We start from the raw sequence: 53,157 nt of genomic DNA on the forward strand, positions 1-53,157 counted from the left end.
TTCCTGACGCTCGTGCTTCCGGCGCTGACGGAGACGGACAATCACCAGGTGGCGCCGGTGACCTTCGTGCTGTGCCCCAGGCAGGTGGTGACGATCCGGTATCACGAGCCTCGGCCCTTCAAGAGCTACCCGGTGCGGGCGGCGCACAGCCCCTATGACACCGGCTCGGCGCAGGAGGTTCTGTTCGGGCTGCTGGACGAGATCATCGACCGGCTGGCGGATATTCTCGAGCTGACCGACGGGCGGATCGAGGGCGTGTCGCGGGGGCTGTTCGGCAACGGGCTCGAGACCGAGGTGGCCGACCGGCGCTCGGCGCTGGCGACGCTGGGGCAGGCGGGGGCGCTGGTCTCGGATGTGCGCAACAGCCTCGTGACGATCGAGCGGGCGCTGACGTTCCTGAACCGCGAGGCGGCCGGGGGCGGGAAGAAATCGCCGCGGGCGATCAAGGTGCTGTCGAGCGACGTCGCCTCGCTGGCGGAGCATGCGAGTTTCCTGACCCAGAAGCTGAGCCTGATTCTCGATACCTTTTTCGGCCTGACCACGATTGAACAGAACGCCGTGACCAAGACCTTCTCGCTGGTCGCGGTTCTCTTCATGCCGCCGACGCTGATCGGGGCCGTGTTCGGGATGAACTTTGCCCTGATGCCCGGCATCGACTGGCGCTGGGGGTTCACCGCCGCGCTTGTGGCGATGGTGGCCTCGTCGGTGCTGTCTTACCTCTATTTCCGTTGGAAGAACCTGCTATGACCCATGATCCCGTGATCGCGCTGAGCGATGTGTCGAAGTCTTTCGTGCTGCATAACCAGGGGGGCGCGCGGATCCCGGTGATGGCGGGGGCCGAGCTTGCCGTGGGCGCGGGCGAGTGCGTGGCGCTGACCGGCGCGTCGGGGGCGGGGAAGTCGACCCTGATGCGGATGATCTATGGCAACTACCTTGCCGCGACGGGCAGGATCATGGTGGCCGGGGTTGACGTGGCGAAGGCCGAGCCAAGGGAGATTTTGACGCTGCGGCGGCAGACGCTGGGCTATGTGAGCCAGTTCCTGCGGGTGGTGCCAAGGGTGCCGACGCGGGAGGTGGTGGCCGAGCCGCTTCTGATGACGGGGCATGCGCGGGACGAGGCGATGGCGCGGGCCGAAAGCCTGCTTTCGCGGCTGAACATTCCCGAGGCGCTGTGGGATCTGAGCCCGACGACCTTTTCGGGGGGCGAGCAGCAAAGGGTGAATATCGCGCGGGGCTTTGCCTATACCTATCCGGCGATGCTTTTGGACGAGCCGACCGCGAGCCTCGATGCGCAGAACCGGGATACGGTGCTGACGCTGATCGAGGAGGCCAAGGCGCGGGGGGCGGCGATCCTGGGGATTTTCCACGATGTCGAGGCGCGCGAGCGGGTCTGTGACCGCGAGGTCGACGTGTCGGTCTTTACCCCGGCCGCGGCATGAGCACGGGCGCGCTTATTGGCGTTGTGGGGCCCTCGGGCGTGGGCAAGGATAGCGTGATGGAAGCGCTGGCCCGGGCCGAGCCGTCGATGGGCCTTGTGCGGCGGGTGATCACCCGGCCGGCGGATGCCGGCGGCGAGGATTTCGAGGGTGTGAGCGAGGAAGAGTTTGCAAGGCGGCGGGAGCAGGGCGAGTTCGTGCTGCACTGGCCGGCGCATGGGCTGCATTATGGCGTGCCGGCCACGGTGCGGGGGCGGCTGGCGCGGGGCGAGACCTGTCTGGTGAACCTGTCGCGGGCAGTGCTGGCAGAGGCGGAGCGGCTGTTCGAGCGGTTCGTGACGCTGCACCTGACGGCGCCGGCGGAGGTGCTGGCCGAGCGGCTGGCCGCGCGCGGCCGGGAGGACAAGGCGGAGATCGCGCGGCGGCTGTCGCGGCAGGGGTTTGCCTTGCCCGAGGGGCTGGGCCGGGTGATCGAGGTGGCCAATGACGGCCCGCTCGAGCGGACCGTCGCGACCGTTCTGTCAGAGCTTCAGGCCGGGAAGGTGTGACGTTGGATCAGGTGGAAATGCCCGTCTTCCGCCTCGCCCACGAGGCTGAGCCCGTCGAAGACAAAGGGCTGGGGGATCTGCCCGTGCAGGCGCTGGGCGAGGATCGCCCGGACCGCGTCGAGCTGGTCTTTGGGCAGCTTCGAGGAGAGGGTCATATGGAAGCGGAAGTCTTCCATCACGTAGGGGTAGCCCCAGCGTTGGAGAAGCGCCTCCTGCCGGTCGGTGAGGCCGGCGGCGCGGCGCTTTTCGAGCTCGGCGTCGGTGGGCGGGGCGCGGAAGCTGTCGAGGGTTTCGACGGCCATCGCCGCGATCCCCTGAAGCTGGGTCGTGTCGCCGCGCACGACGAGCGCGAGGAAGCGGCCCATCGCGGCCAGTTCCAGCCCGTCGAGCGTGGCGGGCGGCATCTGGGTGCAGAGCCGGTCGAAGGCTTCGAAGAGATCGCTTTCGGATTTGTCCTCGGCCAGCCGGAAGGGCGGCTTGATCGTGCCGTGAAAGCCGTAGGGCCGGGGCGTCTCGGTAAGCTCCGGCAGCGGCGCGGGGAGGTCGGGGATCTCGGGCTGATCGACCGGTTCGCCGCGGGCGATATCCCATCCCAGCCATTCCGCCCCGAAATGGGCAAACCCCTCGTCGGAGGGTGTATAATAGACCGCGTAGCGTTTGTAGCTCATCGTTGCACCTTTCCCGTCATCACCTGCCACCAGAAAGTATCTTTCACATGACACAGGAAACCGTTCTCGCCAATGCCACTCTGGTTCTGCCGGGGGAAACCGTGACCGGGGCGGTCCGGTTCCGGGGGGCGGAGATCTTGGATGTTTCGACCGGGCCGGGCGTGCCGGCGGGGGCCGTCGATTGCGGCGGCGACTACGTGGCGCCGGGGCTGGTGGAGCTGCATACGGATAACCTCGAGCGGCATATCCAGCCGCGGCCCTTCGTCGACTGGCCGCATAACGCCGCGATCCTGGCGCATGACGCGGAGCTGGCGGGGACGGGGATCACCACGGTGTTCGACGCGATGCGGGTGGGATCGATCCCGAAGGGAAAGGGGCGGTACCTGAAATACGCCCGGCAATTGGCGACGGAGCTGTGGGCGCTGCGGGCGGAGGATGCGCTGAAGATCAGCCATTTCCTGCACCTGCGGGCGGAGGTGTGCTCGCAGACGCTGGTCGAGGAGATGGAGGAGTTCGGCGAGGCGGACCGGGTCGGGCTGGTCAGCCTGATGGACCACACGCCGGGGCAAAGGCAGTTCCGCGACATCAGCAAGCTGGAAGATTACATGAAGGGCAAGCAGGGCCTGTCGGATGCCGAGTTCGCCGAGCACGTGGCGCAGCTGAAGGCGCTGCGGGATCAGCATGGCGATCACCACGAAGCCGAGGCGGTGAAGGCGGCCGAGCGCTACGGGGCCGTGCTGGCGAGCCATGACGACACCACGGCCGAGCAGGTGGCGGTGTCGCATGGCTATGGCATCCGGCTGGCGGAGTTCCCGACGACGCGGGAGGCGGCGCAGGCCTGTCACGAGAGCGGGATTGCCGTGATGATGGGGGCGCCGAACCTCATTCGCGGCGGCTCGCATTCCGGCAACGTGGCGGCGAAGGAGCTGGCCGAGGCGGGGCTGCTGGATATCCTGAGTTCGGATTACGTGCCGGCGGCATTGCTGATGGCGGCGGTGCAGCTGGGCGAGATGTGGGGCGACATGGCGCGCGGCATCGCGACGGTGACGCGGAACCCGGCACGGGCGGTGCATCTGGAGGACCGGGGCGAGATCGTTGCCGGGCGCCGGGCGGATGTGATCCGGTTTGCCCTGAGCGGCGGTGTGCCGGCGGTGCGCGCGGTGTGGTCGCGCGGGGAAAGGGTGGCCTGAGCCGGGCTTTGACTTCACCGGTGGGGGCGCTCATAAGGCGGGCGACCCCTTTGGAGGAGTAAAGCCCCATGCCTGCCGATTTCCTGTTCGATCCGCCGGACCAGCCCATCGTGCCCGTCGAGGGCGAGGCGCGGGTGTTTCCGGTCAGGCGCATCTTCTGCGTGGGGCGCAACTATGCCGCCCATGCCGCCGAGATGGGCAACGAGGTCGACCGCGAGGCGCCGTTCTATTTCACCAAGTCGGCGCAGGATATCTGCCTGTCGGGGGGCGAGATCGATTATCCGCCGGGGACGGCGGATTGCCATCACGAGATGGAGTTCGTCGTCGGGCTGGAGACGGGCGGTTTCGAGGTGCCGGCCGCGGAGGCGATGGGGCTGGTCTATGGCTATGCCTGCGGGATCGACCTGACCCGGCGGGATCTGCAGGGCGCGGCGAAGGAGAAGCGGCGGCCGTGGGACCTCGGCAAGGATTTCGAGAACGCGGCGATCATCGGGACGCTGACGCCGAAGGCGGAGTTCGGCGAGATCGGGACGCAGCGGATCATGCTGAAGAAGGATGGCGAGACGGTGCAGGATGCGACGCTGGCCGAGATGATCTGGTCGGTGCCCGAGATCATCGCGCACCTGTCGCGGTTCTACACGCTGGCGCCGGGCGACCTGATCTATACCGGCACGCCAGCGGGGGTTGGTCCGGTGCAGCCGGGGTCTGTGCTGGAAGGGGAGATCGAGGGGCTGTCGCCGCTCCGGATCGGGATTTCGGGGTAGGGTTGGGGATCTGATCCGAACCGGGCGTTTGAGGCTTTTGGTATAGAGGGTTGGAAAGCGGACTTTGCTGCCGTTCGAAACTTGGCATTAGTGGGGGCATCGCCAAAGTCTGGCCCAATTAAGCTACTATGGATCGCCGAGTGTTGTCGCGCTCAAGGAAGGCTTTACGCCGCAAACATGGAACAAGAAATTCTTATCATGGATGACTTCGGTGAAGTTCTAAAACGATACTTCATTCCTGAGGGAAAAAATCAGTTTGAAGGTGTTAGCTGGGAAGGCGTTGATCTCTTTGGTGCCCAATTGGGTGGAGCAAATTTTAATGATGCTATTCTTTACTGGGCAATACTTGCCTCGGCGCACTTGGATGGCGCAAATTTCAGTAATGCCAACCTGCAAGGTGCGAACTTGATAGACGCGTCTTGCATCGGAGCGAACTTCCGGGGAGCCAACTTGGGGCGTGACAATCTTGGCGGAAGCTCAAAGCTCCAAGGTGCTGATCTGACTGCGGCTATAATGGAGGGCGCGCACCTCGAAAGCGCGGAGTTTGACGAGCGTACGATTTTTCCCAAAGGCTTTGCGCCCTCGTCATATGGAATGATCGAACGAAAAGTATAGGCGATATTCATGTCCGTTTAGGGCTCAAACCAGTCCTTCGACGCGCGAGAGGTTAGAGCCCGGGATTCCGCGCTGGTGATGCCTTGCGGTCGTCATCATAGCCTGCGCCTCTGGGGGCTGAGTCGCCTTATGCGGGAGCCCTCTTGCCGACACGTTTCAAAATACATTGCAACACCACATTCCTGAAACATTTTCCCTGATGACAGTTGCAAAACGCATCAATTCAATGCCAACATCGGAGCGGCCTGAGACCCGGCGAACGGGCGGGGGAGGCTTCGGAAAGCGAAGGACGGCCCGCGCGGCAGACGCCGGGACCAGCGATCTCAAGGGAGGAGACCCGAGAATGACATTTATGACGACAGCCATGCGCGCCGCGCTGGCCACTGTCGTGGCGGCCGGTATCGGCACCGCGGCGATGGCGCAGGAAGTGACGCTGAAGATGCACCAGTTCCTGCCGCCGCAGGCGAACGTGCCCAAGCTGATCCTGCAGCCCTGGGCCGACCGGATCATGGAAGCCTCGGACGGGCGCATCAAGATCGATCATTACCCGGCGATGCAGCTTGGCGGCAAGCCGCCCGAGCTGGCCGGCCAGGTGACCGACGGCGTGGCCGACATCATCTGGACGGTGGCGGGCTATACCCCCGGCCGCTTCCCGCAGGCCGAGGTGTTCGAACTGCCGTTCATGATGACCAATGCCGAGGACACCTCGCGCGCGTTCTGGCAATATGCCGAAGCCAACATGATGGACAGCGATTTCAGCGACATCAAGGTGCTGGGCGTGTGGGTGCACGGGCCGGGCGTGATCCATTCCAGCACGCCGGTGAACGAGATCGCCGATCTCAACGGCCTGAAGGTGCGCGGCCCGACGCGGGTGATCACCGGCATGCTGACCGACCTGGGCGCCACCGCCGTGGGCCTGCCGGTGCCGGCCATTCCCGAGGCGCTGTCGAAGGGCGTGATCGATGCCTGCGTGATCCCGTGGGAGGTGACCGCCGCGCTGAAGGTGCCGGAGCTGGTGCAGAACCACACGGTGTTCGGGGGCGAGGCGCTTTACACCACCGCGTTCATCTTCGCGATGAACAAGGACAAGTACGAAAGCCTTCCGGACGACCTGAAGGCGATCATCGACGAGCACACGGGCGAGGATTTCTCGGCCATGGCCGGCAAGCTGCAGGCCGGGGCCGACGTGCCGTCGCGCCAGCTGGCCGAGGACATGGGCAACAACATCATCGACCTGTCGCCCGAACAGGTGGCCGAGTGGAAAGAGGCCGCCAGCGGGTCTGAAGCCAAGTGGATCGCCGAGATGGACGAGAAGGGCTTTGACGGGCAGGCGCTTGTCGACCAGGCGCGTGAGCTGATCGAGAAGAACACCGCCGACTGATGCTGACCAGGTGCGGCGCCGGGGCGACCCGGCGCCGGCCGTATTTCCGGGGCAGATTCTGTAATGCAACGACTGTTCATGGCTCTGGCCCGCATCATGGCCGTGCTCGGCGGGGTCGTCCTGACCCTCGTCATCTTCGTGACCTGTTTCTCGGTCGCGGGCCGGATGCTGAACGGGTTCCTGCATGGCAGCGTGGCGCAGGGGATGTTTCCCGAGCTCGCTGACCGGCTGATCGCCGCGGGCGTGGGCCCGCTGCTGGGGGATTTCGAGCTGGTCGAGGCGGGGGTGGCCTTTGCGATCTTCGCCTTCCTGCCGCTGTGCCAGATCACCGGGGGCCATGCGAGCGTGGATATCTTCACCTCGGCCCTGCCGCGCATGGCGAACCGGGTGATCCAGCTGATCGTGGACTGGGTGTTCGCCGTCGTGCTGATCGTGATCGCGTGGCAGCTGTACCAGGGGATGCTGGAGAAGGTGCGTTACAACGAGACCACCTTCATGCTTCAGTTCCCGGTCTGGTGGGCCTATGCCGCGAGCCTCGTGGCCGCGACGGTGGCGGCGCTGGTGGGGCTTTACGTGGCCTGCGCCCGGGTGGGCGAGCTGGCGACGGGCCGGGTGATTTTGCATGGCAATGAAGGGGCGGACGCGTGACCAGTCTCGAGATCGGCCTTCTGTCCTTCCCCGTTCTGATGGGGCTTATCTTCATGCGCGTGCCGATCGGGCTCGCGATGTTCACGGTGGCCGTGGGCGGGCTTTACTTCGTCACCGACGGCATGGGCGTGGCGCTGTCGCGGCTCAAGCACGAGACGTTCTCGACCTTTTCGAGCTATTCGCTGTCGATCGTGCCGATGTTCCTGCTGATGGGGCATTTCGCGACGCTGGGGGGCATGTCGACCGCGCTGTTCAAGGCGGCGGAGGCGTTCCTGGGCCACCGCAAGGGCGGGGTGGCGATGGCGTCGGTGGGAGCGTGCGCCGGGTTCGGGGCGATCTGCGGGTCGTCGCTGGCCACCGCCGCCACGATGAGCCAGGTCGCGCTGCCGGAGCTGAAGCGGTACGGGTATTCGGGCGGATTTTCCACGGCGACGCTGGCCGCGGGCGGCACGCTGGGCATTCTCATTCCGCCCTCGGTGATCCTGGTCATCTACGCGATCCTGACCGAGCAGAATATTGCGAAACTGTTTCTGTCGGCGTTCATTCCCGGCATCCTGGCCGCGATCGGCTACATGATCACCATCGCGATTTACGTAAGGGTTAACCCGTCGGCCGCAGGGCTGCGCGCGCCCATCCCGATGAGCGAGCGCTTCCGGGCGTTGCTGGACGTGTGGCCGGTGCTGCTGGTCTTCCTGCTGGTCGTGGGCGGCATCTATCTTGGCTGGTTCACGCCCACGGAGGGCGCGGCCGTGGGCGCCGCGGGCACCGGGCTGATCGCGCTTCTGAACCGGGGGCTGACGCGGAAGACGCTGGTTCAGAGCTTCTATGCCACGGCGCGGAACACGGCGATGATCTTCTTCATCGTGCTGGGGGCGGCGTTCTATAACGGGTTCCTGGCGCTGACGCAGGTGCCGCAGGAGTTGTCGCAATGGGTGGTGAACCAGGGGATGAGCCCCTGGGCGGTGCTGGCCTGTATCCTGTTGCTGTACCTGGTTTTCGGCTGCCTGATGGACAGCCTGTCGATGATCCTGCTGACCATTCCGATCTTCTTTCCGATCATTTCGGAGCTGGATTTCGGCTTTGTGCACCTGGCCACGATGCAGGCGGATGCGGCAAGGGAAGCGCTGGCCGCCGGGGTGCCGGAGGGTGTTGCGCCGGAGATGATCGAGAGTATCCGGACGGCGATTGCCGGGGGTGTCGAGCTGACGCGCGACCAGATGAAGGCGATCGGGATCAACGTGACGCCGATCATGGCCAACCGGATCGCGGCCGAAGAGGTGGCGATCTGGTTCGGGATCCTCGTTCTGATCGTGGTGGAGGTCGGGCTTATCACGCCGCCGGTTGGGATGAACCTGTTTGTTATCAACTCGATGGACCCCAAGACGCGCATGATCGACACCTACAAGGCGGTGATGCCCTTCGTGGCGTCGGACATCGTGCGGGTGGTGATCCTGGTGGCGTTTCCGGGGATCACGTTGTTCCTTTTGAGGGTGCTGCACTAGGGGCGTCCGGGTGGTGGGTTGGGACCCACCCTACGGGGTTTTGCGACGTCGGTATCACGTCGGTATGTTGTCGGTATTGCGTCGGTGTTCTTGTCGCGGGCGGTGTGGTGGGTTGGCACCCACCCTACGGCTGAACGTGTCCCACGCCCGGCGGATCGACGTAGGGTGGGTGCGAACCCACCATGAGCGAGATCCCGGCTCGGGGCCCGGGACGCGCGTTAGCCGGTCGAACGGTAGCGGAAGACGCCGGTGGCGGTGGCGAGCAGGTTGCCGAGATCGTCGTGGCAGCTGCCCTCGGCGAAGAAGGTCTTGTGGCCGCCGCCGGTCTTGCGGGCCTCGGCGATGAGGCGGGTGCCTTGTGCCTGGCCGACGAAATTTACCGTCATCGACAGGGTCAGTGCCAGCCGCATCTGGCCGGGGATGCCGGTGTAGCAGCCGGCATAGCCCATGGCGCTGTCGAGCAGCGTGGCGTGGATGCCGCCGTGGGGCAGGCCCTGGCGGTTGCCGATGAAGTCGCTGACGGGCAGTTCGACCTTCGAAAACCCCTCGCTCCAGGCGGTCATCTCCATGCCGAGATGGGCTTGCAGGGGGTAGGGGGCCTCGATGAGGTTGGGGTCGATCTCGTCTTTCATCGTTTCGCGGCCTCCAGCCCGGAGCGGGCGAATTCGGGGACGTATTCGCCCAGTTTCAGGCCCCGTTCCGGGTCGGAGGCGTTGCCGTCGAGGGCGCGTTTCTTCACGCCTTGCAGGATGGCTGCCATCCTGAAGAAGCAGAAAGCGAGATAGAAGTTGAAATCGCCGATGCCGGAGATGCCGCGGCGCTCGCAATAGGTGTCGATGAATTTCTGGTCGGACCAGAGGCCCAGTGCGGCGCGCTCGACCCCGCCGAGGCCGCGGCCCTCGGTGGTGGCGGGCATCGACCATTGCATGACGACGGCGGCGAGGTCGGCATAGGGGTGGCCGGTGGTCGACAGCTCCCAGTCGAGCACGGCGAGCACGTTGGCGCTGTCCGGGGCGTAGAGCAGGTTGTCGAGCCGGTAGTCGCCGTGGACCAGCGTGCGCTGGCCGTCGTCGTCGGGCATGTTGGCCTGAAGCCACTCGATCAGCGCCTCCATGTCGGGGAGGTCTTCGGTTTGCGTGGCGTGGTATTGCTTGGTCCAGCGGTCGGTCTGGCGCTGGCAGTAATGGCCGGGCGGGCCGTAATCGGCGAGGCCCACCGCGTCGAGATCGACCGAGTGGATGGCGGCGAGGACGCGGTTCATCTCGTCGATGATGGCGGCGCGCTCGTCGGGCGTCTGCTCGGGCAGGCGGGGCTGGTCGAAGGTGCGGCCGTGGACGAGGTCCATGATGTAGAAGGCCGAGCCGATCACGTCGTCGTCTTCGCAGAGGGCGTGCATCTTGGCGACGGGCACGTCGGTATCCTGAAGCGCGGATTGCACGCGGTACTCGCGGTCGACCGCGTGGGCGGATTTCAAGAGCACCCCCGGCGGCTTGCGGCGGAGCACGTAAGACCCGTTGGGCGTGTCGAGCCGGTAGGTGGGGTTCGACTGGCCGCCCGAGAACTTGGTGGCCGTGACGGGGCCGGTGAAGCCGGGGATATTGTCTTTCGCCCAGGCCTCGACCGCTTCGACGTCGAGGGCGAGACCGCTCATGCCTTCCCCTCGCGGAATTCGGGCAGGACGTAATCGGCAAATTTCTCGCGCAGGGTGAGCTTGGAGACCTTGCCGGTGGCCGTGAGCGGCAGGTCGTCGACGAAGACGATATCGTCGGGGAGCTGCCACTTGGCGAAATGCTCGGACATGAAGCTGTGCAGCTCGTCGAGGGCGATGCGTTTCTCGCCGGCGGGGACGACGACGAGCACGGGGCGCTCATCCCATTTCGGGTGGGGTACCGCGATGACCGCGCAGGAGGCGATGTCGGGATGGGCGGTGGCGTGGTTCTCGAGGTCGATGGAGCTGATCCACTCGCCGCCGGATTTGACGAGATCCTTGGAGCGGTCGCGGATGACGAGGCGGCCATCTTCGCCCACGGTCGAGACGTCGCCGGTGCCGAACCAGCCCTCGGCGTCAAAGGAGGACCTGGTGGCCTCCTCGTTCTCGTAATAGGCGCGGATGACGGAGTTGCCGCGGACATAGAGCTCGCCCGTGGTTTCGCCGTCATGGGGCATGCGGTTGCCCTCGTCGTCGACGATCTTGAAGTCGACCCCGAAGAGGCGGCGGCCGGCGCCGGACTTGGCGTCGATCTGTTCGTCCTTCGGGGCGTTCTCGAGCCAGGCGGGCATGATGCCGCGGGTGCCGATCGGGCTCATCTCGGTCATGCCCCAGGCCTGGTTCACGTTGACGCCCATCTCCTCGAAGGCGACGATCATGGCGCGGGGGGCGGCCGAGCCGCCGACGACCAGGTCGTCGAACCCCTTGGGGGGGTTGTTGCCGCGTTTCTCGATCTCGGCCTGGAGCCCCGCCCAGACGGTGGGCACGCCCCAGGCGGTGTAGACCTCCTCGGCATCCATCAGGTCATAGAGGCTGGCGCCGTCGAGGAAGCGGCCGGGCATGACCATGGTCATGCCGGCGAGCGGGGCGGTGAAGGGCATGCTCCAGGCGTTGACGTGGAAGAGGGGCACGACGGGGAGCGCGCGGCGCCCGGCCTTGAGGCTGCGGGGGTGGCCGGTGATGACGAAGAGCGCGTGCAGCACGGTCGAGCGGTGCGAATAGAGCGCGCCCTTGGGGTTGCCGGTGGTGCCGGAGGTATAGCAGAGGCCGGAGGCGGTGTTTTCGGGGAATTCGGGCCAGTCGATTTCGGTGGGCTGGTCGGCGAGCAGGTCTTCGTAGCAGAGCACGTCGAGCGAGGTGTCGGGCATGTGGGCGCGGTCGGTCATGACCACGATTTTCATGCCGTCGGGGACGTCGCCCTTGAGCGCCTCGACGAGGCCGATGAGGCTGATATCGACGAAGAGCACGCGATCCTGCGCGTGGTTGAGGATATAGCTCATCTGTTCGGCCGGCAGGCGCGGGTTGATGGTGTGGCAGACGCCGCCGATGCCGGAGATGCCGTAGTAGAGCTCGAAATGGCGGTGGCCGTTCCAGGCCAGCGTGGCGACGCGGTCGCCTTCCTCGATGCCGAGGCCCTTGAGGGCATGGGCCAGCTGTGACACGCGGCCGAGGATTTCGGGGTAGGAGAGGCGGTTGACGTCGCCCTCGTCGCGGGCGGAGATGACGCCTTGATCGGGGAAAGCCTCGGCGGCGTAGGTGAGGATGTCGATGATCCTCAGGTCACGGTGCATCATCATGCCTTGCATGGGGCGGCGCCTTTCGCAGTCTTGTTCCTGTTCCGGCAGACGGTGGCACAAAGCCCCGGGGGGTTCAATCCGGTGCCGTCGGCCTTGACCGCGGGGCGCGGCGGGCCTAACCGGGGCCTGAGCCTTCCCAGCAGGAGACCCCCATGTCGTTCGATCGTTCCATCAAGATTGCCCCGTCCATCCTTTCCGCCGATTTCGCCAATTTCGGCGCCGAGATCCGGGCGATCGAGGACCAGGGGGCCGACTGGGTGCATATCGACGTGATGGACAACCATTTCGTGCCGAACCTGACCTTCGGGCCGCAGGCGGTGAAGGCGTTCCGGCCGCATGTGAAGACTTTCATGGACGTGCACCTGATGATCTCGCCGGTGGATGCGTCGATCGAGGCCTATGTGGATGCCGGGGCCGACATGATCACCGCGCATGTGGAGGCGGAGTGGCATATTCACCGGACGATGCAGGCGATCAAGGCGACCGGGAAGATGGCGGGCGTGTCGCTGAACCCGGCGACGCCGCTGGAGAGCGTGGAGTACCTGCTGGATGACGTGGACATGGTGCTGCTGATGACGGTGAACCCGGGATATGGCGGGCAGAAGTTCATTCAGAGCGGGGTGGAGAAGACGCGGCGGTTGCGCGAGATGATCGGCGACCGGCCGGTGCATATCCAGGTGGATGGCGGCGTGACGCCCGAGACGGCGCCGGCGGTGGTCGAGGCCGGGGCGGATGTGCTGGTGGCCGGGTCGGCGGTGTTCAAGGGCGGGTCTGTCGAGGCGCCGGAGGTTTATGGCGCGAACATGAAGGCGCTGCGCGAGGCGGCGGAGAGGGCGCAAAAGGCGGGGTGACGACTGGCACGCTTGCGCGGAATCAAGGGCGAAGCCCGCCGCGCATCGACGGGCCGTCCCGACGGCACGGCGATTTGGTGAGGGCAGCGCGACGTTCTTAGGGCGGAAGGCCTTGGCAGGCATAAAGTGGCATCCACAAGCGTTGGATCGCCGTACCACGGCCCGTCGATGCACGGCTTCTCAGCCGATGGATCTATCGATGGCGTCATCAGGTATGGCTGACCTTCCGTTGCTGGCCAAACCGGTGCTACGCTTCGCCTCAAAGGCAGGGAGCATCGCATGGGTATCGCAGACAGGCTGAAGGCGGAGATCGCGGCGCGGGAGGATGATCTGGTCGCGCTGACCCAGGACCTGATCCGCATTCCCACGCTCAACCCGCCGGGGCGGGAGTATCGGACGATCTGCGACTATCTCGACCGGCGGCTGTTGCGGTCCGGCTTTCATACGGAGCTCATCCGGGCCAAGGGGGCGCTGGGGGACAGCGACAAGTACCCGCGCTGGAACATCGTGGCGCGGCGCGAGGGGAAGGCGTCGGGGCAATGCGTGCATTTCAACTCTCACATCGACGTGGTCGAGACCGGCCATGGCTGGACGGTCGACCCGTTCGGCGGCGAGGTGAAGGACGGGAAGGTCTATGGCCGGGGTGCCTGTGACATGAAGGGGGGCCTCGCGGCGAGCATCATCGCGGCGGAGGTGTTCATCGAGCTTTGCCCCGACTATGCCGGCGCCATCGAGATATCCGGCACGGCGGACGAGGAATCGGGCGGGTTCGGCGGTGTCGCCTACCTGGCCGAGAAGGGGTATTTCAGCCCCGAGCGGGTGCAGCACGTGATTATCCCCGAGCCGCTGAACAAGGACCGGATCTGCCTCGGCCATCGCGGCGTCTGGTGGGCGGAGGTGGAGACCAAGGGCGAGATTGCCCATGGCTCGATGCCGTTCCTGGGCGATTGCGCGGTGCGGCATATGGGGGCGGTGTTGCAGGAGATGGAGACGAGCCTCTTCCCCGCGCTGGCCGAGAAGCGGACGGAGATGCCCGTGGTGCCCGAGGGGGCGCGGCAGTCGACGCTGAACATCAACTCGATCCATGGCGGCGAGCCGGAGCAGGAGGAGGATTATTCCGGCATGCCGAGCCCCTGCGTGCCCGACCGCTGCCGCATGGTGATCGACCGGCGCTTCCTGATCGAGGAGGATATCGAGGAGGTGCAGGCCGAGATCCGCGCCGTGCTGGAACGGGTGCGCGACGGGCGGCCGGGGTTCGATTACGAGATCACCGAGCTGTTCCGGGTGCTGCCGACGATGACCGAACGCGAGGCGCCGGTGGTGACGTCTGTTGCCGGCGCGGTGAGCGAGGTGTTCGGGCGGGAGGCCACCTATGTGGTCAGCCCCGGCACCTATGACCAGAAGCATATCGACCGGATCGGGCGGCTGAAGAACTGTATCGCGTATGGGCCGGGCATCCTCGACCTGGCGCACAAGCCGGACGAATATGTGGGGATCGAGGACATGGTGCAGTCGGCGCAGGTGATGGCGCTGGCGCTCAATGACCTGCTGGGTGGGGCCTGAGGGTCATCTTTCCAAAAATACTCAAATGACGGCGCCAGCGGTAAGCGCAGGATTTGAGTATTTGGAGCAAGATGAAAGTCCGGGGGTGCGCCCGGCTTTCATTGTTCCGGAAATACTCACTGCGCCGCATCTGAGTATTTGAAGAACAGTGAAGGGGCGGGACGCGTTTACACCGCGATGTTGTCGATGAGGCGCACGCCGGCGAGCCAGGCGGCGGCGAAGAGGCGGGCCGGGCGCGTGGGGGCGTCGAGGAGGTGGAGGTCGTCGGCGGCGCGGAGGTCGAGATATTCGACCTTGGTGAAGCCGGTTTTTTCCAGCCGGTCGATGGCGGCGCGCTGAAGCTCGCCGAAAGGTTGGCCGGCGTTGAGGCCGGAGGCGACGGTTTCCATTTCCTCGAAGAGGCGCGGGGCGAGGGTGCGGGCGCGGTCGGAGAGGAGCAGGTTGCGGGAGGACAGAGCCAGCCCGTCGATATCGCGGATGGTGGGACAGCCGTGGATGGTGATCTGCAAATCGAGGTCGCGGGCGAGGCGGGTGACGACCTGCAATTGCTGGAAGTCCTTTTCGCCGAAGAAGGCGTCGGTGGCCGTGGTCTGGGTGAAGAGCTTGGTGCAGACCGTGGCGACGCCGTCGAAATGGCCGGGGCGGTGGATGCCGTCCATCACGTCGGTCAGCCCCGCGACCGAGACGGTGGTGGCGAAGCCCGAGGGGTAGACCTGGTCGGGGTCGGGGACGTAGAGCGCGTCGACGCCGAAGCGGGCGAGCTTACGGGCGTCGTCCTGTTCGGTGCGGGGGTAGTTGGCGAGATCCTGCGCGTTGTTGAACTGCTTGGGGTTCACGAAGATCGTGACGATGACCCGGTCGCACCGGTCTTTCGCCGCCTGCACCAGCGAGAGGTGTCCGTCATGCAGCGCGCCCATGGTGGGCACGACGCCGATGGTTTCATGCGCGTCGTGCCAGCTGCGGGTCTTGCCGCGCAGGTCGGCGAGCGTGCGGAGGATGGGCGGCGGGGTCATCGGCGGGGCCTTCGTGCTGCGCGTGTCGCGCCGGGTTCTAGCCTGTGTCGCGCGGGGAATCCACCGCCTCGCGCGCGTCTTGTGGTTGATCGCGGGCCGGTTTCCGGTGAGACTTCCGGGACAGGGTGGGGAATCCACTGGGGTAAAGGAGACCTGGAAGGATGAAGACGTTCCGTATGGCCGCGCTGGCGGGCGCGATGACGATGGTGGCGGTGGCCGCGCAGGCGAAGAGCGACATCGTGGTCGGGCTGAACCTGGAGCCGCCGCATCTCGACCCCACCAGCGCCGCGGCCGGGGCCATCGACCAGGTGCTTTATGCCAATGTTTTCGAAGGCTTGACCCGGTTCGGGCCGGATGGCTCGGTGAACCCGGGGCTGGCCGAAAGCTGGGAGATTTCCGAGGACGGGCTGACCTATACGTTCCACCTGCACGAGGGGGTGACGTTTCATGACGGCTCGGCGCTCGATGCCGGGGATGTGAAGTTCAGCCTCGACCGGGCCCATGACGAGGACAGCCAGAACGCGCAGAAGGCGCTGTTCGAGGGGATCGAGAGCGTCGAGGTCGTGGACGAGCTGACGGTGAAGGTGACGCTCAAGGCGCCGGACGGGAGCTTCCTGTTCAACATGGCCTGGGGCGACGCGGTGATCGTGGCGCCGGAGAGCATCACCGAGATCAAGCAGGAGCCGGTGGGCACCGGCGCCTTCGTGTTCGACGACTGGGTGCAGGGCGACCGGATCACGCTGGTGAAGAACCCCGATTACTGGGGGGAGCCGGCGAAGCTGGACCGGGTGACGTTCAAGTTCATTTCCGACCCGACGGCGGCCTTCGCGGCCGTGATGGCCGAGGATGTGCATGCGTTTCCGGGCTTCCCGGCGCCCGAGAACCTGCCGCAGTTCGAGGCGGATGCGCGGTTCCAGGTGCTGGTGGGCTCGACCGAGGGCGAGACGATCCTGGCGACCAACAACAAGATGAAGCCCTTCGACGACGTGAAGGTGCGCGAGGCGCTGGCCCATGCGATCGACCGGCAGGCGATCATCGACGGGGCGATGTTTGGTTTGGGCACGCCGATCGGCACGCATTTCGCGCCGCATAACCCGGATTACGTGGATCTGACGGGCCTGTCGGAGTATGACCCGGAGAAGGCCAAGGCACTTCTGGCCGAGGCGGGCTATGCGGACGGGTTCGAGACCACGCTGAAGCTGCCGCCGCCGTCTTATGCGCGGCGCGGGGGCGAGATCATCGCGGCGCAGTTGAGGGCCGTGGGGATCGAGGCGGAGATTTCCAACCTCGAATGGGCGCAGTGGCTGGAGCAGGTGTTCAAGGGCAAGGATTTCGGGCTGACCATCGTGAGCCATACCGAGCCCTTCGATATCGGGATCTATGCGCGGCCGGATTACTATTTCCAGTATGACGATGCCGGGTTCCAGGAGATGAACACGGAGCTTGGCGGCGAGGCCGATCCGGCGAAGCGGTCGGACCTGCTGGAGCGGATGCAGCGCAAGATCGCGGAGGATTACGTGAACGGGTATCTCTTCCAGCTGGCGACGCCGACGGTGGCCAATGCCAAGATCCGCGGGCTGTGGAAGGACGCGCCGACGCAGGCCACCGACCTGACGGGGGTGTATTGGGAAGACTGACCGTGGCGGCGCCGTTTTCCGCGCGGAAAACGGGGAAGAAAACGGGGGTTTTCTTGCCCGGAATTTTTGAAAATTCCGGGGCGCGGGCGGTGGCGGTGTGCCGCCGCCGCAACCGGGTTGCGGGACGGTGCGGGGGGCGGCGGAAAATTGGAATTTTCCGGGTCGGAATTTTGGAAAATTCCGATGCCTTCGGCGAGAGTATTTTTGGCAAGATGAAGCCGGGGGTGGCGTGATGCTGCGCTATGTGGGGCGGCGGGTGGTGTCGCTTGCGGTCTCGCTTCTGGTGGCGTCGGTGGTGATCTTCCTGGCGCTCGAGGTCGTGCCGGGGGATCCGGCGGCCTACATGCTGGGGATCAATGCGCAGGAGGATACGCTGGCGGCCTTGCGGGCCGAGCTGGGGCTCGATCAGTCGCGGGTGGAAAGATATCTGAGCTGGGTGGGTGGCATGGTGCAGGGGGATTTCGGGACCTCCTACACCTATCGCACGCCGGTGGCGGAGATGATCGGGGACCGGTTGTGGGTGAGCCTGCCGCTGGCGGTCTATGCGCTGGTGCTGAGCACGCTGATTGCCTTTCCGGCGGGGATCTGGGCTGCGTCGCAGCGGGGCTCGGTCGTGGACTGGGGGGTGATGGGGGTGACGCAGCTTGGCGTGGCGATCCCGAATTTCTGGTTCGCGATGCTGATGGTGCTCGTCTTTGCGATCAACCTGCAATGGTTCAGTGCCGGCGGGTTTGCCGGGTGGGAGAACGGGCTGTTGGCCGGGCTGAAGAGCCTGACATTGCCGGCTGTGGCGCTGGCGCTGCCGCAGGCGAGTATCCTGGCGCGGGTGATGCGCTCGGCGCTCCTGGATACGCTGGGGGAGGATTTCATTCGCACGGCAAGGGCGAAGGGGCTGACGCGCGGGCAGGCGCTGCGGCGGCATGCGGTCAGGAACGCGATGATCCCGGTGCTGACGATCATCGGGCTGCAGTTTTCCTTCCTGCTGGCGGGCGTCATCATCATCGAGAACGTGTTCTTCCTGCCCGGGCTGGGGCGGCTGGTGTTCCAGGCGATTTCGGCTCGGGATTTGATCGTGGTGGAATCGGTGGTGATGTTCCTGGTCTTCGCCGTGGTGATGGTGAATTTCGTGGTGGACCTGACCTATGCCTGGGTCGATCCGCGGCTCAGGGGGCGGCGGTGAGGGGGGCGCTCATCTTCGGGGCCTGCCTGTCGGCGGTGTTTGCCGGGGCGGCGGTGCTGTCCTTCCTGTGGGTGCCCTACGACATCGAGGCACTGGATATTGCCAACAAGATACAGGCGCCGTCGGGGGCGCACCCGCTGGGGACGGATCATTTCGGGCGGGATATCCTGTCGATGATCATGGTGGGCGCGCGGACCTCGATTGCCGTGGCGCTGGTGGCCGTGGGGATCGGCATGGGGCTGGGCGTGCCGCTGGGACTGGCGGCGGCGGCGCGGCGGGGGTCGTGGCTCGACGAGGTGATCAGCCGGGGGAATGACCTGATCTTCGCGTTTCCGAGCCTGCTGATCGCGATCATGATCACCGCCGTTTTCGGGCCGAGCGCGGTGAACGCGATCATCGCCATCGGGATCTTCAACATTCCCGTCTTCGCGCGGCTGGTGCGGGGGGCGGCGATGAGCCTGTGGACTCGCGAGTATGTGCTGGCGGCACGGGTTGCGGGGAAGGGGGCGGTCAGGATTTCGTGGGAGCATATCCTGCCCAACGTGACGAACCTGCTGATCGTGCAGGGGACGATCCAGTTCAGCTTGGGGATATTGGCGGAGGCGGGTCTGTCTTACGTGGGCCTTGGCGCGCAGCCGCCGGTGCCGAGCTGGGGCCGGATGCTGGCGGATAGCCAGACGATGATATCCTTTGCGCCGCACATGGCGCTGTTTCCCGGCCTCGCGATCCTGCTGACGGTGCTGGGGCTGAACCTGATGGGGGACGGGTTGCGTGATCTGCTTGACCCGCGGCTTCGGAGGTTGCGGCAGTGAGCTTGCTGGAGATCGACGGGCTGGGGCTGACGATCGGCAACGTGACGGTGCTGGAGGACGTGTCCTTCGCCGTCGGCAAGGGCGAGATCGTGGGGGTGATCGGCGAGTCGGGGAGCGGCAAGTCGATGACCGCGCTGAGCGTGATGCAGTTGTTGCCGAAGGGGGCGCGGTGTTCGGGCCGCGTGACGCTGGCGGGGCAGGATGTGCTGGCGATGCGGGAGCGGGACTTGTGCCGGTTGCGGGGGAAAGAGGTCGGCATGGTGTTCCAGGAGCCGATGACGGCGCTGAACCCGTTGCAGACCATCGGCGACCAGGTGGCGGAGACGGTTCTGATCCACGAGGGCGTGGGCCGGGCCGAGGCGATGGCCCGGGCGGCCGAGGCGCTGGCGCGGGTGGAGCTGCCGCAGGACAGGTTTCCGCTGGGGCGGTATCCGCATGAGTTGTCGGGCGGGCAGCGGCAAAGGGTGGGGATCGCCATGGCGATTGCGCTGCGCCCGAGCCTGCTGATTGCCGACGAGCCGACGACGGCGTTGGACGTGACGACGCAGGCGGAGGTTCTGCGGCTGCTGAAGCGGCTGGTGCAGGAGGACGGGATGGGGCTGATGCTGATCTCGCATGACCTTGGTGTCGTGGCGGGGATGGCGGACCGGATCGTCATCATGCGGCATGGCAAGGTGATGGAGGAGGGCCGGTTCGGGGCGTTGGGCCATCCCTATTCGCTGAAGCTGCTGGAGGCGTCGGACCATGTGCCGGAACGTGAGGGGCAAGGGGGCGACGTGCCTCTGCTGGAAGTGCGGGACGTGGTCAGGGAATATGCGACGCGGCGGCAGGGATGGCTGGGCAAGCCGGGGGTGTTCCGGGCCGTGGACGGGGTGAGTTTCGAGGTGAAGCGGGGCGAGAACATTGGGTTGGTGGGCGAATCGGGCTGCGGGAAGTCGACGCTGACGCGGGCCATCCTGGGGCTGGAAGAGGTGCAGGGGGGCGAGATACGGCTGGATGGGCAGCCGGTGTTTGTCGGGCATAAGCCCAACCGGGATGTCCGGCGGCGGATGCAGGTGGTGTTCCAGGACCCCTATGGCAGCTTCAACCCGCGTCACAAGGTGGGGCGGCTGGTGGCGGAGCCGTTTCACCTGCTGGACGATGCGCCGAAGGGGGCGGAGTTGGAGGCCGCGATTGCGGAGGCGCTGGAGAGCGTGGGGCTGCAAGCGGGCGACCGGGACAAATATATTCACGAGTTCAGCGGCGGGCAGCGGCAGCGGATCGCCATTGCCCGGGCGCTGATCATCCGGCCGGAGCTGATCATCCTCGACGAGGCGGTGAGCGCGCTCGACGTGCAGGTCAGGGCACGGATACTTGATTTGCTGGCGGGGTTGTCGGACCGGCTTGGCCTGACCTATCTTTTCATCAGCCATGACCTTTCGGTCGTGCGGAACGTGACCGACCGGGTGCTGGTGATGCAGGCGGGACGGATCGTGGAGCAGGGCGAGACGGAAGAGGTGGTCGCCCGCCCGCAACATGACTACACCAAGCAGCTTATCGCGGCGGTGCCGCGGCTGCCGAGGTCGGCATAGCCATTCGTGCCTGCCTCGCCTACAACGGACCCTGAGACCCGACCCGGGAGACCATCTTGCGCCTGATCCTTGCCCTTTTCCTGAGCCTTGCGCTCTGGCCCGCCGCCACGCCCGCCGCACCGCAGGGGGGCGATATCGTGGTGACCAAGCAGGATATCATGCGGCTTCTGGCGCAGATCCCCGAGATCGCGCCGGTGCGCGAGGATATGCGCAGGCTGGGCTTTCGGGGCGAGAACCTCGAGCTGGCGGTGGCGCAGAACCGGGCGTTCTATACGGACCCGGTGATTGCGGGGTTCATCGCCGAGCAGGTGATGATGGCCTATGCCAGCCCCGGCCAGCCGGGGCAGGCGCAGGGGCTGATCTGGCCGCTGATCGACCGGGGGCTGGGGCATCTGCCGATGCGGAAGCTGAAGTATTACTACGAGGTCGAGGAGACGATGATCGACGCGTTGCCGGTGGCGCAATGCGGGCGGATCATTCGCAACGACCTGTCGGCCGAGGCGCATTCGGACACGATGAGCCGGATGGCGGCGCGGCTGAATCCGCCAGCGCTGAAGGAATATTACGAGATCCAGCTGACCGCCGCCCGGCTGGGCGCGCAGCGGGGGCCGGTGCGGCTGTCGCGGTCGCAGTTCGACCGGGTGCGCGCCGGGCTCGACCGGGAGATGGACGTGCTGGTGGCCGGCACGCCCCGGCCGGCCGAGATCATCGACGCGATGCGCGACCTGCGGCATGCCGACAACCGGCGGGCCTGTGTCATCGGGCGGCTGATGTATGACGCGGTGATGCGGCTGGAGGGGCAGACGCTGCGCGATGCGCTGATCTTCATGAGTTCCCCGTGACAGCGCCGCTTCGGATCGGCAACCGCGAGGCGCGGCGGCTGTGGCTGTGGACGAACGGCCTGTCGGGCACGCCGGTGGGGCCGGTCGACGTGATGGGGATGATCCGGGCGTTGGGCTTCGTGCAGATCGACACGATCCGGAACGTGACGCGGGCGCATCATCACATCCTGTGGAGCCGGAACCAGAATTACCGGGAAAAGATGCTGTGGCCGCTGCTCAGGCAACGGGAGATCTTCGAGCATTTCACCCATGACGCTTCGCTTATCCCGATGGACGTGCTGCCGATGTGGCAGCGCCAGTTCCGGCGGCTGGGCGAGAAGGCCGCGCGGCATGACTGGTACCAGTCGGGGCTGGGGCAGGAGCAGATTGCGAGCATAAGGGAGCGGATCGCGGCGGAAGGGGCGCTGTCGACCCATGCGTTCGAGACCAAGGCGGAGAGCCGCGAGATGTGGGCTCGCCCGCCGCACAAGAAGGCGCTGGACCAGATGTGGTATTCCGGCGAGCTGGCGACCTGTCACCGCGAGAATTTCGTGAAATTCTATGACCTTGGGGAACGGGTGTTCCCGGCGCAGCTGCGCGAGGGGCCGGGGGAGGCGGAGAGCGCGCTGTGGCTGTGCGATGCCGCTTTGGACCGGCTGAGCGTCGGGACGACGGGCGAGGTGCAGCGCTTCTGGGAGGCGATGGACGCGGGCGAGGCGAAGAGCTGGGCCGAGGCCAGGCAGCCGGTGCCGGTGGAGGTGCAGGGGGCTGACGGGTCATGGCGGGCGGCCTGGGGCGCGCCGGATATCGAAGAGCGGCTCGCGCGGGCGCCGGGGGCGACGAGCCGCTTGAGGATATTGAACCCGTTCGACCCGGCGATCCGGGATCGGGTGCGGCTGGAGCGGCTGTTCGGGTTTGCCTATCGCAACGAGATGTTCGTGCCGAAGGACAAGCGGCTCTGGGGGTATTACGTCTATCCGCTGCTCGAGGGCGACCGGTTCGTGGGGCGCTGCGAGCTGAAGGCGGACCGGGCGGCGGGGTGGCTGCGGGTGACCGGGTTCTGGCCGGAGCGGGGCGTGAAATGGGGGCCGGCACGGGTGGAGAAGCTTGAGGCGGAGCTGGCCAGGTTCGCGCGGCTGGCCGGGATCCGGGAGATTCACTGGGACGTGGCGCGGCCGGGGTAGTGGGATGGTCGCGCCCCGGCCTTGAGCCGGAGCCTCGGAGGCACGAGGTCCCGGGTCAGGCCCGGGACGGGTGGTATTGTTAGCCGCAGACTTGCCTTACTCGTTGCCCTGTACTCGCGTGAGGTCAGGTGCGTCGCCCTTCGTCAGCGCAAGCGCCTGATCTGTCGAGATCGCCGTGCAGAACTCCCCGTGCAGGGACGCCACCGACAGCGCGTGCACCGTCTCGGGGTCGTGATCCGTGCCGTCCGGGCCGACGCGGTTGGTCGTCGCGCAGGCATCCGGAACCAGGTAGGTGTCGTAGCCCATGTTGCCGGCCATCCGCGTCGAGGTTTCCACGCAGAAATTGGTGAAGAAGCCGACGATCACCAGCCGGGTGATGCCGTGCTGGCGCATGCGAAGCTCGATGTCGGTGCCGATGAAGGCGGAGTTCACGTCTTTGCGGATGACGATTTCGCCGGCGGCCGGCTCGAACCCCTCGATCATCGCGCCGGTGGGCAGGGAGAGCTTCAGCGGCGAGGCGGCCTCGCGTGAATCGTGCTGGGTGTAGATCACCGGCAGGCCCGCGTCGCGCCAGGCCGCCAGCAGGCCGGCCATCTCGGCCTCGGCGCCGGGGTTGTTGCGGCGGCCGGTGGGCCCGCCCCAATGCTCGAGCACGTTGACGCCCTTTTGCACGTCGATGAGGAGGAGGGCGGTTTCGGGGCCGAACTGGCGGATCATGGGCTGTCCTTTGCAAAGGGGTGTTCCTGCAAACTGGTACAGCCGGGACAAAGGCGTTAGCAAGTGTCGCAGACAGGCAATTGCGGAGGAGACAGCCATGCGGCTTGAGGGGAAGACAGCCATCGTGACCGGCGGCGCGAGCGGGTTCGGCGAGGGGATCGTGCGGAAGTTCCTGGCCGAGGGGGCGGAGGTGATGATCGCCGACCTGAACGGCGAGAAGGCCGCGGCGCTGGCGGAAGAGCTGGGGTGCTATGCCTGCGCGGTCGATGTCTCGGACTGGGGCAGCGTGCAGGGGATGGCGCTGGCGGCCGACAAGACGTTCGGTGTGGCGGATATCCTGGTGAACAACGCGGGCGTCACGCATCTTCCGCAGGCGATGGAGGATGTGACGGAGGAGGATTTCGACCGGGTCATCGCTGTGAACTGCAAGTCGATCTACCTGATGGCGCGGGCCTTGGTGCCGGGGATGAAGGAACGCGGCTCGGGCGCGATCCTCAACATGGCCTCGACCGCCGGGGTGAGCCCGCGGCCGAAGCTGAACTGGTACAACGCCTCGAAGGGCTGGGTGAACACGGCGACACGGACCATGGCGGTGGAGCTGGCGCCCGAGGGCATCAGGGTGAACGCGCTGAACCCTGTGGCGGGGGAGACGCCCCTGCTGAAATCCTTCATGGGCGAGGACACGCCGGAGATGCGGGCGAAGTTCCTGTCGACCATTCCGATCGGGCGGTTTTCGACGCCGGAGGATATGGGGAACGCGGCCTGTTACCTGTGCTCGGACGAGGCGGGGATGGTGACGGGGGTGTGCATGGAGGTCGATGGGGGGCGGTGTATCTGAGGGGGGTCGCTTAGGGTGAGAAGCCGCGTATCGTCGGGCCGTGGTGCGGCGAACCGACGGTGGTGATGGGCAGTTTATGCCTGCCAAGTACATTCATCCTTCGTGCGTGGCACTCCATTCGCCAAATCGCCGTGCCGTGGGGCGGCCCGTCGATGCGCGGCGGGCTTCGCCCTCGATTCCGCGCATACGTGTGTCGGCAAACGCGGGAATGGCCGGGCACCTCCCCGCCCAACCCCCTTTTCAAGCGGGCGGGAAGGCTTTATCGGGTGAACCCCGAAGCCAAGGCGAGACAGACATGAGCCAGAAGACAGCACTCATCACCGGCGTCACCGGTCAGGACGGCGCGTACCTGGCGGAGTTTCTGCTCGACAAGGGCTATGCCGTGCATGGCATCAAGCGGCGCACCTCGCTGTTCAATACCGCCCGGATCGATCACCTGATCGAGGGGGAGCCGGGCCGCGAGGGGCGGTTCGTGCTGCATCACGGCGACATGACCGACAGCTCGTCGCTGACCCATATCCTGCAGAAGGTGAAGCCCGACGAGGTCTATAACCTCGCGGCGCAAAGCCACGTGGCGGTGTCGTTCGAGGAGCCGGAATATACCGCCAATTCCGACGCCATGGGCGCGCTGCGGCTGTTGGAGGCGATCCGGTTCCTGGGGCTGGGCGAGAAGACGCGGTTCTACCAGGCGTCGACCTCGGAATTGTACGGCCTTGTGCAGGAGGTGCCGCAGCGGGAGACGACGCCGTTTCACCCGCGCTCGCCTTACGCCGTGGCGAAGCTCTATGCCTACTGGATCACGGTGAATTATCGCGAGGCCTACGGGCTTTACGCCTGCAACGGCACGCTTTTCAACCATGAAAGCCCGCTGCGGGGCGAGACCTTCGTCACCCGAAAGATCACCCGCGCGCTTGCGCGGATCAAGCTGGGCACGCAGAGCGAACTGCGGCTGGGCAACATGGATGCCAAGCGCGACTGGGGCCATGCGCGGGATTACGTCAAGATGATGTGGCTGATGCTGCAGCAGGACAAGCCCGAGGATTACGTGATCGCCACGGGCGAGCAGTATTCGGTGCGGGAGTTCGTGGCGCGTGCGGCCGAGGTGCTGGGGATGTCCATCACCTTCGAAGGCGAAGGTGTCGACGAGGTCGGCCGTGACGAGTCCGGCCGGGTGATCGTGCGGGTCGATCCGCAGTATTTCCGCCCGGCGGAGGTCGAGACGCTTCTGGGCGATGCCTCTAAGGCACGGCAGGAACTGGGCTGGACCCCCGAGACGAGCTTTGACGAGCTGGTGCGGGAGATGGTCGAGAGCGATCTGGAAGAGGCGAAGCGGAATGGCTGAGCCGGTCTATGCGCTTCGCGGCAAGCGGGTCTACGTGGCCGGGCACCGGGGCATGGTGGGGCAGGCGATCTGTCGGCGGCTGGAGCGGGAGGACTGCACGGTTCTGACCGCCGGGCGCCGCGACGCCGACCTGACGCGGCAGGCGGAGGCGGAGGCGTGGATCGCCGACAACAAGCCGGATGCCGTGTTCGTGGCGGCGGCGAAGGTGGGCGGGATCCTCGCCAATGACACCTATCCGGCGGACTTCCTTTATGAAAACCTGATGATCGAGGCCAATGTCATCCACGCCGCGCATCGGTCGGGTGTCGAAAAGCTGATGTTCCTCGGGTCGAGCTGCATTTACCCGAAGCTGGCCGATCAGCCGATGCGGGAGGATGCGTTGCTGACCGGGCCGCTGGAGCCGACGAACGAGTGGTATGCGATCGCCAAGATCGCGGGCATCAAGCTGTGCCAGGCCTATCGCAAGCAGCACGGGGCGGATTTCATCTCGGCGATGCCGACGAACCTGTATGGCACGGGCGACAATTACGATCTCGAGACCAGTCATGTTCTGCCGGCGCTGATCCGCAAGATGGTGGAAGCGCGGGGCGAGGGGCGCGAGGAAGTGGTGATGTGGGGCACGGGCAGCCCGCTCAGGGAGTTCATGCATGCCGATGACCTGGCCGATGCGCTGATCTTTTTGATGCAGCATTATTCCGGGTATGAGCATGTGAATGTCGGGAGTGGCCAGGAGATTTCGATCCGGGCTCTGGGCGAGACGATTGCCGAGGCGGCAGGGTACAAGGGCCGGATCGTGCAGGACACGTCGAAGCCCGATGGCACGCCGCGGAAGCTGATGGATAGCAGCCGTTTGCACGGGCTGGGATGGCGGCCGAAGATCTCCCTCGACGAGGGGATTGCGCGGTGTGTGAGAGAATTCGAAGAGATGCGCGCGACCGCGTGAAGGAGAGCCTTATGGGACAATATGACAAGATCCACCTTGGCTGCGGCGTCAAGCATCTGCCCGGCTGGTTTCATGTGGATGCGCTGAATTACGACCATGTCGACCATGTTGGCCGGGTCGAGGACCTCTCGTTCATTCCGGACAATTCGGCCAAGCTGATCTATGCCTGCCACGTGCTCGAGCATTTCGGGCGGAACACCTACAAGGCGGCGCTGGCCGAGTGGTGCCGGGTGCTGGAGCCCGGCGGGGTGCTGCGGCTGGCGGTGCCGGATTTCGGAGCGGCCGCAAAGCTTTACATGTCGGGCATCCTGCCGCGGGGGATCGAGGATGTGCGCGGGCTGGTGACCGGGGGGCAGCGGGACCAGTATGATTTCCACGGGATGATCTTCGACGAGGCGGCCTTGTCGGAGGCGTTGAAGGAAGTGGGGTTTTCCGAGACGCGGCTGTGGGATTGGCGGGAGACCGAGCATTCGCACATGGACGATTATTCCCAGGCCTATCTGCCGCATATGGACAAGGAGAACGGGGTTCTCGTGTCGTTGAATATCGAGGCGGTGAAGTAGGGGCTTCGGCCACCAAGCGGAGATATTGAACGTGCCCGCCCCGGACTTGATCCGGGGCCGTTGGTGGTTCGAGGTTCCGGCTCGGGGGCCGGAACGGGGCGTGTCGTGCCGAGCCGATTTCCGGGGAAATGCAACGTCGGTATAACGTCGGTATTTTGTCGGTATTGCGTCGGTGCGGGAGGTACGTGGTGTTGGGGGTGGTGGGTTTCACCCACCCTACGATTTGCACACGCCCGGAATCGAGACCGAAGGCCGCCGGGCTCTCGGCGATTGCAGGCAATCGCCTGCCGCAAGTGAATTGCGCTGCAATTCACGATAGGCGAGCGGTCGTTCATTGAGGCGCCATTGGTTCAAGCCCAATGGACGACGCCGTCCCGGCGGGCAGGCGCTTTGGCAACGTAGCGCGACGTCTCGATGAAAGATGTGAGTGGCGCCATAAAGTGCCATCCACATCCGTTGCGGCGCCTCCCCACGGGCCGGCGCTCGCCCGGCTTCGTCAGAGGGCCCGGGGCGGGGGTCCTGGAGGGCGCGTCAGGCCACCCCGGCCCGCAGGGCATCGTGGATGTGGACGAGGCCGACGAGGTGGTTGTCGGCATCCGTCACCAGCAGCACGGTGCGCTTGTTGGCGTTCATGACGCCGAGCGCCTCGACCAGCAGGGTATCCGGCGCGGTGACCAGCGGGGAGCGGGTGGCGACCTCGCCGGCGGTGCGGGTCATCAGGCCGTCCATGTTGCGGCGGAGGTCGCCGTCGGTGATGACGCCGGTGAGGCGACCGTCGGCGACGACGGCGGCTACGCCGAAGCTTTTGTGGGTCATCTCGACCAGCGCCTCGCCCATGGGCGTGTCCTCGGCCACGACGGGCAGCTCGTCGCCCTTGTGCATCACCGCCGAGACCAGGAGGAGCTGTGCGCCCAAAGTGCCGCCGGGGTGGTAGGCGAGGTAGCTGTCCTTGTCGAAGCCTCGCAGGCGCATCAGGGCCACGGCGAGCGCGTCGCCCAGGGCCAGCGTGCAGGTCGTGGAGGTGGTGGGGGCCATGCCGATGGCGCAGGCCTCGGGCGCGTCGGGGAGGGGCAGGACATGGTCGGCCTGCCGGCCGAGCGTGCTGTCGGGGTTCTTGGTGATGGCGATCATCGGGATGGCGAAGCGGCGGGTGTGACCGATGATGTCGGCCAGTTCGCGGGTTTCGCCGGAATTGGAAATGAGGATCACCGCATCGGCGCTGGTGATCATGCCCATGTCGCCGTGGCTGGCCTCGCCGGGGTGCACATATTGCGCGGGCGTGCCGGTGCTGGCCATGGTGGCGGCGATCTTGGCGGCGATATGGCCCGACTTGCCCATGCCCGAGACGATCACCCGGCCGGGCACGTTCAGCAGCAGGTCGGCGACAATGTCGAAGCTTTCCGGCATCTCGTCGCGCAGGCGGGCGAGCGCCGCGCCCTCGATGTCGAGCACGTCGCGGGCGATATCGGTCGGGCGTTGCGAGGGGGTCATCTGGCCGGCTCCGGAACGTTGCGGGTTGCGCAGCCATAACCCGCTGTCGGGCCAAGGCCAAGCCCTGCCGGTTTTCGCGCTGGCATAGGCCGCGGCGCGGGACTAACGTCGCGCCCATGACCGGACCCGATGTACTCGACAGCCGCTACGCCTGGACGCGCCTTGCCATCTCGCTTCTGATTGCGACGGTGGGCAATGTCGGCATGTGGGCGATCATCGTGGTGATGCCGGCGGTGCAGGCCGAGTTCGGCGTCGACCGGGCGGATGCGTCGCTGCCCTATACGCTGACGATGGTGGGGTTCGCGCTGGGCAATTTCGCCGTCGGGCGGATCGTCGACCGCTGGGGAATCACCGCCGCGCTGGTGATGGCGGCGGCGATGATCGCGGCGGGGATGAGCCTGTCGGCGCTGAGCCCGTCGGTGACGCTTCTGGCCGCCGCGCAACTTCTGGTGGGCTTCGGGACGGCGGCGAGTTTCGGGCCGCTGATTGCCGATGTTTCGCTGTGGTTCCTGAAGCGGCGGGGGATCGCCGTGGCGATCACCGCGAGCGGGAATTACCTGTCGGGGGCGATCTGGCCGGTGATCCTGGCGGGCGTGCTGGCCGAGCAGGGCTGGCGGGCGGTGTACCTGGCGCTGGCGGTGATCACGGTGGCGGTGGTCATTCCGCTGTCGATGTTCCTGCGCCGTCGGGTGCCGCTGGAGGCGCGGGCGAAGGCCGACGCGGCGTCGGACCTGCGGGCCAAGGCGGCCGGGTTCCGGCCGATGACGCTGGCCGTGCTGCTGGGCGTGGCCGGGATCGGGTGCTGCGTGGCGATGTCGATGCCGCAGGTGCATATCGTGGCCTTCTGCGTCGACCTTGGCTATGGCCCGGCCGTGGGCGGGCAGATGCTGTCGCTGATGCTGCTGGGGGGCGTGGTCTCGCGGCTGATATCGGGGCTGGTGGCCGACAGGCTGGGCGGGGTGATGACGCTGCTGATCGGCTCGGCGCTGCAATGCCTGGCGCTGTTTCTCTACCTGCCGTCGGGGGGCATGACCTCGCTTTACATCGTGAGCCTTGTCTTCGGGCTGGCGCAGGGGGGGATCGTGCCGAGCTATGCGCTGGTGGTCCGGGAATACATGCCGAGCGCCGAGGCGGGCCGCTGGGTGGGGTTCGTGCTGATGTCGACGATCTTCGGCATGGCGCTGGGCGGCTGGATGTCGGGCTGGATCTATGACGTGACGGGGAGCTATTACATGGCGTTCGTCAACGGGATCGTGTGGAATTTCCTGAATATCGGGATCATGGTGATGATCCTGATGCGCACGCGGCCGCGGCGGCCGGAGGCCGTGGCGGCCTGACGGGGCGTGCTCGTCAGCCCTTGCGGGCTGCCTCGCCAGTTTCAGTCTTCGTGGACGATCCGGATGTGTTTCTCGCCGCGGGCCTCGGCCAGCGCCATCTGTTTCTGGCGTTCGCGGAAGCGGGCCTTGTCGTCGTCAGAGGTTTCCGCAAAGCACTGGTGGCAGGAGACGCCGTGTTCGTATTCGGGGCGGTCCCTGTCTTCGGGCAGGATCGGGCGGCGGCAGGCGAAGCAGAGCTCGTGCGGGCCTTCCTTGAGCCCGTGGCCGACCGAGACGCGGTTGTCGAAGACGAAGCACTCGCCTTGCCAGGTGCTTTCCGTCTCGGGCACCTCTTCGAGGTATTTCAGGATACCGCCCTTGAGGTGGTAGACATCCTCGACCCCCTGCCCCAGCAGGTAGTTGGTGGATTTCTCGCAGCGGATGCCGCCGGTGCAGAACATGGCGATGCGCTTGTTGTGGAAGCGGTGCTTGTTGGCCTCCCACCAGGCGGGGAAGTCGCGGAAGCTGTCGGTTTGCGGGTCGATGGCGTTTTGAAACGTGCCGATGGCGACCTCGTAGTCGTTGCGCGTGTCGATGACGGCGACGTCGGGCGACTGGATGAGTTCGTTCCAGTCCTGCGGCTCGACGTAATGGCCGACGCGGGCCTTGGGGTCGACATCCGGCTGGCCCATGGTGACGATTTCCTTCTTCAGCCGCACCTTGAGTCGGCGGAAGGGCTGGTGATCGCTGGTGCTTTCCTTCCAGTCGAGGCCGGCACAGCCGGGCAGGGCGCGGATATGGGCCAGCACCGCGTCGATGCCTGCGCGGGGGCCGGCGATGGTGCCGTTGATGCCCTCATGGGCCAGCAGGAGGGAGCCGGAGATCTTTTCCCGCTCGCACAGGGCCAGCAGCGGCGCCTGGATGGCGGCCGGGTCGTCGAAACGGGTGAAGTGGTAGAGGGCGGCGATGGTGTACATGGGCCGTTCCTCTAGCCCCTTGCCCGGGGTCGGGCAAGAGGCCGGAATGCCGCGTGTCAGCCGCGGATGCGGTTGGCGAGGCGCGAGAGGTTGTCGGCGATGAACTCTTTCGTGTTGTCGTGGGTGAGCTTGCCGTCGTTGATCTTGTCGGGGGAACTGCTGATCGAGATTTCGAAGCCCGGCACGATCTCGGTGTTGATGACCGAGAGCATCTTGCGCAGGTCGTATTGCGCGCAAAGCCCGCCGGTGCCGCTGGGCGACTGGGTGATGATCAGGGTGGGTTTGCCCGAGAAGGGGGAGTTCGGTTCCTTCGACATCCAGTCGATCGTGTTCTTCAGCACGCCCGAGGTGCCGCGGTTGTATTCCGGCGAGCAGATGACGACGCCGTCGGCCTCCTTGATCTTGGCGGCCAGCGTGCGGACCGGGTCGGGGGAGGTGTCGCCCGACTTGAGGTCTTCGTTGTAGAAGGGGATGTCGTCGATGGAGAGATGCTCGACGGCGACGCCTTCGGGCACGAGGTCGGCCAGGGATTGGGCGACCTTGGTGGAATAGCTTTCCTTGCGGAGCGAGCCGCTGATGACGGCGAAGATGAGGTCTTTTGCCATGGGTCTTTGTCCTTTGTCCGGTGTCGGTTTGGTAGGCCAACGCGCTGCGGCGCAGAAAGTTCACCGGCGGTGCGACGTTGACGGGGGCTGCCGGCCCGCTTAGGTCTTTGGGAAACGGAGGGTGGACCGATGACCGAAGCGCTGATCGTGATCGACATGCAGTATGATTTCTGCCCCGGCGGAGCGCTGGCGGTGGAGGAGGGCGACCTGATCGTGCCCGGGATCAACGCGCTGATCGACGAGTTCCCGGCGGTGATCCTGACGCAGGACTGGCACCCGGCCGGGCATTCCTCCTTCGCGTCGAGCTACAAGGACAAGGCGCCGTTCGACACAGTCGAGATGTCCTATGGCACGCAGGTTCTGTGGCCGGATCATTGCATACAGGGCAGCGAGGGGGCTGCGTTTCACGCCGATCTCGACACCGACAGCGCCGACATGATCGTGCGCAAGGGGTTCAACCCGTCGATCGACAGTTATTCGGCCTTCTTCGAGAACGATCACGAGACGCCCACGGGGCTGCATGGCTATTTGCAGACGCGGGGGATCGAACAGCTGACCATGGTGGGGCTGGCCACCGATTTCTGCGTGAACTTCTCGGCGGTGGATGCGGCGAAGCTGGGTTATGACGTGACGGTTCTGACGGAACTGTGCCGGGGGATCGACCTTGACGGGTCGCTGGCCGCGGCGCTCGAGGGGATGAAGGGCGCGGGCGTCAAGGTGCTCTGAATGGCCGGGCTTGCCCGTGAAATCGCGGCCTGCCGGATATGTGCGCAGCGATTTGCCGAGACGGCGACGGGGCACGAGCCGCGCCCGGTGGTGTGGTTCCGGCCCGGGGCGCGGATGCTGATTGCCGGGCAGGCGCCGGGGGCGCGGGTGCATCAATCGGGCAAGCCGTTCGACGACCCCTCGGGCGACCGGCTGCGCGACTGGCTGGGGCTTTCGGCCCACGAGTTCTACGATACCGCACGGGTGGCGATCGTGCCGATGGCCTTCTGTTTTCCGGGATACGATGCGAAAGGGTCCGACCTGCCGCCGCCCAAGGTCTGCGGGCAGACATGGCATGACCGGGTGATGCAGGAGCTGGCCCAAGTGCGGCTGACCGTGCTTGTGGGGGGCTATGCGCACAAGTATCACCTTGGGGTGAAAACCGGGGTGACCGAGACGGTGAAGGCGTGGCGCGAGCGGGCGCCGGAGGTGTTTACCCTGCCGCACCCGTCGTGGCGGAATACCGCGTGGTTGCGGAAGAACCCGTGGTTCGAGGCGGAGGTGCTGCCGGCGCTGCGGGCAAGGGTGAAAGAGGTGATGGATGAGTGACCTGACACGGCTCGATGCCGCACATGCGGCGATGGAGGCGGCGCCGGAGGATGAGGGCGCGCGGCTCGACTTCTATGCGCAGCTGGCGGCGTCGGAGCTGTTTCTTCTGCTGGACAAGGAGGCGGAGGGCGAGAGCGTGACGCCGCGGACCTTCGAGGTGGAAGGGCAGAGTTACGTGCTGGTCTTCGACGGCGAGGACCGGCTGGCGCGGTTTGCCGGGGGCGAGGCGCCCTATGCGGCGCTGTCGGGCCGGGCCGTTGCGGGCATGCTGGCGCCGGCGGGGCTGGGGCTGGGGTTGAACCTCGACGTGGCGCCCTCGGCGATGATCCTGCCGCCCGACGCGGTGGCGTGGCTGGCCGGGACGCTGGAGCAGGGGCCGCGCGAGGTGGAGACGAAGGTGAGTGCCTTTACCGCGCCGGGCGGGTTGCCCGAGCGGCTTTTGACCGCGCTCGATGCGCGGCTGGCGAGTGCGGCGGGGCTGGCGTCGAGCGCCTATCTTGTGGGCGTCGAGTACGAGAACGGGGCCGAGGGCCACATGCTGGGCGTGATCGACCCGGTGCCGGGGGCCGAGGGGGCGCTGGCGCGGGCGGTGTCGGACCTGTTGCAGTTTTCCGGGCTGGAGGCGGCGGCGCTGGACGTGGCGTTCTTCCGGGCCGAAGATGCGGCGGCGGCAAGGCTGGCAAGGGTCGGGCTGCGGTTCGATCTGCCGGAGCCGGAGGCTGTGGCGGAGGTGCCGGGCGCCGCGCCGGGGATGGACCCCGCGAAGCCGCCGCGGCTGAGATAGGCCGGCGCGGTCACGGGGCGATTGACCGGGGCGGAAAGCGAGGCGATAAATCCTGCATGATACGGATTTTCTTCACACTTCTGCTGATGGCCCTGCCTGTGACCCTCTCTGCGCAGGAGCTGACCCTGCCGCCGGTGGACGAGGCGGAGGAAGACGAAAGCTTCGTGGCCTATCGCGACCGGCTGATCGCGGCCGTGGTGGCGCGGGATATCGAGGCCATCGTCGCGATGTCGGCCGAGGATATCCGGCTGAGCTTCGGCGGCGCCTCGGGGCATGCGGCCTTGCGCGAGTACCTGACGGTCGACCCGAAGACCTTCCCCGAAGGCCAGCGGCACGAGGCGCCGGCGCTGCGCCAGCGCAACTGGGCCGACCTGGAAACCGTGCTGCGGATGGGGGGCGTCTTCGACGGCGACGGGCAATTCGTGGCGCCCTATACGTGGTCGTTCCAGACACCGGATGACATGGACCCGTTCGAGGTGATGTTCGTGACCGGCACGGGCGTGGCGATGCGCGACCGGCCGATCAGGTATGGCAACGTGACCGCGTGGCTCGACCATGACGTGGTGCGCCATCTCGACTGGGTCAGCGGCACGCCCTACGTGAAGGTCGCGCGGGCGGACGAGACGGAAGGCTATGTGCACCGCGACTACCTGCGCGCGCTGGTGGATTACCGGGCGTATTTCGAGAAGCGGGAGGGTGAGTGGAAGATGATCACCTTCATCGCGGGGGATTGAGCCCGGGCGAATGCCGGATGGCAGAAGGCGGCACTTTTGCAATTCGTTCACCTTTTTGGGTGATATTGACATTATGAGGCCGGGAACCATAACTAGGGAAGTCATTCGCCAAGGAGGGCACATGAAGCACGTGTCTATTATTGTGCGGGCGGAATGGGACGAAGAAGCCCAGGTTTGGGTCGCCACCAGCAAGGATATCGACGGTCTGGCTGTTGAGGCCGAGAGCTTTGAAGCGCTCCAGCCCAAGGTTCTGGCCGCTGTGACGGACCTTGTGGAATTGAACGGCTTTGAAGGCGATGGTTCTCTGCCGGATATTCCGGTTCACATCATGACCGATCAGTTGACCCGCATCCCCAACCCCTGTCACTGACACTTGGCCGGCTTCTATCGGGACCTGATCAAGATACTCAAGGAAGCCGGTTGTGAATTCGTGCGCGAAGGGCGCGGGGATCACGAGATCTGGAAGAGCCCCGTCAACAACAAGTTCTTCACCGTCGATCACGGGACCAAATCCCGCCACACGGCGAATGAGTCTCTGAAGCAGGCTGGTCTTCCCAAGGCGTTCTGAGGCTGAGCCGCCTCTCTGGGGGCTGGCCCCTCAATACCCCTGGTCGCGGTCGGCGAGATACAGGAATGGTTCGCCCGCCTCGCCTCGGCGGATGTTCTCGGCGATGACGCGGGCCGAGGTGGTGGGGCGGGTTTCGGCGGCGATGTGGGGCGTGACGGTGACCCGGTCGTGGTGCCAGTAGGGGTGATCCTCGGGGAGGGGTTCGACGCGGAAGACATCGAGCGTGGCGTGCTTGATCTTGCCGAGGTCGAGGGCGGCGAGGAGCGCGTCGTCGTCGATGAGCGGCCCGCGGCCCGGGTTGATGATGACGGCGTCGTCGGGCAGGAGCGCCAGCGTTTCGGGGTTGATGATGTTCGTGGTGGCCGGCGTGTCGGGCAGCAGGAGGACGAGGATTTCCGCCCGTTTCAGCGCCTCGATCAGCCCGTCGTCGCCCGAGAGGCAGGTGATGCCCTCGATGTCTTTCTGGGTGCGGCTCCAGCCGGTGATGGGGAAGCCGAGGGGGAGGAGCGTTTCGGCGCAGGCCTGGCCCAGCTCGCCCAGCCCGAGGATCGTCACGCCGCGTTCGGAGGCGAGCGGGGGCATGTGCGGGGTCCAGTCGCCCGGCGCGCGGTTCACGTCGAGATCGGTGTCGAGGTGGTGGCGCAGGACGTGGCCCGTCACCCATTCGCGCATCCCTTCGGAAAGCCCGTCATCGACCATGCGGGTCAGGGGCTGGGTGATGGTGTCGTTGCCGACGACCTTTTCGACCCCGGCCCAGAGGCTCATCACCGCCTTGCAGTTCGTGTAGGGGGTGAAATCCTGCACCGGGCCCTTGGGGGAATAGACCACGTAATCGACCGTTTCGGGCGCATGGTCGGTGGAAAGGTCGACGTCGAGCCCCTGCGCCTTGAACGCGTCGTTGAGCGGGCCTTCGAAGATCGTCCACCGCTTTGGGGTGTCCGAGAACTGTACGTTGAGGGTCATGGATTACCTTGGTCTGTGGATGTGAGCGCTTTGCACGAGGCCGAAGCCCAGCATCAGGATCAGCATGGCCGAGCCGCCGTAGCTGACCAGCGGGAGGGGCACGCCGACGACGGGGGCGAGGCCCATGACCATCGACATGTTGACCGCGAAGAACAGGAAGAAGGTCACCGCCACGCCGAGCGTCAGCAGCGAGGCGAAGCGGTCGCGGTTGGTCATGGCCGAGGAGATGCAGAACACGATGATGAGCGCGTAGAGCGCCAGCAGCGACACCGCGCCGACGAAGCCGAATTCCTCGGCCAGGGTGGTGAAGATGAAGTCGGTGTGCTTCTCGGGCAGGAAGTTCAGCCGAGACTGGGTGCCCTGCATGAAGCCGCGCCCTGTCCAGCCGCCGGAGCCGAGGGCGATTTTCGACTGGGTGATGTGGTAGCCCGCGCCGAGCGGGTCCGAGGCCGGGTCGAGGAAGGTGTCGATGCGGCGGTACTGGTAGTCGGCCAGCATCTGCCAGTCGGTGCCGCGGCTTTTGAAGACCGCTGTCACAAGCCCGCCGATGGCCCCGATCACGACCGCGAAATAGGCCCAGTGGACGCCCGCGATGAACATCAGCGCGCCGCCGCCCATGATCAGCAGGATCGAGGTGCCGAGGTCGGGCTGGCGCAGCACGAGGGCGACGGGCACGAGGATCAGGATCACCGGGAAGATCACCCAGAGCGGCCGCGACAGCCGCGACATGGGCAGCCAGTCGTAATAGGCCGCGAGCACCATGATGAGGGTGATCTTCATCAGTTCCGAGGGTTGCAGGCGCATGACGCCGAGGTCGATCCAGCGCTGGGCGCCCTTGCCTTCGGTGCCCACCAGCTCCACCGCCACCAGCAGGATGACCGAGACGAGATAGGCGAGCACGGACATGTTGCGCCAGAACCAGATCGGCACCATGCCGATCATGAACATCGCCACGAAGCCCAGCGCATAGCGCTTCATCTGAGGTTCGGCCCACGGGTTGAACGAGCCGCCGGCGACCGAGTAGAGCATCAGGAAGCCGATACCCGCAACGGCGGTGAGCAGGATGGCCAGGCCCCAGTTGAAGTAGAGCACCTTGCGGATGCCCGCGGGCGTGGTCTTGACCGTGTACTCGAGATAACTCATGCGCGGTCGCTCTCGTCACCGGTCGGGCCGGGGCTGTACTGGCGCAGCTGTTCCTGCTGGGTCTTGATGCGGCCGCGGTCCTTCGAAGGGTAAGCCGCGAGGGGCGGGTCTTCGCCATAGAGCGCCTGCAGGGTGATGTCGCGGGCGATGGGCGCCGCCGCGGTCGAGCCGCCGCCGCCATGTTCCACCACCACCGCGACCGCAACCTTGGGGTTGTCCATCGGGGCGAAGTCGACGAAGAGCGCGTGGTCGCGCTGGCGCCAGGGCAGGTCTTCGTTGCGGCGCACGCCGGTGGCGCGTTCGCCCGACGAGATGTTGCGCACCTGGCTGGTGCCGGTCTTGCCGGCCATGCGGAAGGCATCCTCGATGATGCGGCTGGAATAGGCCGTGCCGCGCCGGTCGTTCGAGACGGCGAACATGGCCTTGCGCACCTCGCGCAGGTGGTTCTCGTTGATCCCCAGCGTGTCGCCGACGCCCGAGGGCTGTTCGACCCCGTCGATCGACTTGATGACGCGGGGTTTCACCTCGCGGCCGGTGGCGATGCGGGCCGACATGATGGCCAGCTGCAAGGGCGAGGCCAGCACGAAGCCCTGGCCGATGGCGGCGTTGACGCTGTCGCCGATGACCCATTCGGCGCTGCGGTTGATGAGCTTCCATTCCTTGGTGGGGGCAAGCCCCGAGGCGACGGAGGTCAGCGGCAGTTCGTGTTCGATGCCGATGCCGAGCTTGCGGGCCATTTCCGAGATCTTCTCGATGCCGACGCGCAGGGCCATGTCGTAATAGAACACGTCGCAGCTTTCGCGGAGCGAACGGTGCAGGTCGACATTACCGTGGCCCGCGCGTTTCCAGCAGTGGAAGCGGCGGTTGCTGACTTCGAGATGGCCGGGGCAATAGACGGTTTCGGTGAGGTCCAGCTCGCCCGCTTCCAGCGCGGCGAGCGCCACGACCATCTTGAAGGTCGAGCCCGGAGGGTAGATGCCCTGCACCGCCTTGTTGGGCAGGGGACGGTATTCGTTTTCGAGAAGCGCGTTGTAATTGGCGACCGAGATGCCCCGCACGAAGAGGTTGGGGTCGAAGCTGGGCGCCGAGGCGCTGGCCAGAAGGTCGCCGCTTTCGCAATCGACCACCACCGCCGCCGCGCTTTCGCCGGCAAGGCGGGCGTGGCAGTAGGTTTGCAGGTTGTTGTCGATCGAGATCTGGATGTCCTTGCCGGAGGTGCCCTCCTGCCGTTCCAGTTCGCGCATCACGCGGCCGGCGGCGTTGACCTCGACCCGCTTGGTGCCAGCCTCGCCGCGCAGGAGTTCCTCCTGCCGGGCCTCGAGGCCGATCTTGCCGATCTGGAAGCGCGGGATGAGCAGCAGCGCGTCGGGCGCGTCGATGCGTTCGAGATCGCGGTCGCTGACCGGCCCCACGTAGCCCACGAGGTGGGCATAGGCCTCGCCTTGCGGGTAGCGGCGAGACAGGCCCACGTCGGGCGTGACGCCGGGCAGGGCGGGCGTGTTCACCGCGATGCGGCTGATATCTTCCCAGCTGACGCGGTCGGCGAGGGTGACGGGCGTGTCGCCGCGCAGGCGTTCGAGGTCGCGGCGGGCGCGGTCGAGCTCCTCGGGGTCGAGGGTGACCAGCTTGGAAAGCCGGGCGATCACCTCTTCGACGTCGCCCGCCTCCTCGCGCACCATGGTGATGCGGTAGCTGGGCACGTTCTCGGCGACGGTGGTGCCGTTGCGGTCGAAGATGCGGCCGCGCGTCGGCGGAATCAGGCGGATGTTGATGCGGTTCTCGTCGGCGAGCAGGCGGAACTGGTCGGCCTGTTCGACCTGCAGGTAGCGCATGCGCAGCGCCAGCGTGCCGACGATGGCGGACATGCCGCCGCCGATGATCAGCCCGCGGCGGGTGATCTTGCGGTAGCTTTCGGCGGTATCGCGTGTCGGGCGTCTCATCAGCCGGGCCTCATCGCGTCGAGCTCGCCCGGGGCGACCTTGCGCACGCCGAGCAGGGATTGCGAGACCAGCACCACCACCGGGTAGGCGATGAGGGTCATGACCATTTCCATCAGGCTCAGCCCGAGGGGGGCCTGGTCGACCATCAGCAGCCCGAGGATCAGCCGGTAGCCGATGGTCATCGCCACCAATGTGGTGGCGACGCTGACCCATTCAACGGGGAAGGTGAGGTCGCGCAGGTCGGGGGCGCGGGCGCGGAGGGTCTGGCTGCCGATCAGCACCAGCGCCGCCCAGAGGCCGGGCGGGCGGTGGAACAGCAGGTCGCAGAGCAGGAAGACGAGGGCCACCAGCAGCGGCGGCACGAATTCCGGGCGGCGCAGGCCCCAGGCGAGGGTGAAGGCGAGGATGAAGTCGGGCCCCGCCCAGCCGCGCGGCAGGGTGTCGAGCGGCAGCAGGCGCAGGAACACGAACAGCGTGCAGATGCCGACGAAGAGGGCGCGCATGGCCCAGAGATATGTCTGGCTGCGCTCAGCCATCGGCGGGCTCTCCGACGACGCTGTCCTCGGCGGTGTTTTCCGGCTCGATCGGGTTGGGGATCGGCCCGAACGGCGTGACGAGGCCGCCCGGGTCGGAAATCCGCTCGTCGCGCCAGTTGCGCAGGACGCGGAGGAATTCGAGGCGTTCGTAATCGGCCGAGAGGCGCACGCGCAGGCGGCCGCCGGGGTCTTTCGTGAGTTGACCCACGTGCAGGTCGGCGGGGAAGACGCCGCCATCTCCCGAGGTGATCACCCGGTCGCCGGGGCGCACCCGGTCGGGGGCTTCGAGGAAGCTGACGATGGGCGAAGGCGTGTTGTCGCCCGAGACCAGCGCCTGTTGGCCCGAGGGTTCGATGGTGACGGGGATGCGGCTGGAAGTGTCGGTGAGCAGGATGACGCGCGCGGTGTTGTTGCCCACGCCCGAGATGCGGCCGACGAGGCCGAGACCATCCATCGCCGCCCAGCCGTCGACGATGCCGTCGCGGGCGCCGACGTTGATCAGCACCGATTGCCGGAAGGGCGAGCCGCTGTCGGCCAGCACCACGCCGGTGACGAAGGTCAGGCGCGGGTCGAGCTGCACGTTGTTGAGGTCGAGCAGGCGGGCGTTTTCCTGTTCGAGCTGAAGCGCCGCTTCCTTCCACGCCTTCATCTGTTGCAGTTCGCGGCGGAGTTCCTGGTTCTGCTGGTAGATGCGCTGGTAGCTCTGGAAATCGTGGACGATGTTGACCGCGCCCGTGACCGGCGCCATCGCCCAGTCGAAGCTGGGTACGACCCGGTCGATCACCTGGGCGCGGAAGCGTTCGATGCGGGGGCTGTCGATGCGCCAGACCAGGAACAGGCCGAACAGGCACAGGAGCAGCACGCCCACCAGCAGACGGCGAAGCTGGCCGGAGTAGTCGCCTTCCTGGTTTCTGTCCTTTGCCAACGGCTGCCCCTTCGTCAGACAGGTGGATGGCGTGGAGTGGCCGGAATGTCAGCCGGGTATCGGCCCGGATCCCGATCCGCCTTCAACATCAATACGTTCCGGGCGGTCCGCGCCAGTGTTTCCGTGCGAGGATAGCGCAAATCGCCTTAGCTGTCGTAGTCTATCGCGTGTCGCAGCTGTTTTTCAAACTCCAACGCCTTGCCGGTGCCGAGAGCGACGCAATTCAGGCTGTCATCGGCTATCGAAACGGCAAGACCGGTCTGTTCGCGCAGCGCGAGGTCGAGATCGCCCAGAAGGGCGCCGCCGCCGGTCAGCATGACGCCCCGATCGACGATGTCCGCCGCAAGGTCGGGCGGGGTGGTTTCGAGCGCGGTCATCACCGCCTCGCAGATGGCCTGCACCGGTTCGGCCAGCGCCTCGGCGACCTGGGCCTGGGTGATCTCGGTTTCCTTGGGCACGCCGTTCAGAAGGTCGCGGCCGCGGATCTGCATCGAGGTGCCGCGCCCGTCATCGGGCATGCGGGCGGTGCCGATCGAGGTCTTGATGCGCTCGGCCGTCGACTCGCCCACCAGCAGGTTCAGCTGGCGGCGCAGGTAGTTGATAATGGCTTCGTCCATCCGGTCGCCGCCGACGCGGATCGAGCGGGCATAGACGATGTCGCCCAGCGACAGGACGGCCACCTCGGTGGTGCCGCCGCCGATATCGACGACCATGTTGCCGGTCGGGTCGGTGATGGGCATGCCGGCGCCGATGGCCGCCGCGATGGGTTCGGCCACGAGGCCCGCGCGGCGCGCGCCGGCCGACAGCACCGATTGGCGAATCGCGCGTTTTTCCACCGGGGTGGCGCCGTGGGGCACGCAGACGATGATTTTCGGTTTCGAGAAGGTCGAGCGTTTGTGCACCTTGCGGATGAAGTGCTTGATCATCGCCTCGGCGGTGTCGAAATCGGCGATCACGCCTTCGCGCATCGGGCGGATCGCCTCGATGCTGCCGGGGGTGCGGCCCAGCATGAGCTTGGCGTCTTCGCCGACGGCGAGCACTTTCTTGACGCCGTCTTTCACGTGGTAGGCCACCACCGAAGGTTCGGACAGGATGACGCCGCGACCCTTGACGTAGACCAGCGTGTTCGCAGTCCCGAGGTCGATCGCCATGTCCGACGAGAATAGCCCGGGGATATTACTGAAGATTGACATCTGCGCCTGCTGATCCATCGCCCAATTGATACTTTGGCCGCCGAGTCGGAGCCCGGAAGCCGAGTGAGTTATAGAGTGCGTGCCGGATGGGTGAAAGGGGCAGTTTCAAACGGCGTAAGCGTTATCCTGCCGGGGCGGTGGGGGCCGGGGTGGATTTGCCGCTTTCCTGTGCGGGCGTTTCCGGCCCCATGGCCGAGAGCATGCCGTTTTCCAGCCAGCGGCGGAGGGTGCCGCCCATGCGGGCGGCGGTGGTGTCGGGTTCACCCATCATGGAAGCGACCTCGCAGAGATGGGCGAAGGTGCTGCCCCGGGCGGCGAGGTCGAGGAGGGTGCCTTCCTCGGGCGTCAGTTCCATGTGGTGGCTTCTCAGGTCGCGGCGCCACGCGACGATCCACCGCACGCTGTCCTGTTCTGCGGGGGGCGGCGGGGTCTGCCCGGCGCGCAGGGCGAGGAAGATGTCGTAGGCGTTGGTTTGCGTGGGGATCAGAGTGAGGCCGGGGTGAAGGGTGAAGACGGCCGTCTCAACATGATCGGCGATGGTGGCGAGGTCTTCGGGGGCGGCCACGGGGGCATCGGGCGCGTCGAAGGCATCGCGGATGGCGCGTTCCATAAGGGCGAGCTCGGGCAGAACGGGAACCTGTGCGCCGATGGGATGCCGGGCGAGATAGGCCGGGAATTCATGGCCCACCCACCGGGCATTGCGCGAGGTGGAGGGATTGTCGCGCAGGTAGCCGGTGGCAAGCTCGTGGAAGGTGGCATCGCCCACGAAGGTCCAGAGCGTGTCGTAATCCTCGCCCAGGATGTTCACGAGGCGGATTTCATAGGCGTTCTGGTAGACGGCGAGGCGGCTTTCGGCGCTGGTGCCTTGCGGCACGGAAAGGCTGTCGCGCGTGGTGGACTGGCGATGCAGCACGTCGTTCTGCAGCGCGGCCTGAAGCTCGGCGAGGGTGCGGGGCATGGGTCAGGCCACTTTCAACTGGCCGGGCGCGAGGGTTTCCGCGGCAATCTGGCGGGCGCGGGCGAGTTCGGCGAGCAGTTCCGCCAAGGGCGGGATGTTGTCGTCGCGCTCGATCATCGTCGAGATCGGGCCGAAATGGCCGATGGCGCGGCGGTAGAGCTCGAACACCTCGTCGCAGACCGGCTGGTCATGGGTGTCGATCAGGCAGTCGGCGCCTTCGCTGTGGCCCGCGAGGTGGAATTGCACGACGCGGTCTGTCGGGATGGCCTCGATGAAGGCGTTCCCATCGAACCGGTGGTTCTGGCCGGAAACGAAGACGTTGTTCACGTCGAGCAGCAGCCAGCAATCGGCACGGCGGGCCAGCTCGCCCACGAATTCCCACTCGGTCATCTCCGACTCGGCAAACTCGATGTAGGAGGAAACGTTCTCGATGGCGATGCGGCGGCCGAGATAGTCCTGCACGCGGGCGATGCGGGCGGTGATGTGGGTCAGCGCTTCCTCGGTATAGGCGACGGGCATGAGGTCATGCAGGTTGATGCCATGCACGCCTGTCCAGCAGAGGTGGTCGGAGATCCACTTGGGCTGGACATGGTCGGCGAGGGATTTCAGGCGTTCGAGATAACCCCAGTCGAGCGGAGAGGTGGAGGCGATGGACATCGACACGCCGTGCATCACCAGCGGGTAGCGGTCTTTTACGCGGTCGAGCATGTGGCGGGGGCGGCCGCCGGCCTCCATGTAGTTCTCGGAAATGATCTCGAACCAGTCGATGGGCGGGGGCGTGTCGGCCTCGAGGATCTCGGTGTAATGCTGGGGCCTGAGGCCAAGGCCGAAGCCAAGGAACGGGGGGCGGTCGACCATCATGCTCCTCCTGTGACGGTGCCGGCAGTGTAACGGCAAACCGGGCCCCTGTCCGCCTTGGCGGACGAGGCCCGGGGTTGTTTGGAGGGGGCGGTCAGCTTTCGACGGTACCGCCGGCCTCGTCGCATTCGGCCTTGGTCATCGACAGGAAGCCCTGGCCCTTGCAGCTGTTCTGCCCGGCGCAAGAGTTGCTGGCGGTGGCGCAGTCGCTGGTGCCGGCGCAGGTGTTGACGCCCATGCAGTGGATCTTGGCCTCGTCCGCGGTGGCGGCCGAGGGGGCAAGGGCGGCGGGGCCCGAGAGGGCAAGGGCGAAGGCGGCGGAGGCGATCGCAGTTCCGGATTTGGTGGCGTGTTTCATCGTTAAGCTCCTCTTCTTGTACGATGGATTGCAAAGCGACCATCGGGCGGAATGTCTGTCACGGGCAACTAAACTTATCGTTACGCGACGTCAGTTTGGGGGGAGCCGTCACCGCTGGATGTCCCAGACGGGGCCGTAACTTCGGAAGCTGGGCACAAGGGGCCGGCCGGAACGGCGCTGCAGCCAGTCGACGAGGAGGGAGACCGACGTGGCGAAGACCGTGATGAGGACGAGAATGTAGATCGGGATGAAGTCACCGAAGCTGAGCAGGGTCATGTTTCGCACGGCGGTGCCCCCGATGGACGCCAGCGGAAAGGGCACGCCCATGCCGAAGACCGACATCGCGACCTCGGTCAGGAAGGCGATGTTGAAGACGATGCCGAACATGGCCGCCAGAAGCACGCCTTCGTTGCGGAGGAGGGCCGTCACGAGACGGAGGACGGGCAGGCGGGAGCGGGAGGCGGCGAGGGCGTCGCGCTGGCTGGCCGGCATGGTTTCGGTGCTGCACAGCCGGAAGACCCGTGGCGCCAGTGCCAGGGTCAAGGCCGTGATCAGGGTCGGGCCCGACGGGGGGAAGACGGCGATGATGAAGAAGGCCCAGTAGAAGGCCGGGAACGTGGACAGGGCCTGGGCCAGGAGGAAAAGGATGGCGGCGGGCCATGTCCCGAGGGCCGTGGCGAGCGCGCTGGCGGCCACGCCGATGGAGAGCGACAGGACGGCCACGGCAAGCGCGAGCCCGACGCTGTTGCGCAGGCCGTAGATGATGCGCGTCACGAAATCCCGCCCGAAGGCGTCGGTTCCGAGAAGGTGGGTTTCGTCGGGCGGCTGGAAGGGCTGGCCCACGATCTCCGTCTGGCCGAACGGGGCGATCAGGGGCGCGAGGGCCGTCACGAGCAGGACGGCGAGCGTGATGGCCAGGGGGATGGCGACGGCGAAACGGGCCGGGGGGCGGATGCTATCGGGATTGGGGGCGGGGTGATGAAGTGGAACTTCGTGGAAAATCTGCTTCATGACACGGCTCCGTTGCAATGCGGGAACCGTAGGCGCAGGACATTGCCGGGTAAACCGTAGACGGGCGTTGGGCGACGGTGGCGAGTTGTATTCCCGGTTGTCACAGGGCGGCGGGAAGAGACGCGGCGAAGGTCGCAATCGTGTCCATGAGCGGACCTATCGACGAAGCGCCTGTGCGGACTCGAGACCGTGGGGTGCGACGACCGCCTCGTTCGCACTGCGGTCATTTCGACATTGGCTGCCCCTGTTCGGGCGCACCGCGTCGGATGAAAGCCGCAGGGCTGTCCGGCAATGTTCGGGAGGGACTGGTGCTGCTGGGGAGGATTGAACTCCCGACCTCACCCTTACCAAGGGTGCGCTCTACCACTGAGCTACAGCAGCCTCGTCGATGGCGGGCCTCTTAGACCGATCCGCGCCGCCGCGCAAGGGCTATCTGGCCGGGATTTTCACCCATTTGCCGGTTGGCGGGGAAAAACCGCGGAACCGGGATTTTGCACGGCCCCTTCCCCTGTTATATACGCCGCTTGCTGTTTCGCCGTCTTGATTTCTGGGCTACAACGCGGAACACAGTAGGACGGCACGATGACGAAGAAACACCCCGACAAGGCGCCCCCCGCCAAGAAGGACAGCCGGGAAGACCGGTTGAAGGCCGCGCTGAAGGCCAACATGGCGCGGCGCAAGGCGCAGATGCGGGGCAGAAAAAGTGCCGCCGGGGCGGATGAGGCAGACGAGGACAAGGGCTGATGGATTCGATACTTGTAAGGGGCAATGGCCAGCTGAACGGGGATATCCCGATCGCCGGGGCCAAGAATGCCTGTCTGACGCTGATGCCGGCGACGCTTCTGAGCGAGGAGCCGCTGACGCTGACCAATGCGCCGCGGCTGTCGGATATCCGCACGATGAGCCTTCTGCTGCAGAGCCTGGGCGCCGAGGTGATGGGCATGCAGGAGGGCAAGGTTCTGACCATGTCGAGCCATGACCTGAAGAGCCACGTGGCCGATTACGACATCGTGCGGAAGATGCGCGCGTCGATCCTGGTACTCGGCCCGCTTCTGGCGCGCGACGGGCATGCCGTGGTGTCGTTGCCGGGCGGCTGTGCCATCGGGGCGCGTCCGGTCGACCTGCATCTGAAGGCGCTCGAGGCGATGGGCGCGGAGCTGGAGCTGAAGGACGGCTACGTGCACGCCACCGCCAAGGGCGGGCTGGCCGGCGGCGTGGTGGAGTTTCCGCTGGTGTCGGTGGGCGCGACGGAAAACGCGCTTCTGGCCGCGACGCTGGCCAAGGGCACGACGGTTCTGAAGAACGCCGCGCGCGAGCCCGAGATCGTCGACCTGGCGCGCTGCCTGCGGAAGATGGGCGCGCAGATCGAGGGCGAGGGCACCAGCGAGATCACCATCCAGGGGGTCGACCGGCTGAACGGCGCGACGCACCCCGTCGTGCCCGACCGGATCGAGCTGGGCACCTACATGCTGGCGCCTGCCATGTGCGGCGGGGCCGTGGAATGCCTGGGCGGCCGGCTGGAGCTGGTCGAGGCGTTCAGCGAGAAGCTAGACGAGGCCGGCATCACCGTCGAGGAAACCGAGCGCGGCGTGAAGGTGTCGCGCGGCAACGGGCGGGTGAAGGCGGTCGATGTGACGACAGAGCCGTTCCCCGGCTTCCCGACCGATTTGCAGGCCCAGATGATGGCGCTGATGTGCACCGCCGAGGGGACGAGCGTTCTGGAAGAGAAGATCTTCGAGAACCGCTTCATGCATGCGCCGGAACTGATGCGGATGGGCGCGAAGATCGACGTGCAGGGCGGCACCGCAAAGGTGACGGGTGTCGAGCGGCTGAAGGGCGCGCCGGTGATGGCGACCGACCTGCGGGCGTCGGTGTCGCTGATCCTTGCCGGGCTCGCGGCCGAGGGCGAGACGCTGGTCAACCGGGTCTATCACCTTGACCGCGGCTACGAGAGCGTCGAGGAAAAGCTGGGCAACGTGGGCGCACAGATCGAAAGGGTGAAGGGCTCGTGAGCGATGATGCGAGATTCGAGGATGGGCGCGAGGCGCCGCTGAACCTTGGGGCCTTCGACCCGGAGGACCTTCAGGTTCTGTCGTCGCTGGTGCAGGACGCGGTCTTTCCCGTGACCGAGATGACCTGGCGCCCACGCGAGCGGCGCTTTGCCCTGCTGCTGAACCGCTTCCGCTGGGAGGACCAGGGCCGCGACCGGCACGGTGCCGAGCGGGTGCAGTCGGTTCTGGCCATCGATCACGTTCTGAAAGTGTCGAGCCAGGGCATCGACCGGAGCGAGAAGGACATGGTTCTGTCGCTGCTGGCGGTGGAGTTCGAGCCGGGCGAGGATGGCACCGGTTACGTCATGCTGACGCTGGCGGGCGATGGGGCGATCCGGCTGGCGGTCGAGGCGCTGGAGGTGTCGATGAAGGATGTCACCCGGCCCTACAAGGCGCCGTCGGGCAAGGCGCCCGATCACGGGGACTGACGGCGATGGAACGTGTGCGCGCCGCCCGACCCGAGGATGCGCCGCGGATCAGCGCCGTGCTGATCGCCTCGATCAGGGAGCTGTGCGCGCCCGATCACGAGGGCGATGTCGCCGCCATAGACGCCTGGATTGCCAACAAGACACCCGAACAGGTGGCCGTCTGGCTGGAAGGCGAGCATGGTGTGCGTGTCGCGGTCGAGGGGGGCGAGATTGCCGCCGTCGGTGCGGTGTCGGGCGCGGGCGAGGTTCTGTTGCTTTACGTCGCGCCCGAGTATCGCGGCCGGGGCCACAGCGCCGCCTTGCTGGAGGTGCTGGAGGCCGAGCTGTCCGAGGCGGGCCATGACGAGGCGCGCCTTGTCAGCACCAAGACGGCGCATGGCTTCTACCTGCGCCATGGCTGGCGCAATGACGGGCCCGAGGTGGCCTGTTTCCGCACCCGGGGCCAGCCTATGCGCAAACCGCTCGGGCCGGCCTGAAAGGCCCGGTTATTCCTGTAGGCTTTCGAGGTAATAGGCGATCGACAGGATGCGGCCGCGGATGATTTCCTCGGAGCCGTAATCGTCGGTGTCGAGATCGCGGGCGAGGCGCTTGCCCCAGACCGGCATCGGGTAGCCGTGGCCGCGCGTGCCCTGCCGCCCGTCGATCGTCTGGATGACCTTGAGCATCGGGAATTCGCCCTCGTTCGCCGCCGACAGGCCGGTGAGGGCCGGCACGCCGACCGTCATCAATTCGGCCAGAGGCCCGTCTCCGGCGGCGCTTTCGCCGTGACAGGTGGCGCAGGAGTTCATGTAAAGGTCCTTGCCGAGATCGTCGGCAAAGGCGGCACCGGTCAGCAGAAGGCCGCCCAGGGCGCCTGCGATCGTCGATTTCATGCCGGTCATGTCAGTCTCCGTGGCTGATTTCTGGGTTCAACGGGGTCATCCCGTTGTTTTTGCCTAGCATGCGGGCCATCTGGAGGAGTTGACGCAAGTTAACCGGCCGCCGGCCGGCCTGGCGGCGGCGCTTGTGGCCCGGGCCGCAAAGCCTTATGCGAGGCCCCGTCAAGGAGAGTTGCCATGCCCCATTTTCTGAACGCCGCGGATGCCGGTTTCGAGGAAGACTTCGCCGCCCTGCTGGGGGCCAAGCGCGAAGAGGCGCAGGATGTGGACGATGCGGTGGCCGCGATCATCGCCGATGTGCGCGAGCGGGGCGATCAGGCGCTGATCGAGCTGACGGCGAAGTTCGACCGGATGGAGCTGTCGCCCGAGCGGATGCGCTTCACCACCGCGGAGGTCGACGATCTGGTGGCCCAGGTTTCCCCCGAGGACCGCGCGGCGCTGGAACATGCCGCGGGTCGCATCCGGGGCTATCACGCGCGGCAGATGCCCAAGGACGAAAGCTGGACCGACCCGGAAGGGGCGACTCTGGGCTGGCGCTGGACGCCGGTGTCGGCGGCCGGGCTCTACGTTCCGGGCGGGCTGGCGTCGTACCCGTCTTCCGTCTTGATGAACGCCATCCCCGCCAAGGTGGCCGGGGTGGAGCGGCTGGCGATCACCGTGCCGACGCCCGATGGGGTGGCCAACCCGCTGGTGCTGCTGGCGGCGCGCATCGCCGGGGTGGACGAGATCTACCGCGTGGGCGGCGCACAGGCCGTGGCCGCGCTGGCCTATGGCACCGAGAGCATCGCGCCGGTCGACAAGATCACCGGGCCGGGCAACGCCTATGTGGCGGCGGCCAAGCGGCGGGTCTTCGGGCGGGTCGGGATCGACATGATCGCGGGGCCGTCGGAGATATTGGTGATCGCGGATGCCGACAACGACCCCGACTGGATCGCCGTGGATATGCTGAGCCAGGCCGAGCACGACGAGAGCGCGCAGGCGATCCTGATCACCGACGATGCGGGGTTCGGCGAGAAGGTGACCGCGGCCGTCGAAAAACGGCTGGAGACGCTGGAGCGGCGCGAGATCGCAGGCGCAAGCTGGCGTGATTTCGGAGCTGTGATCGTGGTGCCGGACCTGGAGATGGCGGCGCAACTGGCCGACCGGATCGCGCCTGAGCACCTGGAACTGTGCGTGGCCGACCCCGAAGGCCTGTCGGTCAGGATCCGCCATGCCGGGGCGATTTTCCTGGGCGCCTGGACGCCCGAGGCGATCGGCGATTACGTGGGCGGGCCGAACCACGTGCTGCCGACGGCGCGCTCGGCACGGTTCTCCTCCGGCCTGTCGGTGATGGATTTCCTCAAGCGGACGACGCTGGCCAAGATGACGCCCGAGGCGCTGAAGGCCATCGGCCCGGCGGCGGAGCGGCTGGCGATTGCCGAGAGCCTGGAAGCGCACGGGCTGAGCGTGCGGGCAAGGCTGGATCGGTTGAACGAGGGGTAGCAATTCTCTTTTCGAGGAGGATTGTCGCGCGCTCTTGAGATGATCCGCCGGGACGGGCCGGCGCTCGCCCGGCGCCGCGCCAGGGCGCGGCTTTGCTCCGGGCGTGTGCCAAGCCGCGACGATGGACTCCCAGATCGCGCCGCCCGCCCCGCGGCCCGTCGATGCGCGGCTTCTTGACCGCCCGGGAAAGATGCCGCCATCTTGCGCAGGTCCCAAGCCCCTTTCCGCCACACCGCCGCAAAATCGCCATGCCCCGTCGCTTGGCCGCATTGCCGAGCCGGTTCGGCTGGGCTAGGCAAGGCCACGCGAATAGACGGAAAGACAGTCATGATGAGCCGCATCTGCCACATCGAACTGGACGACGCGAACTTGCCGCCGCCCACACCCGAAATCGAACAGGAGCGCAAGGTCGCCATGTTCGACCTGATCGAGGAGAACTCGTTCAACCTGCCCAAGCGGGATGACCGGGTTGTGCCCGAGGGGCCCTATCGCGTCGGCCTGTCGATCCGGGAAAAACGGCTGGTCTTCGATATCCGCACCGAGGATGGCGAGCCGGCGGCGGAGTTTCACCTGTCGCTGTCGCCCTTCCGGCAGGTGGTCAAGGATTACTGGTCGATCTGCGAAAGCTATTTCGATGCCGTGAAGAACCTGCCGCCGAGCCAGATCGAGACCATCGACATGGCCCGCCGCGGCATTCACAACGAGGGCGCCCGGGTGCTCGAGGAACGGCTCGAGGGCAAGGCGGATGTCGACAGCGACACCGCGCGGCGCCTGTTCACGCTGATCTGCGTCCTGCATTACGGAGGGTGACGCGGTGGTGCAGGAGCTTCCACAATCGGTGCTCTTCTGCTGCGACCACAATGCCGTGCGCTCGCCCATGGCCGAGGGCATCATGAAGAAGCTCTACGGCACCGACACCTATGTGCAGTCGGCGGGCGTCAAGAGCGACATGGATATCGACGGCTTTTCGATTGCCGTCTGCCGCGAGCTGGGGGTCGAGCTTGACCGCCACCGCACACGAAGCTTCGACGAGATGGAGCAATGGGGCGACGACCTGTCGTCGTTCGACCTGATCGTCGCGCTCAGCCCCGCCAGCCAGCGCAAGGCGCTTGACCTGACGCGGCTGTTTCACCTCGACGTGGTCTACTGGCCGATCATGGACCCGACCGGCCTTGGCGAAACGCGGGAGGCCAAGCTGAACGCCTATCGCCAGACACGCGACCAGATCATCAAGCACCTCAAGGACAGATGGGGCGACCCGGGGATTGGATTATGAACGAGACCGTCAAAGCCTATTTCGACGCATTCAACAACGGCGACACCGCCGCGATGCTGGCCTGTTTGAGCGATGACGTGGCGCATCACGTCAACGAGGGGCAGGTGCGCGTGGGCAAGGACAAGTTCCGCGCCTTCTGCGACCACATGAGCCGCTGCTACCGCGAAGAGCTGACCGACATGGTGATCTTCGAGGCCGAGAAGGGCACCCGCGCGGCTGCCGAATACGTGGTGAACGGCACGTATCTGCAGACCGACGAGGGGCTGCCCGAGGCCGAGGGGCAGAGCTATCGCCTGCCCGCCGGTTCGTTCTTTTCGCTGAAGGACGGGCTGATCACGCGCGTCGTCACCTATTACAACCTCGCCGACTGGACGCGCCAGGTGTCGCAGTGATCCAAGTCGAGCGGCTGACGGGTCAGGCGCTGGCCGACGCGCTGGACGACGTGGCGCGTTTGCGGATCGAGGTGTTCCGGGCGTGGCCGTATCTCTATGACGGGGATGCGGGGTACGAGGCGGAGTATCTGCAGACCTACCGCGAGAGTGCGGATGCGATCCTGGTTGGCGCGTTCGACGGCGATCGGCTGGTGGGGGCATCCACCGGCACGCCGATGGAGGATCACGCCGAGGATTTCGGGGCGGCCTTCGCGGGGCAGGGCATCGCGCTCAAGGATATCTTCTACTGTGCCGAAAGCGTGCTGTTGCCGGAGTATCGGGGGCACGGGCTGGGGCACCGGTTCTTCGACGCGCGCGAGGCCCATGCGCGGGGGCTGGGGCGCAGCTACAGCGCGTTCTGCGGGGTGGTGCGGCCCGATGATCATCCCTTGAGGCCTGCCGACTATCGCCCGCTCGACGGGTTCTGGCGCAAGCGGGGCTATGAGAAGGTCGAGGGCGCGGTGGCGGAGTTCAGCTGGAAGGATCTCGACCGGGAGGAGGAAACCGTGCATCCGCTGCAATTCTGGATGCGGCGGCTCTGAGTTGGTCCCCCGACATGCAGAAAGGCCCGCCTTTTTGGCGGGCCTTTTTGTTTGGGGTTTGGGTGTGATCAGTAGCACTGCCATACGGTGACCCAGTTGCCCCAGTAGTCGTAGACGGTGATCCACTCGCAGTAGTAGGCGGTGTCGACGGCGGCCTCTTCGGCGACGGTTTGCGAGGCGGCGGGAGGGGTGAGGCTGGAGGTGTCGATGTCGAAGCTGTCGGAGATGGAGGCCTGGGCGTTTGCGGCGATGAGGGCGAAGGCGGCGGCGGTGAGGAGTTTCTTGAACATTGTCTTGGTCCTTTCGGTGTGGTGTTGTGTGTGTGGCGGTGTTGCCGTGTCTTGGTGGTGTATATATGACACCAAGTATTAGTGTTGTAAAGACACTTAATGGTCGATTGCGGCGCTTATCGCGTAAGCCATTGGAATCCAACGATTCAAATTTGGATGCTGGCGGGGAATAGCGACACGAACCAGCGAGATGCCCCCGGACTCATGGACAGGACCCAGGCCGAGTCGGGCGGGTTTCCACGAGCGGCAGGGCAATTCGCCTTCCGAGTGCTGGTATTCACGGCCAATATCCGACGCGGACAGCACAGGGCTCTGTGAGGCCCCCGCTATTCCCCTAAGCGATGCCAGGACGAAAAAAGGCCCGCCGATTGGCGGGCCAGGTGCTCTGGGAGGAGGGAGGGAGGTTCAGGAGCGAAAGATCAGTAGCACTGCCACAGGGTGACCCAGTTGCCGTAGTAGTCGTAGACGGTGACCCATTCGCAGTAATAGGCGGTGTCGATGGCGGCCTCTTCGGTGACGGTTTGCGATGCGGCCGGGGGGGTGAGGCTGGAGGTGTCGATGTCGAAGCTGTCGGAGATGGAGGCGTTTGCGGTGGCTGCGACGGTTGCGAAGAGGGCGGCGGTGATGATGGTCTTGAACATTGTTTCGATCCTTTGTGTGTGGTCTTGTGTGTTTGGCGGTGTTGCCGTGTTTCGATGGTGTAGTTATGACACTAACAATAAGTGTTGTAAATACACTTAATGACGTTTACGCACCAGATCCCCGCAAGGCATTGGTTTGGAAAGATTCTTTTTTTATTTTATGTTGCCAGACCGGCATGCCTTGGCGCGATCTCGGTCGAAAACGCCCGTTGCAAGAGGCCGGCTAGGGCCGATTCCCACCCCTCCTGACGCAGCTTTTTGCGCGCATTCCGAAAAACTTTGCCCGCCCCCCGTGTTTACAACCGGCGCCGTACCTATATAGTGTCCGCAATACACGTAAGAGCGATCATGACATACCAGTACGAATACCCGCATCCCGCCGTCACCACCGA

The 53,157-nt window shown here is 66.1% G+C and carries 61 protein-coding genes and 1 tRNA gene (2 of these 62 only partly in view); 39 read left to right on the forward strand and 23 right to left on the reverse strand.

Annotation, left to right across the window (positions count from 1 at the left end):
* The 3 genes in view from RIdsm_RS02750 to phnN are tightly spaced (each overlapping or abutting the next) and all read left to right on the forward strand, a layout consistent with a single transcriptional unit that may run on beyond the window.
* A protein-coding gene (locus tag RIdsm_RS02750; RefSeq protein ID WP_057820860.1) for a CorA family divalent cation transporter crosses the window boundary here: on the forward strand, window positions 1–747 show its 3' portion. The gene continues 207 nt to the left of window position 1, outside the view; 747 of the gene's 954 nt are visible here — the last part of the coding sequence; the start codon falls outside the window, past its left edge; the stop codon is at window positions 745–747.
* Window positions 744–1,439: a phosphonate C-P lyase system protein PhnL gene (gene phnL / locus RIdsm_RS02755; RefSeq protein WP_370276350.1), complete on the forward strand. Its 696-nt coding sequence runs from the start codon at window positions 744–746 to the stop codon at window positions 1,437–1,439. Before RIdsm_RS02750 ends, phnL begins: the two co-directional genes overlap by 4 nt.
* The gene (gene phnN / locus RIdsm_RS02760) at window positions 1,436–1,984 is read left to right on the forward strand and encodes a phosphonate metabolism protein/1,5-bisphosphokinase (PRPP-forming) PhnN (protein ID WP_057820862.1); all 549 of its coding nucleotides are present in this window, start codon (window positions 1,436–1,438) and stop codon (window positions 1,982–1,984) included. Before phnL ends, phnN begins: the two co-directional genes overlap by 4 nt.
* Here the strand turns inward: phnN and RIdsm_RS02765 are convergent.
* The gene (locus RIdsm_RS02765; RefSeq protein ID WP_057820864.1) at window positions 1,966–2,652 is read right to left on the reverse strand and encodes a DUF1045 domain-containing protein; all 687 of its coding nucleotides are present in this window, start codon (window positions 2,650–2,652) and stop codon (window positions 1,966–1,968) included. The genes phnN and RIdsm_RS02765 overlap by 19 nt on opposite strands.
* Before the next feature lie 47 nt (window positions 2,653–2,699).
* On the opposite strand from RIdsm_RS02765, the gene RIdsm_RS02770 reads away from it, so the two are divergent.
* From RIdsm_RS02770 to RIdsm_RS02795, 6 genes are all read left to right on the forward strand, one after another.
* Window positions 2,700–3,842: an alpha-D-ribose 1-methylphosphonate 5-triphosphate diphosphatase gene (locus RIdsm_RS02770; RefSeq protein WP_057820866.1), complete on the forward strand. Its 1,143-nt coding sequence runs from the start codon at window positions 2,700–2,702 to the stop codon at window positions 3,840–3,842.
* Window positions 3,843–3,910: 68 nt separating this feature from the next.
* A complete protein-coding gene (locus RIdsm_RS02775) occupies window positions 3,911–4,606 on the forward strand; it encodes a fumarylacetoacetate hydrolase family protein (RefSeq protein ID WP_057820868.1) in 696 nt (231 codons plus the stop codon).
* Between the two features lie 177 nt (window positions 4,607–4,783).
* Window positions 4,784–5,221 (forward strand): pentapeptide repeat-containing protein, encoded by a 438-nt coding sequence (locus tag RIdsm_RS02780; protein ID WP_057820870.1) that lies wholly within the window; start codon window positions 4,784–4,786, stop codon window positions 5,219–5,221.
* Between the two features lie 343 nt (window positions 5,222–5,564).
* Complete coding sequence (locus tag RIdsm_RS02785; RefSeq protein ID WP_057820872.1) at window positions 5,565–6,602, forward strand: TRAP transporter substrate-binding protein; 1,038 nt, start codon at window positions 5,565–5,567, stop codon at window positions 6,600–6,602.
* Between the two features lie 63 nt (window positions 6,603–6,665).
* Window positions 6,666–7,250, forward strand: a complete 585-nt coding sequence (locus tag RIdsm_RS02790) for a TRAP transporter small permease (RefSeq protein WP_057820874.1) — start codon at window positions 6,666–6,668, stop codon at window positions 7,248–7,250.
* On the forward strand, window positions 7,247–8,752 hold the full coding sequence (locus RIdsm_RS02795; protein WP_057820876.1) for a TRAP transporter large permease: 1,506 nt from the start codon (window positions 7,247–7,249) through the stop codon (window positions 8,750–8,752). The genes RIdsm_RS02790 and RIdsm_RS02795 overlap by 4 nt, the downstream gene beginning before the upstream one ends.
* A 218-nt stretch (window positions 8,753–8,970) precedes the next feature.
* On the opposite strand, the gene RIdsm_RS02800 is transcribed toward RIdsm_RS02795, so the two are convergent.
* Genes RIdsm_RS02800 through RIdsm_RS02810 form a run of 3 tightly spaced genes read right to left on the reverse strand, consistent with a single transcriptional unit; the run spans window position 8,971 to window position 12,046 of the window.
* Window positions 8,971–9,384, reverse strand: coding sequence for a PaaI family thioesterase (locus RIdsm_RS02800; RefSeq protein WP_057820878.1), 414 nt, complete (start codon window positions 9,382–9,384; stop codon window positions 8,971–8,973).
* Entirely contained in the window at window positions 9,381–10,403 is a 1,023-nt protein-coding gene (locus RIdsm_RS02805; protein WP_057820880.1) for a phosphotransferase family protein, read from the reverse strand. The genes RIdsm_RS02800 and RIdsm_RS02805 overlap by 4 nt, the downstream gene beginning before the upstream one ends.
* Window positions 10,400–12,046: a long-chain fatty acid--CoA ligase gene (locus RIdsm_RS02810; RefSeq protein ID WP_057820882.1), complete on the reverse strand. Its 1,647-nt coding sequence runs from the start codon at window positions 12,044–12,046 to the stop codon at window positions 10,400–10,402. Before RIdsm_RS02810 ends, RIdsm_RS02805 begins: the two co-directional genes overlap by 4 nt.
* A 143-nt stretch (window positions 12,047–12,189) precedes the next feature.
* On the opposite strand from RIdsm_RS02810, the gene rpe reads away from it, so the two are divergent.
* Window positions 12,190–12,888: a ribulose-phosphate 3-epimerase gene (gene rpe, locus RIdsm_RS02815; protein ID WP_057820884.1), complete on the forward strand. Its 699-nt coding sequence runs from the start codon at window positions 12,190–12,192 to the stop codon at window positions 12,886–12,888.
* Between the two features lie 279 nt (window positions 12,889–13,167).
* A complete protein-coding gene (locus RIdsm_RS02820; protein ID WP_057820886.1) occupies window positions 13,168–14,451 on the forward strand; it encodes an acetylornithine deacetylase/succinyl-diaminopimelate desuccinylase family protein in 1,284 nt (427 codons plus the stop codon).
* Window positions 14,452–14,618: 167 nt separating this feature from the next.
* On the opposite strand, the gene panC is transcribed toward RIdsm_RS02820, so the two are convergent.
* Window positions 14,619–15,464 carry a pantoate--beta-alanine ligase gene (gene panC / locus RIdsm_RS02825; protein ID WP_057820888.1) on the reverse strand — a complete coding sequence of 282 codons (846 nt, stop codon included), beginning with the start codon at window positions 15,462–15,464 and terminating at the stop codon, window positions 14,619–14,621.
* Between the two features lie 197 nt (window positions 15,465–15,661).
* On the opposite strand from panC, the gene RIdsm_RS02830 reads away from it, so the two are divergent.
* The 7 genes from RIdsm_RS02830 to RIdsm_RS02860 are packed head-to-tail and all read left to right on the forward strand — an operon-like array spanning window position 15,662 to window position 22,669.
* The gene (locus tag RIdsm_RS02830; RefSeq protein WP_370276460.1) at window positions 15,662–17,101 is read left to right on the forward strand and encodes an ABC transporter substrate-binding protein; all 1,440 of its coding nucleotides are present in this window, start codon (window positions 15,662–15,664) and stop codon (window positions 17,099–17,101) included.
* A 2-nt stretch (window positions 17,102–17,103) separates the two neighbouring features.
* Window positions 17,104–17,334, forward strand: a complete 231-nt coding sequence (locus tag RIdsm_RS02835; protein ID WP_057820891.1) for a hypothetical protein — start codon at window positions 17,104–17,106, stop codon at window positions 17,332–17,334.
* Entirely contained in the window at window positions 17,334–18,281 is a 948-nt protein-coding gene (locus RIdsm_RS02840; protein WP_057820894.1) for an ABC transporter permease, read from the forward strand. The genes RIdsm_RS02835 and RIdsm_RS02840 overlap by 1 nt, the downstream gene beginning before the upstream one ends.
* The gene (locus RIdsm_RS02845; protein WP_057820895.1) at window positions 18,278–19,093 is read left to right on the forward strand and encodes an ABC transporter permease; all 816 of its coding nucleotides are present in this window, start codon (window positions 18,278–18,280) and stop codon (window positions 19,091–19,093) included. The genes RIdsm_RS02840 and RIdsm_RS02845 overlap by 4 nt, the downstream gene beginning before the upstream one ends.
* A complete protein-coding gene (locus RIdsm_RS02850; RefSeq protein WP_057820897.1) occupies window positions 19,090–20,664 on the forward strand; it encodes an ABC transporter ATP-binding protein in 1,575 nt (524 codons plus the stop codon). Before RIdsm_RS02845 ends, RIdsm_RS02850 begins: the two co-directional genes overlap by 4 nt.
* Before the next feature lie 56 nt (window positions 20,665–20,720).
* The gene (locus RIdsm_RS02855; protein ID WP_057820900.1) at window positions 20,721–21,506 is read left to right on the forward strand and encodes a hypothetical protein; all 786 of its coding nucleotides are present in this window, start codon (window positions 20,721–20,723) and stop codon (window positions 21,504–21,506) included.
* Window positions 21,503–22,669, forward strand: a complete 1,167-nt coding sequence (locus RIdsm_RS02860) for a winged helix-turn-helix domain-containing protein (protein ID WP_057820902.1) — start codon at window positions 21,503–21,505, stop codon at window positions 22,667–22,669. Before RIdsm_RS02855 ends, RIdsm_RS02860 begins: the two co-directional genes overlap by 4 nt.
* A gap of 96 nt (window positions 22,670–22,765) precedes the next feature.
* Here RIdsm_RS02860 and RIdsm_RS02865 read toward each other — a convergent pair whose 3' ends face one another.
* Entirely contained in the window at window positions 22,766–23,386 is a 621-nt protein-coding gene (locus RIdsm_RS02865; protein WP_057820905.1) for a cysteine hydrolase family protein, read from the reverse strand.
* Window positions 23,387–23,483: 97 nt separating this feature from the next.
* Here RIdsm_RS02865 and RIdsm_RS02870 point away from each other — a divergent pair, with 97 nt between their 5' ends.
* The 4 genes from RIdsm_RS02870 (at window position 23,484) to RIdsm_RS02885 (ending at window position 27,072) form a co-directional block, all read left to right on the forward strand.
* A complete protein-coding gene (locus tag RIdsm_RS02870; protein ID WP_057820907.1) occupies window positions 23,484–24,224 on the forward strand; it encodes an SDR family oxidoreductase in 741 nt (246 codons plus the stop codon).
* A 295-nt stretch (window positions 24,225–24,519) separates the two neighbouring features.
* Entirely contained in the window at window positions 24,520–25,566 is a 1,047-nt protein-coding gene (gene gmd, locus RIdsm_RS02875) for a GDP-mannose 4,6-dehydratase (RefSeq protein WP_057820909.1), read from the forward strand.
* A complete protein-coding gene (gene fcl, locus RIdsm_RS02880) occupies window positions 25,559–26,509 on the forward strand; it encodes a GDP-L-fucose synthase (protein WP_057820911.1) in 951 nt (316 codons plus the stop codon). The genes gmd and fcl overlap by 8 nt, the downstream gene beginning before the upstream one ends.
* A gap of 11 nt (window positions 26,510–26,520) precedes the next feature.
* Entirely contained in the window at window positions 26,521–27,072 is a 552-nt protein-coding gene (locus RIdsm_RS02885) for a class I SAM-dependent methyltransferase (protein ID WP_057820913.1), read from the forward strand.
* Between the two features lie 531 nt (window positions 27,073–27,603).
* On the opposite strand, the gene RIdsm_RS02890 is transcribed toward RIdsm_RS02885, so the two are convergent.
* Entirely contained in the window at window positions 27,604–28,563 is a 960-nt protein-coding gene (locus RIdsm_RS02890; protein WP_057820915.1) for a KpsF/GutQ family sugar-phosphate isomerase, read from the reverse strand.
* 116 nt (window positions 28,564–28,679) lie between these two features.
* Between RIdsm_RS02890 and RIdsm_RS02895 the strand changes: the two genes are divergently transcribed.
* Entirely contained in the window at window positions 28,680–29,900 is a 1,221-nt protein-coding gene (locus tag RIdsm_RS02895; RefSeq protein ID WP_057820916.1) for an MFS transporter, read from the forward strand.
* A gap of 41 nt (window positions 29,901–29,941) precedes the next feature.
* Here RIdsm_RS02895 and trhO read toward each other — a convergent pair whose 3' ends face one another.
* Both trhO and RIdsm_RS02905 read right to left on the reverse strand, forming a co-directional pair.
* A complete protein-coding gene (trhO, locus tag RIdsm_RS02900) occupies window positions 29,942–30,856 on the reverse strand; it encodes an oxygen-dependent tRNA uridine(34) hydroxylase TrhO (protein ID WP_057820917.1) in 915 nt (304 codons plus the stop codon).
* A gap of 56 nt (window positions 30,857–30,912) precedes the next feature.
* On the reverse strand, window positions 30,913–31,461 hold the full coding sequence (locus RIdsm_RS02905; protein ID WP_057820918.1) for an NADPH-dependent FMN reductase: 549 nt from the start codon (window positions 31,459–31,461) through the stop codon (window positions 30,913–30,915).
* Between the two features lie 129 nt (window positions 31,462–31,590).
* Between RIdsm_RS02905 and pncA the strand changes: the two genes are divergently transcribed.
* The 6 genes from pncA to RIdsm_RS02935 all read left to right on the forward strand — a co-directional run bounded on the left by pncA (window position 31,591) and on the right by RIdsm_RS02935 (window position 34,861).
* A complete protein-coding gene (gene pncA, locus RIdsm_RS02910) occupies window positions 31,591–32,187 on the forward strand; it encodes a bifunctional nicotinamidase/pyrazinamidase (RefSeq protein ID WP_057820919.1) in 597 nt (198 codons plus the stop codon).
* Entirely contained in the window at window positions 32,188–32,775 is a 588-nt protein-coding gene (locus RIdsm_RS02915; protein ID WP_057820920.1) for a uracil-DNA glycosylase family protein, read from the forward strand.
* On the forward strand, window positions 32,768–33,559 hold the full coding sequence (locus RIdsm_RS02920; RefSeq protein WP_057820921.1) for an SseB family protein: 792 nt from the start codon (window positions 32,768–32,770) through the stop codon (window positions 33,557–33,559). Before RIdsm_RS02915 ends, RIdsm_RS02920 begins: the two co-directional genes overlap by 8 nt.
* A gap of 56 nt (window positions 33,560–33,615) precedes the next feature.
* The gene (locus tag RIdsm_RS02925) at window positions 33,616–34,293 is read left to right on the forward strand and encodes a hypothetical protein (RefSeq protein WP_057820923.1); all 678 of its coding nucleotides are present in this window, start codon (window positions 33,616–33,618) and stop codon (window positions 34,291–34,293) included.
* Window positions 34,294–34,414: 121 nt separating this feature from the next.
* Window positions 34,415–34,663 carry a DUF1902 domain-containing protein gene (locus RIdsm_RS02930; RefSeq protein WP_057820925.1) on the forward strand — a complete coding sequence of 83 codons (249 nt, stop codon included), beginning with the start codon at window positions 34,415–34,417 and terminating at the stop codon, window positions 34,661–34,663.
* A gap of 3 nt (window positions 34,664–34,666) precedes the next feature.
* The gene (locus tag RIdsm_RS02935) at window positions 34,667–34,861 is read left to right on the forward strand and encodes a type II toxin-antitoxin system HicA family toxin (RefSeq protein WP_057820927.1); all 195 of its coding nucleotides are present in this window, start codon (window positions 34,667–34,669) and stop codon (window positions 34,859–34,861) included.
* Window positions 34,862–34,891: 30 nt separating this feature from the next.
* On the opposite strand, the gene RIdsm_RS02940 is transcribed toward RIdsm_RS02935, so the two are convergent.
* The 11 genes from RIdsm_RS02940 to RIdsm_RS02990 all read right to left on the reverse strand — a co-directional run bounded on the left by RIdsm_RS02940 (window position 34,892) and on the right by RIdsm_RS02990 (window position 45,127).
* The gene (locus RIdsm_RS02940; RefSeq protein ID WP_057820929.1) at window positions 34,892–35,824 is read right to left on the reverse strand and encodes a 2-hydroxyacid dehydrogenase; all 933 of its coding nucleotides are present in this window, start codon (window positions 35,822–35,824) and stop codon (window positions 34,892–34,894) included.
* Between the two features lie 3 nt (window positions 35,825–35,827).
* A complete protein-coding gene (gene rodA / locus RIdsm_RS02945) occupies window positions 35,828–36,967 on the reverse strand; it encodes a rod shape-determining protein RodA (protein ID WP_057820931.1) in 1,140 nt (379 codons plus the stop codon).
* Window positions 36,964–38,907, reverse strand: coding sequence for a penicillin-binding protein 2 (gene mrdA, locus RIdsm_RS02950; protein ID WP_057820933.1), 1,944 nt, complete (start codon window positions 38,905–38,907; stop codon window positions 36,964–36,966). The genes rodA and mrdA overlap by 4 nt, the downstream gene beginning before the upstream one ends.
* Window positions 38,907–39,443, reverse strand: a complete 537-nt coding sequence (locus RIdsm_RS02955) for a hypothetical protein (RefSeq protein WP_057820935.1) — start codon at window positions 39,441–39,443, stop codon at window positions 38,907–38,909. The genes mrdA and RIdsm_RS02955 overlap by 1 nt, the downstream gene beginning before the upstream one ends.
* Window positions 39,436–40,368 (reverse strand): rod shape-determining protein MreC, encoded by a 933-nt coding sequence (gene mreC, locus RIdsm_RS02960; protein ID WP_057820937.1) that lies wholly within the window; start codon window positions 40,366–40,368, stop codon window positions 39,436–39,438. The genes RIdsm_RS02955 and mreC overlap by 8 nt, the downstream gene beginning before the upstream one ends.
* 146 nt (window positions 40,369–40,514) lie before the next feature.
* Window positions 40,515–41,561: a rod shape-determining protein gene (locus RIdsm_RS02965; RefSeq protein ID WP_057820969.1), complete on the reverse strand. Its 1,047-nt coding sequence runs from the start codon at window positions 41,559–41,561 to the stop codon at window positions 40,515–40,517.
* A 121-nt stretch (window positions 41,562–41,682) separates the two neighbouring features.
* Window positions 41,683–42,519: an HvfC/BufC N-terminal domain-containing protein gene (locus RIdsm_RS02970; RefSeq protein WP_057820940.1), complete on the reverse strand. Its 837-nt coding sequence runs from the start codon at window positions 42,517–42,519 to the stop codon at window positions 41,683–41,685.
* Window positions 42,520–42,522: 3 nt separating this feature from the next.
* The gene (gene bufB / locus RIdsm_RS02975; RefSeq protein ID WP_074940559.1) at window positions 42,523–43,377 is read right to left on the reverse strand and encodes an MNIO family bufferin maturase; all 855 of its coding nucleotides are present in this window, start codon (window positions 43,375–43,377) and stop codon (window positions 42,523–42,525) included.
* A 94-nt stretch (window positions 43,378–43,471) separates the two neighbouring features.
* Window positions 43,472–43,735: a BufA2 family periplasmic bufferin-type metallophore gene (bufA2, locus tag RIdsm_RS02980; protein WP_057820944.1), complete on the reverse strand. Its 264-nt coding sequence runs from the start codon at window positions 43,733–43,735 to the stop codon at window positions 43,472–43,474.
* Between the two features lie 108 nt (window positions 43,736–43,843).
* Window positions 43,844–44,746 (reverse strand): ABC transporter permease, encoded by a 903-nt coding sequence (locus RIdsm_RS02985; protein ID WP_057820946.1) that lies wholly within the window; start codon window positions 44,744–44,746, stop codon window positions 43,844–43,846.
* 306 nt (window positions 44,747–45,052) lie between these two features.
* Window positions 45,053–45,127 (reverse strand) — tRNA-Thr (locus RIdsm_RS02990).
* Between the two features lie 201 nt (window positions 45,128–45,328).
* On the opposite strand from RIdsm_RS02990, the gene RIdsm_RS30010 reads away from it, so the two are divergent.
* From RIdsm_RS30010 to RIdsm_RS03005, 4 genes are read left to right on the forward strand one after another with little or no spacing between them, the layout of a single operon-like run.
* Window positions 45,329–45,490 carry a hypothetical protein gene (locus RIdsm_RS30010; protein WP_177228442.1) on the forward strand — a complete coding sequence of 54 codons (162 nt, stop codon included), beginning with the start codon at window positions 45,329–45,331 and terminating at the stop codon, window positions 45,488–45,490.
* Window positions 45,490–46,758, forward strand: coding sequence for a UDP-N-acetylglucosamine 1-carboxyvinyltransferase (gene murA / locus RIdsm_RS02995; protein WP_057820948.1), 1,269 nt, complete (start codon window positions 45,490–45,492; stop codon window positions 46,756–46,758). The genes RIdsm_RS30010 and murA overlap by 1 nt, the downstream gene beginning before the upstream one ends.
* Complete coding sequence (locus RIdsm_RS03000) at window positions 46,755–47,225, forward strand: DUF2948 family protein (protein WP_057820950.1); 471 nt, start codon at window positions 46,755–46,757, stop codon at window positions 47,223–47,225. The genes murA and RIdsm_RS03000 overlap by 4 nt, the downstream gene beginning before the upstream one ends.
* A 5-nt stretch (window positions 47,226–47,230) precedes the next feature.
* Complete coding sequence (locus RIdsm_RS03005; RefSeq protein ID WP_057820952.1) at window positions 47,231–47,701, forward strand: GNAT family N-acetyltransferase; 471 nt, start codon at window positions 47,231–47,233, stop codon at window positions 47,699–47,701.
* Between the two features lie 9 nt (window positions 47,702–47,710).
* Here RIdsm_RS03005 and RIdsm_RS03010 read toward each other — a convergent pair whose 3' ends face one another.
* Window positions 47,711–48,106, reverse strand: coding sequence for a c-type cytochrome (locus RIdsm_RS03010; RefSeq protein ID WP_057820954.1), 396 nt, complete (start codon window positions 48,104–48,106; stop codon window positions 47,711–47,713).
* Between the two features lie 174 nt (window positions 48,107–48,280).
* Between RIdsm_RS03010 and hisD the strand changes: the two genes are divergently transcribed.
* The 5 genes from hisD to RIdsm_RS03035 all read left to right on the forward strand — a co-directional run bounded on the left by hisD (window position 48,281) and on the right by RIdsm_RS03035 (window position 51,834).
* A complete protein-coding gene (gene hisD / locus RIdsm_RS03015; protein WP_057820955.1) occupies window positions 48,281–49,585 on the forward strand; it encodes a histidinol dehydrogenase in 1,305 nt (434 codons plus the stop codon).
* 330 nt (window positions 49,586–49,915) lie between these two features.
* Window positions 49,916–50,395, forward strand: coding sequence for a UPF0262 family protein (locus tag RIdsm_RS03020; protein ID WP_057820971.1), 480 nt, complete (start codon window positions 49,916–49,918; stop codon window positions 50,393–50,395).
* 7 nt (window positions 50,396–50,402) lie between these two features.
* Window positions 50,403–50,861: an arsenate-mycothiol transferase ArsC gene (locus RIdsm_RS03025; RefSeq protein ID WP_057820973.1), complete on the forward strand. Its 459-nt coding sequence runs from the start codon at window positions 50,403–50,405 to the stop codon at window positions 50,859–50,861.
* A complete protein-coding gene (locus tag RIdsm_RS03030; RefSeq protein ID WP_057820957.1) occupies window positions 50,858–51,253 on the forward strand; it encodes a ketosteroid isomerase-related protein in 396 nt (131 codons plus the stop codon). Before RIdsm_RS03025 ends, RIdsm_RS03030 begins: the two co-directional genes overlap by 4 nt.
* A complete protein-coding gene (locus tag RIdsm_RS03035) occupies window positions 51,250–51,834 on the forward strand; it encodes a GNAT family N-acetyltransferase (RefSeq protein WP_057820959.1) in 585 nt (194 codons plus the stop codon). Before RIdsm_RS03030 ends, RIdsm_RS03035 begins: the two co-directional genes overlap by 4 nt.
* A gap of 68 nt (window positions 51,835–51,902) precedes the next feature.
* Here RIdsm_RS03035 and RIdsm_RS03040 read toward each other — a convergent pair whose 3' ends face one another.
* Both RIdsm_RS03040 and RIdsm_RS03045 read right to left on the reverse strand, forming a co-directional pair.
* Window positions 51,903–52,124, reverse strand: coding sequence for a hypothetical protein (locus RIdsm_RS03040; protein ID WP_057820962.1), 222 nt, complete (start codon window positions 52,122–52,124; stop codon window positions 51,903–51,905).
* Between the two features lie 419 nt (window positions 52,125–52,543).
* Window positions 52,544–52,765 (reverse strand): hypothetical protein, encoded by a 222-nt coding sequence (locus RIdsm_RS03045; protein ID WP_074940556.1) that lies wholly within the window; start codon window positions 52,763–52,765, stop codon window positions 52,544–52,546.
* Window positions 52,766–53,113: 348 nt separating this feature from the next.
* On the opposite strand from RIdsm_RS03045, the gene RIdsm_RS03050 reads away from it, so the two are divergent.
* Window positions 53,114–53,157 carry the beginning of an NUDIX hydrolase gene (locus tag RIdsm_RS03050; RefSeq protein WP_057820689.1) on the forward strand. It continues 646 nt past the right edge of the window, so 44 of the gene's 690 nt are visible here — the first part of the coding sequence; its start codon is at window positions 53,114–53,116; the stop codon falls past the right edge of the window.

Origin of the sequence: Roseovarius indicus (assembly GCF_008728195.1) — a bacterium.
Classification (GTDB): Bacteria; Pseudomonadota; Alphaproteobacteria; order Rhodobacterales; family Rhodobacteraceae; genus Roseovarius; species Roseovarius indicus.

What these genes read in the sequence shown, in the direction of transcription:
- RIdsm_RS02885 (WP_057820913.1), top strand. Translation starts at nt 26,521, where the DNA reads ATGGGACAATATGACAAGATCCACCTTGGCTGCGGCGTCAAGCATCTG.
- pncA (WP_057820919.1), top strand. Translation starts at nt 31,591, where the DNA reads ATGACCGAAGCGCTGATCGTGATCGACATGCAGTATGATTTCTGCCCC.
- RIdsm_RS03030 (WP_057820957.1), top strand. Translation starts at nt 50,858, where the DNA reads ATGAACGAGACCGTCAAAGCCTATTTCGACGCATTCAACAACGGCGAC.
- phnL (WP_370276350.1), top strand. Translation starts at nt 744, where the DNA reads ATGACCCATGATCCCGTGATCGCGCTGAGCGATGTGTCGAAGTCTTTC.
- RIdsm_RS02785 (WP_057820872.1), top strand. Translation starts at nt 5,565, where the DNA reads ATGACATTTATGACGACAGCCATGCGCGCCGCGCTGGCCACTGTCGTG.
- RIdsm_RS03005 (WP_057820952.1), top strand. Translation starts at nt 47,231, where the DNA reads ATGGAACGTGTGCGCGCCGCCCGACCCGAGGATGCGCCGCGGATCAGC.
- RIdsm_RS02870 (WP_057820907.1), top strand. Translation starts at nt 23,484, where the DNA reads ATGCGGCTTGAGGGGAAGACAGCCATCGTGACCGGCGGCGCGAGCGGG.
- RIdsm_RS02805 (WP_057820880.1), bottom strand. Translation starts at nt 10,403, where the DNA reads ATGAGCGGTCTCGCCCTCGACGTCGAAGCGGTCGAGGCCTGGGCGAAA.
- RIdsm_RS02810 (WP_057820882.1), bottom strand. Translation starts at nt 12,046, where the DNA reads ATGCAAGGCATGATGATGCACCGTGACCTGAGGATCATCGACATCCTC.
- fcl (WP_057820911.1), top strand. Translation starts at nt 25,559, where the DNA reads ATGGCTGAGCCGGTCTATGCGCTTCGCGGCAAGCGGGTCTACGTGGCC.
- hisD (WP_057820955.1), top strand. Translation starts at nt 48,281, where the DNA reads ATGCCCCATTTTCTGAACGCCGCGGATGCCGGTTTCGAGGAAGACTTC.
- bufA2 (WP_057820944.1), bottom strand. Translation starts at nt 43,735, where the DNA reads ATGAAACACGCCACCAAATCCGGAACTGCGATCGCCTCCGCCGCCTTC.
- RIdsm_RS02790 (WP_057820874.1), top strand. Translation starts at nt 6,666, where the DNA reads ATGCAACGACTGTTCATGGCTCTGGCCCGCATCATGGCCGTGCTCGGC.
- RIdsm_RS02970 (WP_057820940.1), bottom strand. Translation starts at nt 42,519, where the DNA reads ATGCCCCGCACCCTCGCCGAGCTTCAGGCCGCGCTGCAGAACGACGTG.
- RIdsm_RS02925 (WP_057820923.1), top strand. Translation starts at nt 33,616, where the DNA reads ATGATACGGATTTTCTTCACACTTCTGCTGATGGCCCTGCCTGTGACC.
- RIdsm_RS03020 (WP_057820971.1), top strand. Translation starts at nt 49,916, where the DNA reads ATGAGCCGCATCTGCCACATCGAACTGGACGACGCGAACTTGCCGCCG.
- RIdsm_RS02770 (WP_057820866.1), top strand. Translation starts at nt 2,700, where the DNA reads ATGACACAGGAAACCGTTCTCGCCAATGCCACTCTGGTTCTGCCGGGG.
- RIdsm_RS02765 (WP_057820864.1), bottom strand. Translation starts at nt 2,652, where the DNA reads ATGAGCTACAAACGCTACGCGGTCTATTATACACCCTCCGACGAGGGG.
- RIdsm_RS02840 (WP_057820894.1), top strand. Translation starts at nt 17,334, where the DNA reads ATGCTGCGCTATGTGGGGCGGCGGGTGGTGTCGCTTGCGGTCTCGCTT.
- RIdsm_RS02820 (WP_057820886.1), top strand. Translation starts at nt 13,168, where the DNA reads ATGGGTATCGCAGACAGGCTGAAGGCGGAGATCGCGGCGCGGGAGGAT.
- RIdsm_RS02955 (WP_057820935.1), bottom strand. Translation starts at nt 39,443, where the DNA reads ATGGCTGAGCGCAGCCAGACATATCTCTGGGCCATGCGCGCCCTCTTC.
- RIdsm_RS02890 (WP_057820915.1), bottom strand. Translation starts at nt 28,563, where the DNA reads ATGACCCCCTCGCAACGCCCGACCGATATCGCCCGCGACGTGCTCGAC.
- RIdsm_RS02905 (WP_057820918.1), bottom strand. Translation starts at nt 31,461, where the DNA reads ATGGCAAAAGACCTCATCTTCGCCGTCATCAGCGGCTCGCTCCGCAAG.
- murA (WP_057820948.1), top strand. Translation starts at nt 45,490, where the DNA reads ATGGATTCGATACTTGTAAGGGGCAATGGCCAGCTGAACGGGGATATC.
- rpe (WP_057820884.1), top strand. Translation starts at nt 12,190, where the DNA reads ATGTCGTTCGATCGTTCCATCAAGATTGCCCCGTCCATCCTTTCCGCC.
- RIdsm_RS02800 (WP_057820878.1), bottom strand. Translation starts at nt 9,384, where the DNA reads ATGAAAGACGAGATCGACCCCAACCTCATCGAGGCCCCCTACCCCCTG.
- panC (WP_057820888.1), bottom strand. Translation starts at nt 15,464, where the DNA reads ATGACCCCGCCGCCCATCCTCCGCACGCTCGCCGACCTGCGCGGCAAG.
- mrdA (WP_057820933.1), bottom strand. Translation starts at nt 38,907, where the DNA reads ATGAGACGCCCGACACGCGATACCGCCGAAAGCTACCGCAAGATCACC.
- RIdsm_RS03010 (WP_057820954.1), bottom strand. Translation starts at nt 48,106, where the DNA reads ATGACCGGCATGAAATCGACGATCGCAGGCGCCCTGGGCGGCCTTCTG.
- RIdsm_RS02920 (WP_057820921.1), top strand. Translation starts at nt 32,768, where the DNA reads ATGAGTGACCTGACACGGCTCGATGCCGCACATGCGGCGATGGAGGCG.
- RIdsm_RS02895 (WP_057820916.1), top strand. Translation starts at nt 28,680, where the DNA reads ATGACCGGACCCGATGTACTCGACAGCCGCTACGCCTGGACGCGCCTT.
- RIdsm_RS02940 (WP_057820929.1), bottom strand. Translation starts at nt 35,824, where the DNA reads ATGACCCTCAACGTACAGTTCTCGGACACCCCAAAGCGGTGGACGATC.
- RIdsm_RS02830 (WP_370276460.1), top strand. Translation starts at nt 15,662, where the DNA reads ATGACGATGGTGGCGGTGGCCGCGCAGGCGAAGAGCGACATCGTGGTC.
- gmd (WP_057820909.1), top strand. Translation starts at nt 24,520, where the DNA reads ATGAGCCAGAAGACAGCACTCATCACCGGCGTCACCGGTCAGGACGGC.
- RIdsm_RS03045 (WP_074940556.1), bottom strand. Translation starts at nt 52,765, where the DNA reads ATGTTCAAGACCATCATCACCGCCGCCCTCTTCGCAACCGTCGCAGCC.
- bufB (WP_074940559.1), bottom strand. Translation starts at nt 43,377, where the DNA reads ATGGTCGACCGCCCCCCGTTCCTTGGCTTCGGCCTTGGCCTCAGGCCC.
- RIdsm_RS02865 (WP_057820905.1), bottom strand. Translation starts at nt 23,386, where the DNA reads ATGATCCGCCAGTTCGGCCCCGAAACCGCCCTCCTCCTCATCGACGTG.
- RIdsm_RS02965 (WP_057820969.1), bottom strand. Translation starts at nt 41,561, where the DNA reads ATGTCAATCTTCAGTAATATCCCCGGGCTATTCTCGTCGGACATGGCG.
- RIdsm_RS02775 (WP_057820868.1), top strand. Translation starts at nt 3,911, where the DNA reads ATGCCTGCCGATTTCCTGTTCGATCCGCCGGACCAGCCCATCGTGCCC.
- RIdsm_RS03040 (WP_057820962.1), bottom strand. Translation starts at nt 52,124, where the DNA reads ATGTTCAAGAAACTCCTCACCGCCGCCGCCTTCGCCCTCATCGCCGCA.
- trhO (WP_057820917.1), bottom strand. Translation starts at nt 30,856, where the DNA reads ATGTACACCATCGCCGCCCTCTACCACTTCACCCGTTTCGACGACCCG.
- rodA (WP_057820931.1), bottom strand. Translation starts at nt 36,967, where the DNA reads ATGAGTTATCTCGAGTACACGGTCAAGACCACGCCCGCGGGCATCCGC.
- RIdsm_RS02930 (WP_057820925.1), top strand. Translation starts at nt 34,415, where the DNA reads ATGAAGCACGTGTCTATTATTGTGCGGGCGGAATGGGACGAAGAAGCC.
- RIdsm_RS02780 (WP_057820870.1), top strand. Translation starts at nt 4,784, where the DNA reads ATGGAACAAGAAATTCTTATCATGGATGACTTCGGTGAAGTTCTAAAA.
- RIdsm_RS30010 (WP_177228442.1), top strand. Translation starts at nt 45,329, where the DNA reads ATGACGAAGAAACACCCCGACAAGGCGCCCCCCGCCAAGAAGGACAGC.
- RIdsm_RS02985 (WP_057820946.1), bottom strand. Translation starts at nt 44,746, where the DNA reads ATGAAGCAGATTTTCCACGAAGTTCCACTTCATCACCCCGCCCCCAAT.
- RIdsm_RS02915 (WP_057820920.1), top strand. Translation starts at nt 32,188, where the DNA reads ATGGCCGGGCTTGCCCGTGAAATCGCGGCCTGCCGGATATGTGCGCAG.
- phnN (WP_057820862.1), top strand. Translation starts at nt 1,436, where the DNA reads ATGAGCACGGGCGCGCTTATTGGCGTTGTGGGGCCCTCGGGCGTGGGC.